Source organism: Parasphingomonas caseinilytica (genome assembly GCF_036663755.1).
Classification (GTDB): domain Bacteria; phylum Pseudomonadota; class Alphaproteobacteria; order Sphingomonadales; family Sphingomonadaceae; genus Sphingomonas.
In genome coordinates this window covers 281,838-335,245 of record NZ_JAXOJL010000004.1, presented here as the reverse complement: position 1 = coordinate 335,245, position 53,408 = coordinate 281,838, and the positions used below count along the sequence as shown (strand labels likewise).

Here is a 53,408-nt window from a genome sequence, read left to right as displayed (position 1 = left end):
ACCGGCCCGCTCATGCTCTATAATACCACCGGGCCGACCACCCGATACGGTAGCTGGGGACAGCACGATTTTACCGGCCAATCCTCTCCAAAGCGCCGCGCCATCATCGACGCGGCCGCGAAACGCTGAACATCGGGCGCGGAATCGAAATCGCATCCCGACGCGTCGCTAGGTCTGTGTTCCAGAATTACTGATCCACACCGCCGGCACGTCAATCACGCTATACATCATTCGGGCCATACCAAATTCACGAGGCCGGATCGCATTGCGTTTGCTCGTGATGGAGCCCTGCTCATATACCGGAGCATGACCAACGATCCCACCGACCTCAGCCGGCCGCGTACGATAAGCGATATCGCCAGGCTCGCCGGCGTTCACGCGGGAACCGTGTCGCGTGCGCTGGCCGACAATCCATCGGTCAATGCGAAGACGCGTGCGCGGATCCAGGCGCTCGCCGAGGAACATGGTTTCCGTCCCAATCAAATGGCCAGCCGGCTGCGCACGCAGAAGACCAGTGTCGTCGGCGTGGTCGTCCCGCTCGGCCATGAACGGCGCCAGCATCTTTCGGACCCGTTCTTCATGACGATCTTGGGGCATCTCGCGGACGGCCTGACCGAAGGCGGCTACGACATAATGCTATCGCGCGTCATTCCGGATGCCAGCGACTGGCTGGAGAGGATCGTCGATTCCGGCATGCTCGACGGCGTGGTGCTGATCGGACAGTCCGATCAATTCGATGCGATCGAGCGGGTTGCCGCACGCTATCGTCCGCTGGTGGTCTGGGGCAGCCATGTCGACGGCCAGCGCCACTGCGCGGTGGGCGTCGACAACATCCTCGGCGGCATCCTGGCAGGACGACGCCTGATCGAGCGCGGGTGCCGGCAACTCGCATTCTTCGGCGAGATCAGGACGCTGGAACTGGCGCATCGTTACGAGGGGTTGCGCCAGGCCGCGCGCGAGGCAGGCATCGCCGACCCGATCCAATGCGCCACGCATCTAGCGTCGGACGTGATGGCCGCGGAAATCGCTCTCCATGTCGATCGGCTGCTCGACCGGATCGACGGGATCGCAGCCGCGTCGGACGTCATCGCAATGCACACCGTACGCGTTCTCGCCGACCGCGGCATCTCCGTTCCTGAAGGCCTACCGGTGATCGGGTTCGACGATCTGCCGCTGGCCAGCAACATCGTTCCGCGCCTGACGACGATCAGGCAGGACGTGCAGCGCGGTGCAGCCGCGATGATACGCGCATTGTTCTCACGCATGGACGGCGGCGACTCACCATCGGTCGTGCTGCCGCCCGAGCTGATCCTGCGGGACTCCGCCTGATCGAGCAAGCCGATCACATGCGCGAAATTCTCCAGCGTTCCGCCCGCGCAACGGTGTTCAAAGACAAAAATGCAATCGATTGTTGCAATCGATTGCGAATTTGGCATATGCACTCCTGAACAGATCGCTGATCAAGTCGATCGTCTCAGGAGAGGTTTAATGACGAAAGCATCCTATTGGCTCGCCGGCGCCGCCCTGCTGGCGCTTCAACCTGCGATCGCATCGGCTCAGACGACGCAAAGCCCCGCCGCTCCCGAGACGGCGGCCCCCGAAGATCGCGGCGACGATATCGTCGTCACGGGTACGTCCCGGCCCGAGCGCCGCCTCACCACCAGCATCTCGGTCAGCGCGCTTGATTCCGCGCAAATCTCGCGCGCCGCGCCACTGGGAAGCGCGGATCTGATCCGCAACGTTCCCGGCCTGCGCTCCGAATCCTCGGGCGGCGAAGGCAATGCCAATATCGCCGTGCGCGGCCTGCCCGTCGCCAGCGGCGGCGCGAAGTTCGTTCAGTTCCAGGAAGACGGCCTGCCCGTCCTCGATTTCGGCGACATCGCCTTCGCCACCGCCGACGCCTTCGTCCGCCCCGACAACAACGTCCAGCGCGTGGAGGTCGTTCGCGGCGGATCGGCTTCGACCGTGACTAGCAACGCGCCCGGCGCGGTGATCAACTTCATCAGCAAGACGGGCAAGACCGCCGGCGGTGAGATCGCCCTCTCCAAGGGGATCGATTTCGACCGGACCCGGATCGACGCCGATTACGGCGCACCGATCGGCCAGGACTGGAGCTTCCATGTCGGCGGCTTCTACCGGATCGGCGATGGCGTGAAGAAGATCGGCTACAACGCCGAGAAGGGCGGCCAGATCAAGGCGAACATCACCCGCAATTTCTCGAACGGCTTCCTGCGCCTCAACGTCAAATATCTCGACGACAAGGCACCTGCCTACATCCCGGTTCCGATCCTGGTCGGCGGCACGAACAGCGATCCCAAGTTCAGCGCCGTGCCCAATTTCGATCCCAAGAAGGATCCGCTGCAGTCCCCGTATTTCCGTTCTGATCTCGCGATCGGCGCGAACGGGCAGCGCATCCGCACCGATGTCGCCGACGGCTATCGCACCAAGGTGCGCGGGATCGGTGGCGAGGCGTCGTTCGATCTCGGCGGCGGCTGGCACATCGACGACAAGTTCAACTACGCCAAGAATTCTGGCGGCTTCACCACGCCCTATGCCGCGAACGTGGCGACTGCGGCGTCGTTCGCGACCTCTATCGGTGGTGCAGGCGCGACGCTGCGCTACGCCAACGGCCCGAACGCGGGGCAGACGATCGCCAACCCGGCGACGCTCAACGGCAATGGCCTGGCGACCAACGCCTTGCTGTTCAACGTCACGCTCGACGACTTCACCAACGTCACCAATATCCTGACGCTCGCACGCGATGTCGATGGCGGATCGCTGGGCTCGGGTTCCGTGACGCTGGGTTATTTCCGGTCGCATCAGGCCGTGAAGATGGACTGGCACTGGAACAGCTATCTGCAGGAAGTCAGCGGCAACAAGCCGGCTTTGCTGGACGTGTACAACGCCGCCGGACAGGCCGTCACCCAGAACGGGCTGATCGCGTACGGCGAGCCGGTGTTCGGCAATTGCTGCCAGCGTTATTACGACGTCGATTACACGATCGACGCGCCGTATCTGTCGGGCACGTGGAAGTCGGGCCGGCTCAATCTCGACGGCAGCGTGCGCTGGAACAGCTCCAAGGCGAAGGGCATCTACGCCACGAATACCGGGCTGAGCGTGATCGACGTGAACCAGGACGGCGTGATCCAGACGCCGGAGCGCGCCGTGCCGGTGGTCAATCTCGCGGCGGCCAAGCCGGTCAATTACCGCAAGAGCTATTTCACCTGGTCCATCGGTGCCAATTTCGAGATCGAGAAAGATCTCGCTTTGTTCGCTCGCGTCAGCCGCGGTGCGCGCTTCAATGCGGACCGCGTCCTGTTCGGCGGCGGCATCCGCGACGATGGCAGCATCGCCGACCAGATCGCGGTGAACTTCGTCAACCAGCAGGAAGCGGGCGTAAAATACCGCTCCGGCGTGTTCTTCGCCAACGTCACCGCGTTCCGCGCGACCACCGCTGAGGCGAACGAGATCATCATTCCGCAGCAGCGCGTGATCAACAACAAGTATCGTTCCTATGGCCTCGAGCTCGAGGCCGGCATCGACTACGACATCTTCCACCTGACCGGCGGCGCAACCTACACCCATGCGCGCATCACCGAGAGCGAGGTGCAGCCGGCGCTGAACGGTAACACCCCGTATCGCCAGGCCGCATTGATCTTCCAGGCGTCGCCGTCGATCGTGCTCGACCGCTTCACCGTCGGCGCGAACCTCATCGGGACGACTTCGTCTTATGCCTCGGATCTCAACCAGTTGAAGATTCCCGGCTATGTGCTGACGGGTGCGTTCGCGTCGTTTGACGTGACGCAAAAGCTGCGCGTGTCGGTGAATGCGCAGAACCTGTTCAACACTCTGGCGATCACCGAGCTGGGGCTGGCGGCGGATACGCTTCCGGCGAACGGCATCGACACCGCTCGCGCGTTTCCGGGCCGCAATATCAGCGCTACGGTCAGCCTTCGTTTCTGAAGGCGACATGGCGGATCGCTTAGGGCGATCCGCCATGTGGCAAGCGTAAGGGCGCAATCGGGATGTCGGCTATGGGTCTGCACAGGGTAATCGGCGTGATCGGGGCGATGCTGGCGGGCATCGGCTCGCCCCGTGCCCCGGCCCGATGCAAGCGCCGCCGCATAGTCTCCGAAAAGGCTGTAGGGGCGATAACTCATCTCCCTCGCCCCACGCTGGCATCGATCGCGGTGGCGCTGTTCAACTGCGGAAACGCCGCGGTGATCGCGCGATGAAGCAGCATGAAGCGACGCTGCGGCGGCAATTGCAGCGGCTCTACGGCCAGACCCACGATCTCGACGCGCTGTGGGTGCGGATCGAAACGGTGCTGCGCGATCGCATGGCGGAGAGGCCGGCGGTGATGCAGGCGCTGGATGCGGCGCGGGTCGCCGATCCCGACTGGTTCGTCACCCCCGACATGATCGGCTATTCGACCTATGTCGATCGCTTCGCCGGCACGGTTGCGGGGATGATCGCGCATGTCGATCATTTCGAAGGGCTGGGAGTCCGCTATCTCCACCTGCTTGCGCTGTTGAAGGCGCGCACCGGCGACAGCGATGGCGGCTTCGCGATCGCCGACTATCTCAGCGTCGAACTTGCGCTGGGCACGATGGCCGATGTCGAACGACTGGCTGCACGCCTGCGCGCCAGCCGGATCAGCCTGTGCGTCGATCTGGCGCTCAACCATACCGCCGACGACCATGTCTGGGCACTCAAGGCCAAGGCCGGCGATCCATATTATCGCGATTTCTACATCGTTCTGGACGAGGCGGAGGCGGCACGGCGCGAGGCAATGCTGCCTCAAGTGTTCCCCACCACCGCGCCAGGCAATTTCACGGCCGTTTCCGAGATGGGCGGTTCGGTATGGACGACCTTCTATCCTTTCCAATGGGATCTGAACTGGTCGAACCCGAACGTGATGGTCGCAATGATCGATACGATGCTGCGGCTCGCCAATCATGGCTTCGAGGCGTTCCGGCTCGATTCAACCGCCTTTCTTTGGAAACAGGCGGGCACCGACTGCCGCAACCTGCCTGAAGCGCATTACATCGTACGCGCATTGCGCGCCGCCTTGGAGATCGCTGCCCCGGCAACGCTGCTGAAGGCGGAGGCGATCGTGCCGACCGCATTCGTGCCGCCCTATTTCGGCGCGGACGAAGGCGAGGGGTTCGAACCCGAATGCCATCTTGTCTACAACAATTCGCTGATGGTCGCGGGCTGGGTCGCGCTTGCAGAGCAATCGGCGGCCTTGCCTGCGGCGATCATAAACGCGAGCGGCGGGTTGCCGCGCGGCGCGAACTGGCTGACCTATTCGCGCTGCCATGACGATATCGGCTGGGGCGCGGTGTTCGGCGATCTGCGGGCGCTGGACCCCGATCCGGAAGCGCGGCTGACCGAGACGGCGCATTTCCTCGAAGGTGCCGGCAATAGCTGGGCACGGGGAGAACCGTTCCAGTCGGACGGATCGGTCCTTCACGGCACCAACGGCACATTGGCCTCGCTCGCCGGTTTGGAGGCCGCAACGGACGAAGACGAACGCGACGCGGCGTTCCGGCGGATCGCCCTGCTCAACGCGCTGGCGATCGCCGGCGGCGGTGTCGCGACGATCTATATGGGCGACGAGGCGGGCGTGCTGAATGACATTTCCTACCGCAGCGATCCCGATCGGATGCACGAAGGGCGCTGGCTTCACCGCCCGGCGATGGACTGGAATGCGCTGAATGATCCCGGCGCGCTGCGGATCGGAGGCGATCTGGCACGGCTGCGCGATGCCCGGATCGCGAGTGGCGGGGCCGGCGCTCCCAATGCGATCACCACCGATACGCCCGCTTTGCTCGGCATCGGTTGCGGGACCGACGCGGTGTTCCTCAACTTCTCCGGCGATACGGTGCGCTTGCCCATGGCCGGCGACGATCGCCTGACGGGAGGGATCGCCCCCGCAACGCTCGGGCCTTGGCAAGTCGTCTGGATGGCAGGAGCCCAAGCATGAAGCCGCGCCTTTCCCTTGCCCGCATCGTCGAGATGAATCTCGGTTTCCTCGGCCTGCAATTCTCGTTCGGCCTGCAACAGGCGAACATGGCACCGATCTATGGCTATCTCGGCGCCGACGAGGCCTCTATGCCGCTGTTGTGGCTGGCGGGTCCGATCACCGGGTTGCTGGTCCAGCCGCTGATCGGCGCGCTGTCGGACAAGACGACCAGCCGATTGGGTCGGCGCACGCCGTATTTCCTCGTCGGCGCGGTGTTGTGCAGCCTGTGCCTGCTGGCGATGCCGTACAGCCCGACTTTGTGGGTCGCGGCGAGCCTGTTGTGGATCCTGGACGCGGCCAACAACGTGACGATGGAACCCTATCGCGCCTATGTCGGCGATCGCTTGTCCGAGGATCAGCGGCCGACCGGCTTCCTTACCCAAGCGGCATTTACCGGGCTGGCGCAGACCTTGTCCTACCTCGCGCCGTCGCTGCTGGTGTGGTGGGGGATGGACAAGGATGCGGTGGATGCGAACGGAATTCCCGACATCACCCGCATCGCGTTCCTCGTCGGGGCGGTCCTTTCGCTATCGACGATCCTGTGGTCCGTGCTGCGCGTGCCGGAATTGCCGCTCGCGCCGGAGGAACTGGCGGCGATCCGCGCGGAGAAAGTGACGCTGGGCGCCGCCGTGCGCGACGTCGTTCAGGCGATCCGCGACATGCCCCCGGCAATGCGTCAATTGGGCGTCGCGATGCTCTGCCAATGGTATGCGATGTTCGCCTATTGGCAGTTCATCGCCTTCGCTCTGGCACGTTCCCTCCACCACACCAGCAACCCGGCGAGCCAGGGTTTTCGCGACGCAGCCCTGACCGTGGGTCAGGTGGGCGCCTTCTACAACGCGGTCGCCTTTGTCGGGGCCCTGGCGATGGTGCCGTTCACGCGGCGTTACGGTGCGCGCACCGTGCATGCCGCATGCCTCGCCGCGTCCGGCGCCGCGATGCTGGCGATCCCCGGCATCGCCGTCGAAGGCTGGCTGTATCTGCCGATGATCGGCATCGGCATTGGTTGGGCCAGCATGATGGGCAATCCCTATGTGATGCTCACCGACACCGTCCCGGCGGCGAAATTCGGCATCTATATGGGCATATTCAACATGTTCATCGTCGTTCCGATGATGATCGAGAGCCTCACGGTGCCGTTATTCTACCACCCGCTGCTCGGCGGCGACGCGCGGGGAATCCTGTATGTTGCGGGTACGCTGATGTTCGCGGGAGCGATCGCTACATTGCGGGTCAAGGCGGGGCATCGCGTTCCGTCCGCTGCCCGCACGTAGCGTCGGACCCGACTTTGGAAGCCCGCAAGAGGAATTTCGCGACGTGATACGCCACCTGCTGATCTGCGCCTCGCTGGCCCCTATGGGCACGACTGCATCTGCGCAGAACTCCCGCCCATCGCCCGCTGGGGTCGATCGTCCGTCTGCTTTGCCTGCGGATCCATTCATGGAAATCGAGACCATCCGCCTGTGGCCCGGCCGCGCACCCGGCGCCACTGCCGATACGGCGGAGCAGACCCCCACCATGACCATATTCCGTCCCCAGAAGGGGCAGGAGAACGGCGCCGCGATCGTGATCGCGCCCGGTGGCGGCTATATCGAACTCGCCGGCAATATCGAGGGGCGGCAGGTCGCGGACTGGTTCGCCTCCCGTGGCGTCACCGCCTTCGTCCTGAAATATCGCATAAGGCAAACGGCGCGTTTGCCGATCCCCCTTCTCGATGGCGCCCGGGCGATCCGTTTCGTTCGCGCGAACGCGGCAAGTTTCGGCATCGATCCGAAGCGGATCGGCATGATCGGCTTTTCGGCCGGCGGCCATCTCAGCGCGATGTCCGCTGCCACGGCGCGGCCGGGGACGACAACGTCGGCCGATCCCGTCGAACGAGTGAGCAGTCGTCCCGATTTCCTTGTTTTGGGCTATCCCTGGCTCGAGGCGACGGCGATCGATGCCAAGGGCAAATCGCCATATTGCACGTTTGCAGGCGGTGACTGCGATCCCCGCGACTACGAACAGTTCATGCCGGTCCGCGCCGCCACCGCCGACATGCCCCCCACCTTCATCTACCACACGAGCAACGACCCCGTCGTCGATGCGTCCGGCATCACCCGCTTCTACGACGCCCTGCAATCGCGGCACGTGCCGGTCGAACTCCACATATTCGCACTCGGCCGCCACGGCAGCGGTCTAGGCGGGTCAGATCCTGCACTCGACCGTTGGCCCGATCTGATGGAACCGTGGCTGCGCGAGCTTGGCGTATTCGACCACAAACGCTGATGGCGCGGATGTGAGGGATCAGCCTAGAGTGGTAAGCGGCGACAAGGTCGGCGAGGAGTCCAACTACGTGCTCAATCCAGCCCTCCGGTTGAACGGTCAGGCTTTAGGATGCCCAGTTCAGTTCGACATGGTGCTGGGCCACGCCGGGCTATCACCGGTGAGTTTTCCGAGAATCGTATAAGATCGCGCGTCGGTTTTCCGATTTCGTCACTAAGCGGAAGATGGGGCGGCGGTCAGCGCTTGCCGATCATCCAGCCGCCGTGTTCGCCCCGCTCTTGCTTTACACGCTTGAGACCCGCTGGCTTTAAGGGTGATCGTCGTCGCAGGCAGCCGGGTTCGTGAAGGTGCGCAGGCCCCTTTGCATCGCAATACGTTTTCTTCTTTGCGATCTCCTACGGTTATAGTGGACATTTCCAAAAGACGGAGGTCGGTTGCCGCCGATCTGAGCCGGCGCGCCGAGGCTGATCGCGTCATCGCCGTCCCGCGGGACGCAGGTCGTTCTCTGCGGATCTGCGACTGAATCGATCCAACGGACGAGGAGTGGAGGAAGCAATGGCCGAACCTTTCGAAGCGCGATCGCCGATCGCATTTCCGGGCGAATTGTCCGTGGTGGTCGATGGCTTGCAGCAGGCCCGGGCGGACTGGCGCGCCGGTCACGCCCGGCATGCCGAGCGCGGCATCCGTTTCCCCGCGCGGCGTGATCTCGCGCGCATCCTTCGCGAGCTGGGCACGGCATTGTTTCCGCTGCGGCTGGGGCCGCCCGAGTTGACCGCCGAGAATGAGAACCGCTGGATCGAGGCGACGCTCGAATCGACCCTGTCCCAGTTGCTCGCACAGATCGCGATTGAGATAAGGATCGCCCGTCCGGGGATCGGCAGCGCCGAGGAAGCCGAGGAGGCCGAGCGCATCGTCGGCGCGTTCGCGGCCAGCCTGCCCGGTATCCGGCGCCTGCTCGATCAGGATGTCGAGGCGGGATATGCCAACGATCCCGCGGCGCGCAGCGTGGACGAGGTGCTTCTGTCCTATCCTTCGCTCGCCGCGATCATCCATCATCGGCTGGCGCATCGGCTCCACACGCTGGGTGCCCCGCTCGTCGCCCGCGTCATCGCCGAAGTCGCCCATGCCGAGACGGGGATCGATATTCATCCCGGCGCGCGGATCGGGCGGAAATTCTTCATCGATCACGGCACCGGGATCGTCATCGGTGCTACCGCCAGGATCGGCGATCGGGTGCGGCTGTATCAGGGCGTGACGCTGGGCGGCGAACCGATCGCGGCCGGCGAAGCGCAGATCGGCGGTGAAGGCGCAGTCTGGCGTCACCCCGCGATCGAGGGCGATGTCGTGATCTTCGCCGGCGCGGTGTTGCTCGGCCCGATCACGATCGGTGCGCGGTCGCGGATTGGCGGCAACGTCTGGCTGCGCAGCGACGTCCCGCCGGACAGCGTGGTCGATGCCGCCCAGCCGACGATTCGCCCGAAACAGTCCGGCGACGAAGGGCGGCGCGCCTAGATCACAACCCTTCGCCGATCCATTGCGCGTTCGACAGGCTCCGGGCGAGATCGGCGGCCTGGTGACGGATATCGGGAACCGCGACGCCTCCTAGAAGCTGCACCGCGTCATCGACCCGAATCTGGCTGGCCTTGCCCAGCGTCCGGATCAGCGGTTCCCCGCTGCGCGCGATATCGCCTGCCGCGCGGACGATTTTGCCGCGCTGCCCTTTCCCCCGCTATATCCTCCAAATGACACAAGCATCGATTCGCGTCGGCATCGGCGGCTGGACCTACGAACCGTGGCGCGGCACTTTCTTTCCGGAAGGTCTTGCCCACAAACGCGAACTCGAATTCGCCAGCCGCGCGATGACCGCGATCGAGGTGAACGGCACCTATTACAGCAGCCAAAAGCCGGCGACCTTCGCCACCTGGGCCAAGACCGCGCCCGACGGCTTCGTCTTCGCGCTGAAGGCGTCGCGTTTCTGCACCAATCGCAAGGTGCTGGCCGAGGCGGGCGAATCGATCGGCAAGTTCGTCGGCCAGGGGATAACCGAACTGGGCGACAAGCTCGGGCCGATCCTGTGGCAGTTCATGGCGACCAAGAAGTTCGATGCTGAGGACTTCGGCGCGTTCCTGAAGCTGCTGCCCGACCAGCAGGACGGCATCGCGCTGCGCCACGCCGTGCATGTGCGACACGAATCGTTTGCGGTGCCGGAATTCGCCGCGCTGGCGCGCGCGGCGGGGGTGGCGATCGTCTTTGCCGATGCGGCGGAATATCCGGCGCTAGCCGATGTGACCGGCGATTTCGTCTATGCCCGGCTGGAGAATGCGCAGGAGGCGGTGGCGACCGGCTATACCGACGCCGAACTCGATCGCTGGACGGAGATCGCGCATGACTGGGCCGCAGGCACCGCACCGGACGGGCTGCCTTATGCCGACCCCGCCAAACCGGCCAAAGTGCCGCGCGACACGTTCGTGTTCTTCATCAACGGCGCGAAGGTACGGGCACCCGCCGGCGCGATGGCGATGATCGAGCGGCTTAAAGCTGCCACCTGATCAGGTCGCAGGGGCGTCCGTGCCGGGAATGTCGGTCGGGTTGGTCTGGCCGGTGATCGCCGCCGCCTCGATCGTGTCCAGCGCCTGGCGCGCGCCGATGTAACGGCGTGCCGCCGCGGTCCAGCGTACCGCCTGCGACGCACCGGGCATCCGTGAGACCTCGGCCAGCGCGGCTTCCACTTTGTTCGTCTCCAGCATCTGCTTCGCGCGCGCTAGGCGATCGACCGGCAGCGGCGAAGGCGTATCGGCGCGGTGGATGACGACCAAGTTGCCGAGTTCGCGGCGCAGGCTGTGCAGCCAGCCGGTGCTCGCCTGGCCCGTGACCAATTCAGTGCCGATTCCGTCCAGTCCGGCGCGCAGCTCGGCGATCGTCACCGGCTCGCGCGCTGCCTGCAGGATCGCGGCGACGGCGTGCGGCTGGGTCGTGCCGAACCGGGTGCGCAACTGATCCTCGATGTAACCGAGCCGCAGCCCGCGATCGAGCGCGCGGCGTGCGGCGAAGGCGACCATCATCCCCTCCGCGCGGGTGGCATAGCCCGAGGCGGCCTGGGCATCGCCACCGACGCGCGCGGTGCGCTGTTCGAGATCGGCGAGGCGGCCGGCGAGTTCAGCCTCGCGCGTCGACAAAGCGTTGAGGTCGATCACCGGCGCGGCGATGCTCGTCGCGGGTGCCCCGGCGGCGGGCACGACCACCACCGGCAACTGGCTCTTGGCGGTAACGGCCGGCGCGGTCGCCTCGGTCGGGAACCACACGCTTTGATAGTGCAGCACCGCCGCCATCGCGACCAGCCCGAGCAGGAAAGCGAGGCCGGCGATGATCGCAGGCCAGCGGGCGCGGGGCTTGGCCGGTGCCACCAGCGGGGTCGGCGTGAAATCGCTCATGCGGCCTTATCCCTGCGTCTGCCGGGCCGGTCAATCGGCGAGCGTGACGGCGGCGGCGATCAGCGCCTCGTCACTGGGCGCGGCGGCGCTCACGGCGCGCTGCCAGCCGGGGCCGGCGGCATTTAGGATCGCCGGGCTGAGTGTGGCGATGCGATAGGTGCTGCGGTCCCCGGCAAGCCCAGCAAAGGCACGCGCGGCCCGGACGGAATGGAGCAGCACCACCTGATCGCGCAGCTCCGCGATCTGTTCCGGCCGGATCGGCAAAGCGCGGCTGGCATAGACGGATATCGTAGCGGTTACGATGCCACCGGAGGAAACCATCCGATCGCGGCCGCCGAGGTACAGCGCGCGCGAAATGCCTTGGGTTTCGGCCTGGGCGAGCAGGGTCGCGGCATCCGCCTCACCGATGATGACGACGCGAAAGCCTGCATTCGCCGCCGCCGCTGCCGTGATTGCCCCGACGGCGAACACCGGCAATGCGCGCAAGGCGGCCAGCCCCGCCCCGCCGTGGCGTAACGTGTTGGCGCTGGTCAGGATCAGCGCGTCATGCGCGGCCGGGTCGGGCGGAGTCCAGGCCAGCGGCGCGACCTCGAACAGCGGCAGCGAAATCGCGCGCAACCCGATCGCCGCGATGCGGGCGATGGTGGCGGCGTTGCCCGGCTCCGGCCGCAGCACAGCCAGCGCCCTTTTCATGCCGCGAACAGAGCCCGTACCGCCGGTGGCGCACGGTCGAGCAGATCGCGCGCCACGCGCTCGGCCAGTCCCTCCGCATCGATCGGCCCATGCGCCTCGCCGGCCACGAACAGGCCGCCATCCTCGGCCAGCAGTTCCGCGCGCAGCGTCACCACATTCCCGGCAATCGTAGCAAGCGCGGCGACCGGCGAATGGCAATCCGCCTGCAACGCCGCGAGCAAGGCGCGCTCGATGAGCACGCAGGTCCGCGTCGGCAGATGGTCGATCGCGCCGATCACGTCCCGCGCCCGCGCATCGTCGGCGCGCGTCTCGATCCCCACCGCGCCCTGCGCCGGGGCCGGCAGCATGGCGTCGATCGGGATCGCCACGCCGATATCGTGCCGCCCGAGCCGGTCCAGCCCGGCGGCGGCGAGCAATGTGGCATCCACCTCGCCCGCCGCCAGCTTGGTCAGCCGCGTGTCGACATTACCGCGAAACAGCACGATCTCCAGATCGGGCCGCGCGCGCAGCAATTGCGCGCTGCGCCGGGGCGAACTGGTGCCGACCACGCCGTTCGGGCGAATCGCGGCGATGTTCTCCGCGCCGATCAGCCGATCGCGCACGTCGGCGCGCGGCAGCATCGCCCGTATCGCGATTTCGGCCGGGCGTAGCGTCTCGACATCCTTCATCGAATGCACCGCGCAATCGATCTCGCCGTCCAGCAGCGCGCGATCGAGTTCCTTGGTCCACAACGCCTTGCCGCCGATCTCGGCCAGTGCGCGATCCTGCACCCGGTCCCCGGTGGTGCGGATCGGCACGATCTCGACCGCGCCGTCGCTCCAGCCATGCGCGGCATATAAGGCATCGCGCACCATCCCCGCCTGGGTGAGCGCGAGCGGCGATCCGCGGGTGCCGATACGAAAGGGCTGGGTCATTGCAAACCGGCTAGAAGAAGCACGGCCCTTCGACAAGCTCGGGCCGAGCGGTTAAGGACGGGCCATGCTGATCCTCGGCCTTGAATCGAGTTGCGACGAAACCGCAGCGGCGCTCGTCACCGGCGACCGCCGCATCTTGGCGCACCGGCTTGCCGGGCAGGAGGCGGAGCATCGCCCGTTCGGCGGCGTCGTGCCGGAAATCGCCGCGCGGGCGCATGTCGAGGCGTTGATGCCATTGATCGAGGGCGCATTGTCCGATGCCGGGGTGACGTTGCGGGAGGTCGATGCGATCGCCGCGACGGCGGGGCCTGGGCTGATCGGCGGGGTGATGGTCGGTCTCGTCACCGGCAAGGCGCTGGCGCATGCGGCGGGCAAGCCGTTGATCGCGGTCAATCATCTCGAAGGCCATGCGCTGTCGCCGCGCCTGACCGATCCCGATCTGGATTTTCCCTATCTGTTGCTGCTCGTCTCGGGCGGACACTGCCAGTTGCTGCTGGTCGAGGGGGTGGCGCGCTATCGTCGGCTCGCCACGACGATCGACGATGCGGCGGGCGAGGCGTTCGACAAGACTGCCAAGCTGCTTGGCCTCGGCTTTCCGGGCGGCCCGGCAGTGGAGCGCGCGGCGGCGTTGGGAGATGCTTATGCCGTGCCGCTGCCGCGCCCGCTAAAGGGTTCGCCGGAGCCGCATTTCTCCTTCGCCGGCCTGAAGAGCGCCGTTTCCCGCGCTGCCGATTCGAAACTGTATAGCGCGGAGGATATCGCCGCCTCGTTCCAGCAGGCGGTGGTCGATTGTTTGATCGATCGCACGAAGCGTGGCCTCGATCGCGCGGACGGCGCGACGGCACTGGTCGTGGCGGGCGGTGTCGCCGCAAATCAGGCCATGCGCACTGCGCTGCAGGGGCTGGCGACGGACAACGGTCTGCGCTTCGTCGCGCCGCCCTTGTGGCTGTGCACCGACAATGCCGCGATGATCGCCTGGGCCGGCGCGGAACGCTTCGCCGCCGGCCTCACCGATCCGCTCGACGTCGCCGCCCGCCCGCGCTGGCCGCTCGATCCGGCAGCCGAAGCGGTGCGCGGCGCGGGGGTGAAGGCGTGAAGATCGGTGTCATCGGCGGCGGGGCTTGGGGCACCGCCTTAGCGCAGGTCGCGGCGCGGGGCGGGCGCGATGTGCTATTGTGGGCGCGTGAGGATGAGGTGGTCGCCTCGATCAACACCGCGCACGTCAACACTTTGTTCCTGTCCGCCGTGCCGCTGCCCGAAACGATCCGCGCGACCGGCGATCTCGGCGAGTTGGTCGATTGCGACGCGTTGCTCGTCGTCGCGCCGGCGCAGCATGTCCGCTCCGTCCTTGGCGCGATCGATATCGGCGCGACGCCTCTGGTGCTGTGCGCCAAGGGGATCGAGGCGGGCACGCGCCTGCTCGTCGGCGAGGTGGCCCGCGCGGTGCAGCCGTATGCGCCGATCGCGGTGCTGTCTGGCCCGACCTTCGCGCATGAAGTCGCGGCGGGTCAGCCGACCGCCGTAACGCTGGCGTGCGAAGACGAGGTACTTGGGCAGCGACTGGCCGAACGGCTCGCCGGCCCGGCCTTCCGCACCTATGCCTCCGCCGATGTCGTTGGTGCGGAGATCGGCGGGGCGGTGAAGAACGTGCTCGCGATCGCCTGTGGCGTGGTCGAGGGCGCGGGGCTCGGGCAGAATGCCCGCGCCGCGCTGATCGCGCGCGGGTTCGCCGAGATGACCCGCTTTGGTCTCGCGCGCGGCGCGCGGGCGGAGACGTTGGCCGGGCTGTCGGGGCTCGGCGATCTCGTGCTCACCTGCTCCTCGACCAGCTCGCGCAACTTCTCGCTCGGCGTCGGGCTCGGTCAGGGCCGGGCGGCGGCAGACCTGATGGCCGATCGCCGTACCGTCGCCGAGGGTGCCTTCACCGCGCCTGTCCTGCGCGAGGCGGCGCGCGAGGCCGGGGTCGACATGCCGGTCAGCGAAGCGGTCTGCGCCCTGCTCGAAGGCGCGAACGTCCGCGACGTGGTCGGTGCGTTGCTCGCCCGCCCGCTGACGCGCGAGGCGGAGTGAAGCGCTGGGCGGCGTTGCTGCGCGGAGTCAATCTCGGCGGGCGGAAGCTGTTGATGGCCGATCTGAGGGCGTTGACCGAGGGGCTGGGCTTCACCCGGGTGGAGACTTTGCTCGCCTCCGGCAACGTGGTGTTCGACGCCATGCAGCCGGGGCCGGAGATCGAGACTATGCTGGAGGCGGCGCTCGCGGCGCACGGCTTAAAGACCGACGTCATCGTGCGCGATTCGGCCGATCTCCGCGCGGTGATCGCCGCCAATCCGCACACTGCGGCGGTGCTCGATCATCCCAGCCATGTGCTGGTCACGTTCCACCGCGATCCGTTTCCGGCCGATCGCCTCGCCCGGCTGGCCGAGCTGTATGACGGTGCCGAACGCCTCCACGCATCCGGCCGCGAACTCTATACCGATTATCTCGGTCAGCAGCAGATGCGCGAAACGAAGCTGTTGCAGGGCATGAACAAGGCGAAATTCCCCAAGATCGCCACCGCGCGCAACTGGAATACCGTGATCAAGCTGGCGGATATGCTGACTTAAATCGGGAAACGATCCCGTCCTGTCCCCATCAGAAATCGACCGCGATGCCCTTCAATTCCCAATCGCCATAGCGCGTGGGGTCACGTCCCAGCGGGTCTTCGGTCGCGGATTGCGGTTTCGCGTCGGGGGCGGGCACGGGCGGGCTTTTCGACAGATAGGCTGGCGGTTTAACATGTGGCGGGCGCTCGGCCATGGTCTGCTCCTCGGGTTCCTTTGCGAACATCGGCGCTGTGGCGGCTGGCCGCAAGGCGTTGCGCGGCTTTACATGGCGACGAAGCTGCCCAATGGCTGCGCGATGTCTTCCCAATCCCATTCCGCCGATCCGCGTTCCGATCCCCCGGGCGTCCCCGCGCGCCGCGCCGCGCTCCGCCTGCTCGATGCGGTGCTGCGCCAGGGCCTGCCGCTCGAATCCGCGCTCGACCGCGCCACGGCGGGGATTGACCGTGCCGACGATCGCGCGCTCGCCCGCGCCATCGCGGCGGAAACGTTGCGCCGCCTGCCCGATCTCGATGCGCTGATCGATTCGGCGACCGCCCGGCCACTGCCGGAGGATGCCAAGGCGCGCTTCGCCCTGCGCATCGCCTTGGTCCAGACGCTGGCGCTCGGCACACCGTCACATGCCGCGATCGCCACCGTGCTGCCGCTGGTCGAGGGTGGTCCGCGCAAATTGGTCCACGGCGTGTTCGGCACCCTGTCCCGGCGTGGCGATGCCCTGCCCGAAATCCCCAGCCTGCCCGATGCGACCGCGATCCGCTGGCACGCCGCCTGGGGTGACGACGGTATCGAAGGCGCGGAACACGCCATCGCCGCGCCGCCGCCGCTCGATCTGACGCTGGCCGATCCGTCGCGTACCGACGAGTGGGCGGAGCAACTCGGCGGCGAATCGCTGATGCCCGGCCATGTCCGGCTGCCCGGCGGGCACGTACCGGAAATGCCGGGGTTCGAGGAAGGCGCGTGGTGGGTGCAGGATCTCGCCGCGTCCCTCCCTGCCCGGCTCATCGGATCCGGAGTCGGCACCGCGCTCGACATCTGCGCGGCGCCCGGCGGCAAGACGATGCAGCTCGCCGCCGCCGGCTGGTCCGTCACCGCGCTCGACAATTCGCCGACCCGGCTCGAACGGCTCAGCGACAACCTTGCCCGCACGAAACAGGCGGCCGAGATCGTCACCGCCGACGCCTTGTTGTGGAAGCCCGCCCAACCCGCCGACGCGGTGTTGCTCGATGCGCCGTGCAGCGCGACCGGCATCTTCCGCCGCCATCCGGATGTGCTGTACCGCGTGCGCCCGTCGATCATCTCTGAGATGGCGGCGTTGCAGGAACGCCTGTTCGCCCGCGCCGCCGATTGGGTGAAGCCTGGCGGCACGCTCGTCTACGCCACCTGCTCGCTCGAACCGGCCGAAGGCGAGGAGCAGTTGCGCCGCTTCCTGTCGGTTCGGTCCGATTACCGGATCGATCCGGTGCGGCAGGACGAACTTCCGGCCGGACTTGCCCCCCATGCCGACGGTTACTTGCGCACCTTGCCGGGAATGCTTGGGCGTGTCGGCGGGCTGGACGGGTTTTTCATGGTGCGTTTGATCCGCACCGCCTGAACATTCCGATCGCTGCCCCATCGCTGTCTTGCGGCCCGAGTCAGCCATGCTAGAGACGTCCTCCATGCCCCCAGTTCCGAGCCAGCGCCCCGTCCGTATCGCCCCCTCGATCCTTTCCGCCGATTTCGCGCGCCTGGGCGAGGAAATCCGCGCGATCGACGCCGCCGGCGCGGACTGGATCCATGTCGATGTGATGGATGGGCATTTCGTCCCCAACATCACGATCGGGCCGATGGTGGTGAAGGCGATCCGCCCCTACACGACCAAGCCGATCGACGTGCATCTGATGATCGCGCCGGTCGATGCCTTCCTGGAGGATTTTGCGAACGCCGGCGCGGATACGATCAGCGTCCATCTCGAGGCCGGGCCGCATACGCATCGCAGCCTCCAGCACATCCGTTCGATGGGCAAGCGCGCCGGCGTGGTGCTGACCCCGCAGACCCCGGCCAAGGCGCTCGACTACCTGCTTGATTCGGTCGATCTGGTGCTGGTGATGAGCGTCAATCCCGGTTTCGGCGGGCAGAGTTTCATCGAGAGCCAGTTGAAGAAGATCGCCGCGATCCGCAAGATGATCGATGCCGGCGGGTTCGATGTGGATCTCGAGGTCGATGGCGGGATCGATCATAATACCGCGCCGCGCGCGATCGCCGCCGGGGCCGATGTGCTGGTCGCCGGCACCGCGACGTTCCGGGGCGGGCCGGACGCTTATGCCGCGAACATCGCCGGCCTGCGCGGTGGCCGGGAAATGGCAACGCAATCCGGAACGCCAGCCGGGTGAGCGATCCGGGGGACGGCATCGACGAAGGCAAGCGGCTGATGCGGATCGGCGGCGATACCGGCCTGTCGCTCGCCGAACGCCTGACCGAACGTTTCCATCGCCTGACCTGGCGCACCCCGATCCACGGCGTGAAGCTGAAGGGTCGTCATCCGCTGAAGCTGATCGCGGTGCCCGACGATCCATTCATCGGCGACGTGCGGCGCGGGCACGCTTTGCTCGCCGGGCAGATGCTGTTTCGCGGCGAGAGCCATGCGCTGGAGACCTTGTTCGATCGCAAGACCATGCCGACGCGCGGGTTCGTCGACTATCTGCAAAGCTTCGCCTGGCTGCGCGACCTGTCGACCGTGGCGACGCGCGCGCAAGGCGCGCCGATCGCCGAACAGGTGATGCGCGGCTGGCTCACTCTGCATGCCGACAAGGTGACGGAGCCCGCATGGCGCGCCGATCTGTGGGGCCGGCGTATCCTGTTCTGGACGGCGCATGCGCCGCTGATCCTGTCCTCCGCCGATCTCGTCTATCGCAGCAGCGTTCTCAACACGCTGGCACGCGGTGCGCGGCATATCGATCGCGGGGCGGAGAAGATGGCGCCGGGTGCGCCCCGCATCGCCGCGATGTGCGGCGTGTGCGCGGCCGGATTGCTGATCGCCGGCGGAGACGCACGGCGCGGCGGGATGGAGGCTGCGCTGAACCGCGCCATCGCGCAATCGGTGTTCGAAGATGGCGGCAGCGTGGCGCGCTCGCCCGCCGCGCAACTCGACATCATCATGCTGCTGACGATGCTGCGCGAAACGTACGAATCGCGCCGGCTGGGGGCGCCGGCCGCCTTGTACGATGCGCTCGCGCGGATGGTGCCGGCCTTGCTCGGCGTGTGTCTCGGCGATCGCGGCCTGTCGAGCTGGCAGGGCGGCGGCCCGGTCCTGGCCGAGATTATCGCGCAGATCGTCGATGCCACCGGCATCCGCGCGCGTCCGCTGCGGCAGGCGCGCGAATGGGGCTATCAACGCCTGGCGGCCGGATCGGCGATTGTGATCATCGATGCCGCGCCCCCCCCGGTCGCCCGGCTGGTCGAGGGCGGCTGCGCCTCGACCCTGGCGTTCGAGATGTCGGATGGGCCGCACCGGCTGGTGGTCAATTGCGGCGGTGCGCGCGCGGCGGTGTCGCAATTGCTGCCCAGCCTGGCGGACGGGCTGCGCACCACGGCGGCGCATTCGACATTGATCGTCGGCGACAGCAATTCCACTGCGATCCATGCCGATGGCACGCTCGGGCGCGGCGTGGCAGAGGTCGAGCTGACGCGTCAGGAATCGGAGAATTCCAGCCGGATCGAGGCGAGCCATGACGGCTATGCCCGGCGCTACGGGTTCCTGCATCGCCGCCAGTTGGTACTCGGCAGCGACGGGCGCGAACTGCGTGGCGAGGATATGCTGTTACCCGCCGGCAAGCGCCGCAAGAGCGCCGCCGCGACGCCGTTCGCTTTGCGCTTCCACCTCGGCAAGGGCGTGCAGGTTTCGCCCACAGCCGATGGCATGGCCGCGTTGCTGCGCATGCCTGGTGGCGCTTTGTGGCAATATCGCTGTCGCGGCGGCACGCTGGGCGTCGAGGACAGTCTGTGGATCGATCCCGATGGTCGCCCGGTCTCGACCCAGCAACTCGTCGTCACCGGCGAATCGCCTGCGGGCGGCGCAAGCGTCAGCTGGGTCTTGAAGCGCGCCAACTGAACAGGCAAAGCGCCCGCGCCTGCCACTCACCGTTGGAATTGTCCCGCCATGACGACCATCCCCATCCGCTGCGCCCTCCTGTCGGTGTCCGACAAGACCGGCATCGTCGAACTCGGCCAGGCGCTTGCCGCGAAGGGCGTGGATCTCGTCTCGACCGGCGGTACGGCCAAGGCATTGCGCGATGCGGGTCTCTCGGTGCGCGACATCAGCGATCTCACCGGCTTCCCGGAGATGATGGACGGGCGCGTCAAGACGTTGCACCCGATCGTGCATGGCGGCCTGCTCGCGGTGCGCGACAATGCCGAACATGTCGCGGCGATGGACGAACACGGGATCGGCGCGATCGATCTGGTCGTCGTCAATCTCTACCCCTTCGCCGCGACCGTGGCGAAGGGCGCGGATCGGCCCGAGATCATCGAGAATATCGATATCGGCGGCCCGTCGATGATCCGCTCTGCCGCGAAGAACCACGAATTCGTCGCGATCGTCACCGATCCGGCGGATTATGCGCTGCTGTCGGAAGGCAGCACCACGCTGGACGAGCGCCGCAAGCTGGCGGCCAAGGCCTATGCCGCGACCGCCGCCTATGACGGGATGATCGCGCAATGGTTCGCCTTCGCCGATCAGGGCGAGGCATTCCCGGATATCCTGCCCTTGACGCTCAAGCACGGCCAGTCGCTGCGTTACGGCGAGAACCCGCACCAGTCCGCCGCCTTCTATACCGCCACCGGCCCCGCCGCGCGGGGCATCGGCCAGGCGCGACAGGTGCAGGGCAAGGAACTGAGCTACAACAATTTCAACGATGCCGATGCCGCGCTCGATCTGGTCAGCGAATTCGCGTCCGCCGACCCCAGCGTCGTGATCGTCAAGCACGCAAACCCCTGCGGCGTCGCTACCGCCGCGACGCTGTCCGAAGCGTATGAGGCGGCGTTCGCCTGCGACACGGTGTCGGCGTTCGGCGGTATCATCGCGCTCAATCGCCCGCTCGATGCGGCGACGGCGCGCGCAATCACGGGTATATTCACCGAAGTCGTCATCGCGCCGGATGCCGACGAGGAAGCGCTGGCGATCTTCGCGGCGAAGAAGAATCTGCGCCTGCTGCTCACCGGCGATCTGCCGAACGCGGCGCGGCCGGGCCTGCTCGCCAAGTCGATCACCGGCGGCTGGCTGCTCCAGACGCGCGACAATGGCACGCCTGGCGAGCTGAAGGTGGTGACGAAGCGCGCGCCCACCGAACAGGAACTGGCCGATTGCCGCTTCGCCTGGACGGTGGCTAAGCACGTCAAGTCGAACGCGATCGTCTACGCCAAGCAGGGCAGCACCGCCGGCATCGGCGCGGGCCAGATGAACCGCCTCGAATCCGCCCGCATCGCCGCCTGGAAGGCGAAGGACGCCGCCGACAAGGCCGGCTGGGCGGACGCGCGCACGATCGGATCGGCGGTCGCCTCCGACGCCTTCTTCCCCTTCGCCGACGGCCTGCTTGCCGCCGTCGAGGCGGGCGCGACGGCGGTGATCCAGCCGGGCGGCTCGATCCGCGACGAAGAAGTGATCGCAGCGGCGGACGCGGCCGGCCTAGCGATGGTCTTCACGGGAATGCGCCACTTCCGCCACTGATCTGTGGCGCAGCCTCTCAAGAAGGCTTAGCTGTTCAAGCCGGAACCGCGGCGCCCTCCTTGGGCATCGACTTGAACAAGGCCCGATCCGCCGGCGTCAGCGCCCAGCGGAACAGCACGAACAAATACGTCGCCGCGATCGCCGGGATGCCGATCACCACCTCGGCCCATTCGAAGCGCTTTGGCAGCCACGTGAACGCTCCGCCCACTATAATCGCCGCCAGTGCCCCCCACAGCATCGGCCAGCGCCACCCGGCGACGCGTGCCTTCAGCAGGTGCGACAGGAAGCTCGATTTGATGATCGACGTCAGCCCGACCGAGGCGAACAAGGCGACCGCCGGCCCCGCCGCCTGGAAATTGACTGGCCAGCCGACGCCTCGCATCGCGAAGATCAGGCCGAAGCTCAAGGCGATCTGGAAACACAGCATCCCCGCCGAAATCAGCAGGTTCCGGAACCGCGCGATATAGACGAGCGCACTTTCCGACACCGCGCCGGTCGAGGCCGCCGCCTCGGCGGTGAGCAGGAACCCCAAAGCCGCCGTGCCCGCCACGAATTGCGGCCCGACGATGCCCATCACCGCCTCGCCGGGAATCGATCCCATCAGCGCGAGGCCCACCTGCGCCGCCATGATCCAGAAGCCCACCTGCCGCACCTGCGCCGCAACGGCTTCCTTGTCGTCGCGCGCCAGCGCCGTGGTGACGACCGGGCCCAGGATCGGATCGAAGCTGGTCTTCAGCTTGCCCGGGATCGATGCGACCTGCTGCGCCATATAATAGATGCCGACGATCTTGGGTTCGAACATCACGCCCAGAATGAAGCGATCGACATTCCGCGTGCCCCATTCGATCGCATCCGCGCCCGCCAGCGGCACGTTGCGCCGCGCGAGCCCGATCAGGATGCTGGGGCGCGGTCGCCAGCCATAAGGCAGGCCGTAACTGCGCATGAACGGGATCAGCGACGCGACCAGCGCGGCCACCATCGATGCGATATACGACAACACCAGCCCGTCGCGCAGCGAGTAATAGGAGAAGGCCCAGGCGGCGATGCTGATCGTCCACGGCTCGATCACCGCGCGCGCCGTCACCGTCGCCTTCACGTTGCGGCGATAGGCGAGCGCGGCCAGGCTGATATCCGACCAGGCCGTGGCGAAGACGATCAGCGCCAGCCAGCGGTCCATGCCGTGGATCGTGCTGTTCGGGTACATCACCTCCGGCACCATCACGAGCACGGCGCTGGCGATCAGCGAGGCGATCAGCGCCACCGCCATCGCATCCCACACCACGCACACTGCCGGCCGGTCGCCCTCCGACAATGCCTGTGCAAGCCCGCGTTTCAGCCCGAGCGTGGCGATGAGTGCCGCCAGTTCGACCACCACCACGGCAAGCGCGAACCGCCCGACCTGATCCGGGCCATAGATGCGCCCAGCGATGAACAGGAACGGCAGACGCGCTACGAGGCGCATCAGGAAGCCGATGATGTTCGTCCGGCCCCCCTTGGCGAGCGCGTTCAGTTCATCGGTGCCGGAGGCGGCGGCAGGATCAGGCAAGCGGGAATATCCCCACGCTTGTCAAACACACATCCGTTCGCCCTGAGCCTGTCGAAGGGCAAGCGCTGCGCACGCCCTTCGACAGGCTCAGGGCGAACGGGTATGGAAGCATAGCGTAGATCAATGCGCCGCGCCCCAGCTGGCACCGGTGCCGATCTCGATCCCGAGCGGCACATCGAGCTTCACCAGAGGCTCGGCCGCCGTCGCCATCACTCGCTCGATCACCGGCTTGGCCGCCGCGACATCCCCCTCGGGCAGTTCGAACACCAGTTCGTCGTGCACCTGGAGCAGCATGCGCACATTGGGCAGCCCCGCCTCCAGCAACGCCGGCCCCATCCGCACCATCGCGCGCTTGATGATGTCGGCGCTGGTCCCCTGGATCGGCGCGTTGATCGCCGCGCGTTCGGCGCCCTGGCGTTCGTGCTGCACTTTGGACGAGATGCGCGGGAAATGCGTCTTCCGCCCGAACAACGTGACGGTATAGCCCTTATCGCGGACGAATTCGGTGGTCGCGGCGATATAGTTGCGGATGCCGGGGAAGCGTTCGAAATAGCGATCGATCATCGCCTGCGCCTCGTCCGCCGTCACGTCGAGCCGCCCCGCCAGCCCCCAGCGGCTGATACCGTAGAGGATCGCGAAGTTGATCGTCTTGGCCCGCCCGCGCGTGTCGCGGTTGACCTCGCCGAACAGTTCCTGCGCGGTGAGCGAGTGGATGTCGTCGCCATTGGCGAACGCCTGTTTCAGCGCCGGCACGTCGGCCATGTGCGCGGCGAGCCGCAGTTCGATCTGCGAATAATCGGCGGCGAGCAGCACATTGCCCGGCTCCGCGACGAACGCGTCGCGAATCTGCCGGCCGACCTCGGTGCGGATCGGGATGTTCTGCAGATTGGGGTCGGTCGAGGACAATCGCCCGGTCTGCGCGCCGGTCAGCGAGTAGGAGGTATGCACGCGCCCCGTCGCCGGATTGATCTGCGCCTGCAACGCATCGGTATAGGTGGATTTCAGCTTCGACAATTGCCGCCAGTCGAGCACTTTCCGTGCGATATCCTTGCCCGGTGAATCCTTGTCCGCCGCAATCCGCTCCAGTTCGTTGACGTCGGTCGAATAGACGCCCGATTTGCCCTTGCGCCCGCCCTTGATGCCCATCCGCTCGAACAGCACGTCGCCGAGTTGCTTGGGGCTGCCGATGGTGAACGCGCCACCCGCCAGCGCATGAATCTCGACCTCCAGCGCGCCCATCTGATGCGCGAACTCGGTCGAAAGGGCCGACAGCTTGGCGGCATCGACCTTGATGCCGTGCCGTTCCATCTGCGCGATCACCGGGATCAGCGGGCGATCGACCATCTCGTACACCCGCGTCGCGGCTTCCGCCGGCAGTCGCGGCTTGAAGCGCCGCCACAACCGCAGCGTCACGTCGGCATCCTCGGCGGCGTAGCGGGTCGCGGCCTTCAGATCGATCTCGGCGAAGCTGCGCTGCGTCTTGCCGGTGCCGACCACATCCTTGAACGCGATACAGCTGTGCGACAAATGCGTCGCGGCGAGTTCGTCCATGCCGTGGCCGTGCAGCCCCGCATCGAGATCGAAGCTCATCACGATCGTGTCGTCGTGCGGGAACACGTCCAGCCCGCATCTGCCCAGCACGATCATGTCGTATTTCAGGTTATGACCGATCTTCAGGACGCTCGGATCCTCGAACAGCTCCTTCAGCTTCGCCAGCGCCACCGCCCGGTCGAGCTGCACCGGCACCTCCGCGAACATGTCCGTCCCCCCATGCGCGAGAGGTACGTAGCAGGCGAGGTTGGGATGCAGCGCCATGCTCACCCCGACCAGTTCGGCGCGCGTCGCGTCCACACCGGTCGTCTCGGTATCGATCGCGATCCAGCCCTGATGCCGCGCGACCGCGATCCAGCGATCCAGCGCGGCCTCGTCCACCACCGTCTCGTACCCGTCGTGATCGCAGGGCGGATCTTCCTCCTGCGGCACGGCGATCAGGCCGGGGTCAGAATGCGGCGCCGCGACCGGCGCATCCGCCACCGCCGACAATTTGGCGAGCAGCGACTTGAAGCCATGATGATCCAGGAAAGCGCGGAGCGGCGCATCGGGAATGCCCTGCAGCACCAGATCGTCGAGCGGCTCGGGCAGCGCCACGTCGCATTTCAGCTCGACCAGCTCGCGGCTCAACCGCGCCATATCGGCATGCGCGATCAGATTGTCGCGCAGCTTGCTCGCCTTCATCGTCTCCGCCGCCGCCAGCACGGCGGTCAGGTCGCCATGTTCGAGGATCAGCTTCGCCGCGGTCTTCGGCCCGACGCCCGGCACCCCCGGCACGTTGTCGACACTGTCGCCCATCAGCGCCAGCACGTCGCCCAATTGCGTCGGGGCGATGCCGAAGAATTTCTCCGCGACATGCTCCGCCCCCAGCCGGCGGTTGTTCATCGTGTCGTACAGATCGAGGCCCGGCTCGATCAGTTGCATCAGATCCTTGTCGCTCGACACGATCGTCACCGACCAGCCCTGCGCCAGCGCCGCCTTGGAATAGCAGGCGATGATATCGTCCGCCTCCAGCCCCTCGGTTTCGATGCATGGCAGGCTGAACGCGCGCGTCGCATCGCGGATCATCGGGAATTGCGGGACGAGATCCTCGGGCGGCGGCGGGCGGTGCGCCTTGTACTGGTCGTACAGATCGTTGCGGAACGTCTTGCTCGATTTGTCGAGAATCACCGCCATATGCGTCGGGCCATCCGCCGCGTGCAGCTCGTCGACCAGCTTCCACAGCATCGTCGTATAGCCATAGACGGCGCCCACCGGCTCGCCATGCTTGTTGGTCAGCGGCGGCAGGCGGTGATAGGCGCGGAAGATATAGCCCGAACCGTCGACAAGATAGAGATGCGGCATGGGCGGGGGATAGCAGCGACTTGGCCCGGCCCCAAGCCCGTTACGACGCTATTCTCATTCTCCGGATTGTCATTCTTCGGCCACGACGGCGGATATCGTCAACCGTGGTTCATCACCACCGCGGCGACCACCGCCTGCATCAACGCCTGGCGCTCGGGGATCGGGCGCGGCGTGTCGCCGATCATGACGGCGAGCGAATAGCTGCGGCCGTCCGGCGCGATCAGCACGCCGACATCGTTATAGCCCGCCGTGCGCCCGGCCAGATCCTGTCCGGTGCCGGTCTTGTGTCCGAAGCTCCAGCCCGGCGGCACCGCGCCGTGCATGCGCTGCTTGCCGGTCCTCGACGATTCCATCGTGCCGATCAGATAGTCGGTCGAACTCGCCGACAGCAATTTTCCCTGCTTCAGTCGCGCCAGTGCTTCCGCGATGGCCAGCGGTGCAGCGCCGTCGGGCGGATTGGCGACGTAGCGATCGAACGCCGCGATCCGGTCCGATTTCGGCAACCGGTCGCGCGCGCGGTTGAAGGCGTTGCCGAAGGCGTATTCCGGCTTCCAGTCGAGCCCGGCGGTGGCGCTCTGCAACAGCCGTTCGCCCGGGCCGAAGCGGATATCGCCCAGATTCTTGCGCGCGATGAATGCCCGCACCGCCGCCGGCCCGCCGACATATTGCAGCAACCGGTCGTTGCAGGTGTTGTCGCTCATCGTCAGCGCGCGCTGCAGCAATTCGCCGACCGTCGTCTGATACCCGTCGCCCTTTACGAGCGCGGCGACCGGCTGATGGAACAAAGTCAGATCCTCGCGCCGGATCGTCACCGGATCGTCGAGCTTCAGCCGCCCGGAATCGCGGAAATCGAGCACGGTCATCGCGACCCACAATTTGCTCACGCTCTGCTGCGGCATACGGGTTTCGCCGTTGCTCTGCACCGTCCAGCCCTGGTCGATGCTGTGCACCGCGATGCCGACCTTGCCCTGGAAATTGGCACCCAGCGTCGCGACGTTGGCGACCAGCCCCTGCGGCGCGGCGACGGCTTTCGGCGGGCGCGGCGGAACGGGCAGGATCAGTTGATAAGTGGGGGCGGGCAGCGAAGCGGCAAGCTGCTTCTCGTTGCCGTACGCACAGGATCCCAGCATCGCGGCGAGCACCAGCGCAGCCACCGATCGGCGCATACTGCTGTTGCTGGCTGTGAAGATGCTCAAATTCATGCCTCGTGTCCCCGCAAGGGCGAGCCTAAACGAGGAAAGTTTCCGACAAATAGCTTAATCACACGTCTGCGATGAACCGCGCCTGACCTGCGGTGGGACGAGTCGTGGTTAACCGCTTGATGCGGTTCGGGGATTCTCGAACGCGATAGTGGCGGGTGCTGCTCGCTTCCAGATAGGAACGGGAAGCGTGTTTGGGGCAAACCGCAACCTGAGCCTCTAAGGCACCAAAACCGTATCCGCCGCCTTCGCCAGCGTCTTGGGATAATCCAGCGTATAATGCAGCCCGCGGCTTTCGTGCCGGTGCAGCGCGCTGCGCACGATCAGCTCGGCGGTCTGCAACAGGTTGCGCAGTTCGATCAGATCGGGCGTGACGCGGAAATGGCCGTAATAATCGTTCACCTCCTCGGTCAGCAGGCGGATGCGGTGCTGCGCGCGTTCCAGCCGCTTGGTCGTGCGGACGATGCCGACATAATTCCACATGAAGCGGCGGATTTCGGTCCAGTTCTGCTTGATCACGACCTCCTCGTCCGAATCCTCGACGCGGCTTTCGTCCCACGCACGGATCGCCGGCGGCACGGGCAATTGGTCCCAGCACGATATGATGTGTTTGGCCGCACTCTCCCCGAACACGAAGCATTCGAGCAGCGAATTGGACGCCAGGCGGTTGGCACCGTGCAGCCCGCTCTCGCTGCATTCCCCCGCCGCATACAGGCCGGGCAGGTCGGTCTTGCCGTCCAGGTCGATCACGATCCCGCCACAGGTGTAATGCTGTGCCGGCACGACCGGGATCGGCTCCTTCGTCATGTCGATGCCCAGCCCGAGCAGCTTTTCGTAGATCGTCGGGAAATGGTGCGTGATGAACTCCGCGCCCATATGGCTGATGTCGAGATGCACGTAATCGAGCCCGAGCCGCTTGATCTCGTGATCGATCGCGCGCGCCACCACGTCGCGTGGCGCGAGTTCGGCGCGCTCGTCGAAATCGGGCATGAAGCGATAGCCGGTCTCGGGGATCAGCAGCCGACCGCCTTCGCCACGCACCGCTTCGGTGATCAGGAAATTCTTGACCTCCAGATTGTACAGGCAGGTTGGGTGGAACTGCATCATCTCCATGTTCGACACGCGGCATCCCGCGCGCCACGCCATGGCGATGCCGTCCCCGGTCGCGCCGCGCGGCGCGGTCGAGAACAGGTACGTGCGCCCCGCCCCGCCGGTGGCGAGGATCGTCGCGCGCGCGGTGTACAGTTCGACGCGGCCGGTCGCGCGGTTGACGGCATAGACGCCCCACACGTTGCCCGCGCCGGAATAGCGCTCCTCATGACGGCTGGTCGCCAGGTCGATCGCCACCCGGTCCGGCACCAAGGTGATGTTGGGATGCGCGGTCGCGGCATTCTGCAACGCCTCCTGCACCGCCCAGCCGGTCGCGTCGTCGACATGCACGATGCGACGGTGCGAATGCCCGCCCTCGCGCGTCAGGTGCCGCGTGTCGCCCTCCATGTTGAACGGCACGCCCAGTTGCGCGAGCCGCTCGATCGCCGCCGGCGCGCTTTCCACGACGAATTCCACCGTGGCGCGGTCGTTCAGCCCGGCCCCGGCGATCATCGTATCCTCGATATGGCTCTCGAACGTGTCGCCGGGCTCCAGCACGGCGGCGATTCCGCCCTGCGCCCAGGCGGTCGACCCCTCGTTCAGTTGCCCCTTCGCCAGCACCGTCACCCTGAACCGATCCGCCAGGTTCAGCGCGGCGGTAAGGCCGGCGGCGCCGGAACCGATGATCAGCACGTCGCTCTGATGCCCGCTGGTCGCCAAGTGCAATCTCCCGAATTCGGCCGGTGTTAAAGGCGTTTGCGCCGGCCGTGACAAGCGCGGAGGCGCATTCGCGGCGCGGCAAAGCTATCTTACAATCGGATGCGACGAACCGAGGAACGCCGCGCACCTTTGCTGCATTTGCCTTGTGTGACCAAGAATTCGAAAACGGCCCGCGCCCGGGAACGGGCTGCGCGCCTTCATCAAGAAGCCCTGAATTGCCTGACGATCGCCGTGAAGGAAGACGAAACGCATCATAGTGCCGACCTGATCGACGAAGCGCTGAAACTGGCAAAACGCGCCCGCGAACTGAACGAGGTGGAATAGGCCCGCCTGCTTGACACCGCGACCCATCCCCGTTCGTGCGGGAGCGCGATCCCTCAGGCCGCGTTGGCGGCCCGCGTTAGATTCAGGAACACGTCCTCCAGATCAGCCTCGCGCGTCGAAACGTCGACGATGCCATACCCCTCGGCCTGCACCGCGCCCAGCACCTCGCCGGCATTCACCTTGTCCTTGGAGTAGGTGATGGCCAGCGTGCGATTGCCCTTCAGCTCGATCTTCTGGAAGAACGCGTTCTGCGGCGTAACGGCGACGTCGCGGTCCACCGTCACCTCGACCAGTTTCTCGGCCGCCATGCCGACCAGTTCGCGCGTCGGCTTGTTGGCGATCAATTTGCCTTGGTTGATGATCGCGATTCGGTCGCAGAGTTCCTCCGCTTCCTCCAGATAATGCGTCGTCAGCACGACGGTGACGCCCTGCTGGTTGAGCTGGCGGACATAGGCCCATAGCTGCTGGCGCAATTCGATATCGACGCCGGCGGTCGGCTCGTCCAGCACCAGCACCGGTGGCGAATGCACCATCGCCTTGGCGACCATCAGCCGCCGCTTCATGCCGCCCGAAAGCGTGCGGGCATAGGCGTTGGCCTTGTCCTCCAGATGCACCGCACGCAGCAATTCCATCGACCGACGCTGTTTCTTCGGCACGCCGTACAGCCCGGCCTGGATCTCCAGCACCTCGAACGGCGAGAAGAACGGGTCGAACACGATCTCCTGATTGACGATGCCGATCGACGCCTTGGCGTTGCGCGGATGCGCGTCGATATCGAAGCCCCAGATGCTCGCCGTGCCGCTGGTCTTGTTGACGAGGCCGGCCAGCGTGTTGATCAGCGTCGATTTGCCCGCGCCGTTCGGCCCGAGCAACCCGAAGATCTGGCCACGCGGCACATCGAACGAAACATCGTCCAGCGCGCGCTTGCCGCCCGCATAGGTCTTGCAGAGATTGGCGATGGAAATGGCGGCTTCGGTCATGGGAGCGCGATAGGCCCGGCAACAGGCACCGCCAACCCCCTTCTCCCAACCCCGCCGTCATGCTGAACTCGTCTCAGCATCCATCACGCCTCTTTGGCGATCGTCCGCGTCGCACGGTGGACCCTGAAACAAGTTCAGGGTGACGGCGTCCGAGGGCGATTGTCGTCCCGCCCCCCACTTGCTATCCCGCCCCCATGATCGCCCCAGAAACCCTCCGCGTCTCCCACAAGCGCAACGCCTGCGATGGCGCGACCGACATCCCCGGCGGTGCCGCACTCGGCCACCCGCGCGTGTTCCTGGAGATCGACGAAACCGGCTATGTCGATTGCGGCTATTGCGACCGGCGCTTCATCCTGATCGGCGGGCCGGCCGACGGCGCGGACCAATCCGCGCTGCACGATCATGGGGATGGCGCAGGCCGATAAGCCCCTTATATTGCCGGACATGACCAGCCCGACAGACCCCCGCGCGTTCCTCTATCATGATGGCCAGCTCGATCCCGGTGAGGCACAGACGCTCACCGCGCAGGTCCTGAGCAAGGCGGACGACGGCGAACTCTACCTGCAATATCGCAAGTCCGAGGCGTTCGGCTTCGACGATGGGCGGCTGAAGACGGCGAGCTACGATACGCAATCGGGCTTCGGCCTGCGCGCGGTATCGGGCGAGACGACCGCGTTCGCCCATGCCAACGAACTCTCCGCCGCCGCGATCCTGCGCGCCGGGGAGACGATGGCGCTGATCGATCCGTCGAAGGGCGCGAAGGCCGGCCCGCCGCAGGGCACCAACCGCCATCTCTACACCGACGCCGATCCGCTCGATCTCGTGCCCTTTGCCGACAAAGTGAACCTGTGTCAGACGATCGACGCCGCCGCCCGCGCCCGCGATCCGCGCGTCGCTCAGGTCTCGGTCTCGCTATTGGGGTCGTGGAGCGTGGTCGAGATCGTCCGCCCCGACGGCTTCGTCGCCACAGACATCCGCCCGCTCGTGCGCCTCAACGTATCGATTGTGGTCGAACAGAATGGCCGGCGCGAGACCGGCAATTTCGGCATCGGCGGCCGCTATCTCTATCACGATCTGATGCAGCCCGAGACGTGGAACCGCGCGATCGACGAGGCGCTGGCCCAGGCGGTGGTCAATCTCGATTCGGTCGCCGCACCGGCCGGCGAGATGACCGTGCTGCTCGGGCCGGGCTGGCCGGGCATCCTGTTGCACGAGGCGATCGGCCACGGGCTGGAAGGCGATTTCAACCGCAAGGGCACCTCGGCCTTCTCCGGCCGGATCGGCGAGCGCGTTGCCGCCGAGGGCGTCACCGTGATCGATGACGGATCGATCGCCGACCGCCGCGGTTCGCTCAGCATCGATGACGAAGGCACGCCGACACAGGAGAATATCCTGATCGAGGACGGCATCCTGAAGGGCTATATCCACGATCGCCTCAACGCCCGCCTGATGGGCGTCGCGCCGACCGGCAATGGTCGCCGCGAATCGTTCCAGCACGCGCCGATGCCGCGCATGACCAACACCTTCATGCGCGGTGGCCGCGACGATCCAGCCGAACTGCTCGCGCGGATGAAGAACGGCATCTTCGCCAAGAGCTTCGGCGGCGGGCAGGTCGATATCGTCTCGGGCAAGTTCGTGTTCAGTTGCACCGAGGCGTACAAGGTCGAGAACGGCAAATTGGGCGCCCCGATCAAGGGCGCGACGTTGATCGGCGACGGACCCAGCGCGCTGACCAAGGTGATCGGCATCGGCAACGATTTCGCGCTCGATGAAGGGGTCGGCATGTGCGGCAAGGGCGGGCAGAGCGTCCCCGCCGGGGTGGGCCAGCCGACGATCCTGATGAGCGGCCTGACGGTGGGTGGAACCGCGGTTTAAATCCCTGCGCTCGATGACGTTTTCTTCATTTGCCGCAGCCCGGCCGGCGTGGAATATCGGCGGATAACGGCCGCGCTCCGGCCGTCGCCCGGCGGGCGTTGAGGGAGGCCGATGATGCGGTGGTTCTGCACGATTGCGCTGGTCGCCGGCATTATGCTCGCGCCGGCCGCCGCGACGGCCAAGTGCGAAATCGCCAAATATGTCGATATCCCGGTGACGATGACGGGTCGCAGCCCGATCGTCACCGCGCAGATCAACGGGCGCGATGCGCGCTTCATTCTCGATAGCGGCGCATTCTTCAGCACGATCGCCAAGGCCAATGCGCTGGAATACGGCCTGTCGGTGCGCGATCTCGGCGGCGCGCGGCTGAAGGGGATCGGCGGCGATACCTCGCTCGGCGTCGCCACGGCGAAGACGCTCGGTATCGGCGGCCAATCGATCCCGCATGTCGATTTCGCCGTCGGCGGCAGCGACACCGGCCATGCCGGGCTGCTCGGCCAGAACATATTGGGCCTGGCCGATGTCGAATACGATCTTCCGCACGGCATCGTCCGGCTGATGAAGGGCAAGGACTGCAAGGGCGCCGAAATGGGCTATTGGGCCGGCGCCAAGCCGGTCTCGATCGTCCCGATCCTGGCGATGGACGCGGGCCAGCGCCACACGATCGGCACGGTCAAGATCAACGGCGTGGCGATCAAGGCGGTGTTCGATACCGGCGCGCAGATGCCTTTGCTCACGCTATCGGCCGCCAAGCGGATCGGGATCACCCCGGACAGCCCCGGCGTCACCGCCAGCGGCTTCGCTTACGGCCTGGGCACCAGCCGATCACGGTCCTGGCGCGCCCGTTTCGACTCGATCGAGATTGGCGGCGAGCGCATTCCCAAGCCGTGGATCCAGATTGCGGACCAGTCCTTCAGCGATGCCGACATGCTGATCGGGATCGATTTCTTCCTGACGCACCACATCTATGTCGATAACCAGAACCATCGGATGTTCGTCACCTATGAAGGCGGCGCGATGTTCGGAATGGCCCCGAAGAGCGCGGTCGACAGCAACGGCGCGGCGATCGACCTGACCGATCAGGCCGCCGAGCCGAGCGATGCCGCCGGATATAGCCGGCGCGGCGCGATCCTGGCGTCGAAGCGCAAGTTCGACGCGGCGATCGCCGATTTCGACAAGGCGGTCGGCCTCGCGCCCGCCGAATCGCATTACGTCTACCAGCGCGCCACCGCGCGTCTCGCCAACGGCCAGCCGTTGCTCGGCGCGCAGGATCTGGACGCGGCGATCGCGCTCGCCCCAAACGATGCCGATGCGCGGCTGGCGCGGGCGCAGCTTCGGCTCGCCGCCCGGGATCCGGCGGGCGCGCTGGTCGATCTGAATGCCGCCGATCAGGCACTCGCCCCATCCTCGGATGCGCGGATGCGCCTCGGCGGGCTGTACGATTCGGCGGGCAATTACGACGCCGCGCTCGCCAGCTACGATCGCTGGCTGAAGAGCCATCCCGAGGATAGCGGCCGTGCGGTGGCGTTCAACGGACGCTGCTGGGCGAGAGCCTTGTTGAACCGCGATCTCGACAAGGCGCTCGACGATTGCAACGCGGCGCTCCGGTTACGGCCGGGCGAGGCGGCCTATCTCGACAGTCGCGCATTGGTGCGGCTGCGGCGCGGCGAGATCGACAAGGCGCTGGTCGATTACGATGCTGCGGTGGCGAAACAGCCGCGCAACGCCTGGTCGCTCTATGCGCGGGGTATCGCAGCGCGGCGCGCGGGACGGACGGCGCAGGCCGATGCGGATCAGGCGACCGCGCTGGCGATCAACGCTCAGGTACAGGCCCGCGCCAAGCGCTACGGGCTGGAGTGAAGGCCCTCAGGCGGTGACAGAATAGGTCGTCGCCTTGTCGGTCGGCGTCGTGCGCATATCGCCGGGGGCGTAGGACAGGATCCGTTCGGCATGATCCGCCGGAGCCGCCTCCGGTCCTGACCTGACTTTGCCCGGCGGTTCGGCATTCGCCGCACCCGGCGCATCCCGGCCGCCCGGCCCATTCTGCGGCCGTGCGGGATCGATATCCCGGTTCGCCAGTTCGACTTCCGCCTGGCTCAGGCAGGCATAGCCGTTGACGATCGTCGGGAGGGGATAGCTGATGCGATCTATGGACATGCGACCTCCAGACAGAGGGAATGGCTTCGATCGTGCCATGATCGCATGATGGTCTTGCGCAAGAGTCACTAGATTACCTTTCCGTTATCGTAACGATTTTCAGGACATCGGACATGCTGCAGGGATTCTTCGCCGATCCGAACGGTGCTCGAACATGAGCCTCGTCGAACTCGGCCGCTTCGCCCGCAACGAGGCGCACATCCTGATCGGGCGGCTCGAATCCGAAGGCATTCCCGCCATCGCCTTCGACGGTGAAACCAGTATCGGCGACGGGAGTTACCTGTTCATCCCCGTGCGCGTGATGGTCGACGAGAGCGATCTTGGCACGGCGCAGGCGATCGTCACGGCTGCTGCCTGATTCTCGGGCAGCTTTTCGCAACTGCACAAATTTTTACCTGCCATTAAGCTTTGATGACGCTTTCGCGCGGGTTTTCCCCGCCGTCTCGCGTCGTTTCGGTTCTGGCACGACGATTGCTGTGTGATCCCCGGGACAACCAGAAGGGGGCGCGCATGAAGCTCGTCATTGCCATCATCAAGCCGTTCAAGCTGGACGAGGTGCGCGAGGCGCTCACCGAGATCGGCGTGGCGGGCATGACCGTCACGGAAGTGAAGGGCTTCGGCCGCCAGAAGGGCCAGACCGAAATCTATCGCGGGGCCGAATACAGCACCAACATGGTGCCCAAGATCAAGATCGAGGTGGTCTGCGCCAGCGATCTCGCCGCCCGCGTGGTCGAAACGATCCAGGCGTCGGCCAACACCGGCGCGATCGGCGACGGCAAGATCTTCGTCCTCGATGTCGGGCAGGCGGTGCGCATCCGCACCGGCGAAACCGACAATACAGCGCTGTGAAGGGGGAAATGATGCTTTCCAGAACCACATCGGCCAAAACCACATTGGCCAAAACCAAATTGGCCGCCGTTGCCGGTGCCGGCGTGGCGGCGCTCGCAGCGTTGCCGGCCTTCGCGAACACCATCGCCGCCGCGCCGGCCGCCGCCGCTGCCGCCGCCGCGGTCGTGCCGACCGATGCCATGGTCAACAAGGGCGATGTCGCCTGGATGCTGCTGTCCGCGGCATTCGTGCTGATGATGTCGGTCCCCGGCCTCGCATTGTTCTATGGCGGCCTGGTCCGCACCAAGAACATGCTGTCGATCCTGATGCAGGTGTTGACGATCGTCTGCGTTGCCGGCCTCGTCTGGTGCGCATGGGGCTATTCGATGGCCTTCACCAACGGCGGCAGCCTCAATTCCTTCGTCGGCGGTTTCTCCAAGGTCATGCTGAAGGGTGTCGATGCGAACACGTTCGCGGCGACTTTCTCGAACGGCGTCTATTTGCCGGAAACCGTGTTCGTCGTCTTCCAGATGACCTTCGCGATGATCACCCCGGCGCTGATCGTCGGGGCCTTTGCTGAACGCGTGAAGTTCACCCCGCTGATCATCTTCGTGGTGGCGTGGCTGACGCTCGTCTACTTCCCGATGGCGCACATGGTCTGGTACTGGCCGGGCCCGGATTTCACCGCCGGCCTGCCGGATGATCACGGCTATCTCTGGGGTCTCGGCGCGCTCGATTTCGCTGGCGGCACCGTGGTGCACATCAATGCGGGCATCGCCGGTCTGGTCGGCTGCCTCGTGATCGGCAAGCGCGTCGGCTATCAGACGGATCCGATGCCACCGCACTCGCTGACCATGACGATGATCGGTGCGGCCCTGCTGTGGGTCGGCTGGTTCGGCTTCAACGCCGGTTCCAACCTGGAAGCCAACAAGTTCGCCGCTCTGGCCTTCATCAACACGATGACGGCAACCGCCGCCGCCGGTGTGATGTGGGCGGTGATCGAACAGGTCATCCACAAGAAGCCGTCTTTGCTGGGTGCCGCTTCGGGTGTCGTGGCCGGTCTGGTCGCGATCACCCCGGCCGCTGGCTTCGCCAGCCCAATGACGTCGATCCTGCTGGGTGCGGTTGCCTCGATCGTCTGCTTCTTCTTCGTCACGACCGTGAAGAAGAAGTTCGGGTATGACGATACGCTCGACGTGTTCGGCATCCACTGCGTCGGCGGCATCATCGGCGCGCTCGGCACCGCGATCGTCGCCAACCCCGATTTCGGTGGTCAGGGCTTCATGGACTTCACCGTCATGCCAGCAATCGCCGGCAAGTACGACATGGCGGCGCAGTTCCTGACGCAGGCCAAGGCGGTCGGCCTCACTCTGCTGCTGTCGGGTGGTGTCTCGGCGATCCTGTTCCTGATCCTGAAGCACACGGTCGGCCTCCGGCCCTCCAAGGAAGTCGAGCAGGAAGGCCTCGACATCAACGAACACGGCGAACGCGCCTACAATTATTGACCGGATCGGGGCGCCAGCCGGAAGAGCCGGCGCCCCCACGATGTTCCTCCTGCGGACGACCTCAGGCCGGTGCGGCAACGCACCGGCCCTTTTTTTTGGGATTGGGCCGGGTAGCGAGCTTTGGTCGGATCTGGGGACCTAAGGATGAGCGGAGCCGCTCCGTCATCCTCGCGAAGGCGAGGATCCCGCTTCTTCTACTTGGTGCGGGGCAAGGCAGCGGGATCCCCGCCTTCGCGGGGATGACGGGTCCGGGCGGACGATCAGGTTTTGTCGGCTTCCGCCTCACCAGCCTCAACCGCCACCTTCTCCTTATTCCGCTTCTGCCAATAGCGCGCCGCCAGCGTCGCACCCAAAATGAACCCGCCGGGCGCAAGGATGATCACGGCCGCAAGTCCGGCCTTTTTCAGGGTGTCGTTCGTTTCCACGCCCCCGCCTTACACGGCTGAAGCTGAACGGAAAGCGATCAGCCCAGATGGGCGGCCACGAAATCCGCGCAACGCTCGCCGATCATGATCGAGGGCGCGTTGGTGTTGCCCGACACCAGCTTGGGCATGATTGACGCATCGGCGACATACAGCCCCTCCACCCCGCGCACGCGCAGGCGCGGATCGCATACCGCCGCATCGTCCGATCCCATCCGCGCCGTGCCGACCGGGTGATAGATCGTGTCCGCCCGCGCGCGGATCAGCGCCTCCAGCGCGGCATCGTCGTCCAGATCGACCGGATAGCGATCACGCGGCGCATGCCCGCTCAGCGGCGGGGTCTCGACGATGCGGTACATCGCGCGCACGCCCTTCTTCATCAGGTCCATGTCGCGCGCGTCGGTCAGGAAGGCGGGGTCGATCAGCGGCGCGGCGCGCGCGTCGGCTGATGCCAGCCGCACCGTGCCGTGGCTTTCCGGGCGCAGCACGCAGACATGCACGCTGAAGCCATGCGCCTTCACCTTGGTCCGCCCATGATCCTCCAGCACCACTGGCACGAAATGCAGCTGAATGTCTGGCGCGGGCGCATCCGGGTTCATCGTCAGGAACCCGCCCGCCTCGGCGAAAGGCGTCGTCATCGTGCCGGTGCGCCGCCGGAACCATTCGATCACCGCGCCCGCCATGTGCAGCGTACCCCTGAACGACTGGCCGAGGAAGAACCGTCCGTCGGTTTCGAACGCGCCGACATAATCGACATGGTCCTGCAAATTGGCGCCCACCGCCAGCCGGTCGATCCGCACGTCGATGCCATGCTCGCGCAGGTGCGCGCCCGGTCCGATCCCCGACAGCATCAGCAATTGCGGCGTGCCGAACACGCCCCCCGACAGCACCACCGCGCGCTTCGCCCGGACGATCCGCGTCTCGCCCCCTTGGGAATAAGCGACGCCACAGGCGCGGCCGTCCTCGAACAGCACCCGCTCCGCGATCACATCGGTTCTGATGTCGAGACTGGCGCGGGCCGTGCCGAGATATGCCCGTCCCGCGCTCCAGCGTTCGCCACCATGCTGCGTGACCTGAAACAGCCCGACGCCGTCCTGCCGCGCGCCGTTGAAATCATCGTTGGAGGGAATCTGCAAATTGCGTGCGGATTCGACGAACTCCATCGATCCGGCATGCGGCGAACGCTGGTCGCTGACGTGCAACGGCCCCGCACCGCCGTGAAAGGCGTCCGCACCCTTTCCATTGCACTCGGCGTGCTTGAACCATGGCAGCACGTCGTCATATGACCAGCCGGGGCAGCCCATCGCGGCCCAATTGTCGTAATCCCATTTATTGCCGCGCAGATAGAGCATTGCATTGATCGCGCTCGATCCGCCCAGCCCGCGCCCGCGCGGCTGGTATCCGCGCCGGCCGTTCAGCGCGGCCTGCGGCTCGGTTTCGAACCGCCAGTTGGTCTTGTCCGTCTGCATCGCGATGAAACCGGGGATGCGGGTGCGATACCCCGTATTGGCCCCGCCCGCTTCGAGCAGGACGACCGAATAGCGCCCGTTCTCGCTCAGCCGGCCAGCGGCAGCGCTCCCGCCCGATCCACCACCAACGACGACGATATCGGCTTCTTTCAACATCCGTCTCCTGTTCGGGCGCGCTGTCTGGCGGCCCATCTCTGTTTGATGATTTCCGACGTGTCACGGCTGCCGTCATGGCTCCAGCCCGGCGGTTTGATCATGTAATTCAGTCTGGCACGCCAATCGGGCGCGGCCCACACGTCCTTCGCGATCCCGATCCATTCATGGAACGCCGCCCATAACAGGTTGAAGCTGCCCAGATTGTGCACGATCCCGTAGCGCGGCACATCGTCGGCGCGTTCGGGCGTGAAGGTGCCGAACATCCTGTCCCACACGATGAACACGCCGGCATAATTGGTGTCGAGATAGCGCGCATTGGTCGCGTGGTGCACGCGGTGGTGTGACGGCGTGTTCATCACCGCCTCGAACCAGCGCGGGCATTTTCCGATCGTCTCGGTATGGATCCAGAATTGATAGACCAGGTTGATGCCGGCCACGAACACCAGCATCGGTGGCGGAAACCCGATCAGCGCCAGCGGCAGGCGGAACAGAAAACCCAGCGAAATGAACCCGGTCCAAGTCTGCCGCAACGCCGTCGAGAGATTATAATGCTGGCTCGAATGGTGGATGACATGGCTCGCCCAGAACCACCGCACCCGGTGCGCCATGCGGTGGAACACGTAATAGGCCAGATCGTCGATCACGAACGCCAGGACGAACCAGTACCAGGCATATCCGATCTCGAAGATCCGGAATTGCCACACCCACATCGCCATTGCGAAGGCGACACCGGCGGTCAACGCCCCCGCCAATGTGCTGCCGAGGCCAAGGGCGAGCGAGGTCAGCGTATCCTTCGGCTCGTAGCGGGTCCGATCGCGCACCCGCGCCACGATCATCTCGACCAGCACCAGCAGGACGAAGCCGGGAACGGCATAGGATACGATATCGGGAAGGTGCATGTCCCGCCTTGCTTACACTCTTGTCAGCGACGCTTCCAGTGCCCGCACATCGCTTTCGACCACGCCGAATAGCAATACCCGTCCGAATAACCGCTCACCTGTGCCAACTTCGACACCTTCCACCGCGGTGAACAGTTCGAGCGGCGGCAACAACCGCCGCGCCGCCACCTTCGCGCCGTGCCGCTTCAGCACCGCGATCGTGCCGTTGCCCAGTACCAATGCGGCATTGCCGTCGGTGCCGACGATCGCGGCGCGGGCGTCGAACCCAGCCAGCATCTCCTCGGCCATCTCGCGCGCTCTGGCGGCATCGCCGATCCGGCTCTCGCCCAGCCGCAGCATCCGCGCGAACCCGGCCAGCGCGAGAATGGCGATCAGCGATCCGCCGAACTGCGCCCAGTTCATCTGCCGGAGGCGAGCGCGTCGAGCAGCGGGCGGATGCCGGTCAGATCGTAACCGGTCGCCGCCGCCTTCGCCATCAGCGTATCGGGATGATCGCCCATCTTGGCCCGCGCCAGCGCCCACAGATTGCAACTGCGCGTGCCCGATCGGCAGAAGGCCAGCACCGGCCCGTCGGCCGCCTCCAGCACCGCGACCATCGCATCGATCTGCGGATGCGAGAAACCGGCATGCGTGATCGGGATCGCGGCATAGCTCAGCCCTGCCGCTTCCGCCGCCGCGCGCACCTCGGCCCCCTCGGGCTGGCCGGCATCCTCGTCGTCGGGGCGGTTGTTGACGACCGCCCTGAACCCGGCGGCGGCGATCTCCGCCAGCTCGGAAGGGGCGATCTGCGGCGCGACCGAGATGGACTCGTCGATGTGGAGGATGTTGGCCATATCGGTCGTCATAGCTTCCCGGTCGGTCGTGCGAAAGTGAAGAAGGTCTGCTCACACGAAGACACGAAGGCTATCGCTCATTCCGTCATCCCCGCGAAGGCGGGGATCCCGCTGCCTTGCCCCGCACCAAGTAGAAGAAGCGTCATCCTCGCATTCGCGAGGATGACGGAAGGGAGTGGGAAACGCGGATCCGTTACCGAGCGTGCAGGATCACCCCTCGCGAATAACCGCCAGAAACGCCTCGCCATACGCCTCCAGCTTGCGCTGCCCGATCCCGCTGATCTCCCCCAGCGCGCGCAAGGTGCCCGGACGCACCGACGCCATGTCGCGCAGCACCGAATCGTGGAAAATCACGTAAGGCGGCACGCTCGCCTCCGCTGCCAGCGCGCGGCGTTTCGCGCGCAACGCTTCGAACAGTGGATCGCCGGTCGGGTTCGCCACCGTCCCCGCCGAACTCCCGCGCCGCCGCCGCTCGCGTTTCGGCGGCACGATCAGCGAGACAGTCTCGCCCTCCTTCAGGATCCCGCGCGCCCCGGGGCCGAATTCCAGCCCGCCGAAATCGTTCGCCCGCAACGCATCGCGCAGCAGCAGCGCCCGCGCCACCGGCTTGATCAGCGCCTGCTCCTCGCCCGACGATGCGATGCCGAACACGCCCAGCGCCTCGTGCCCGTTCATCAAACTGCGCTCGCTCGAAATCCCGGTCAGCACCTGTTCGATATAGCCGACGCCAAAGCTCTGCCCCGTGCGAAAGACGGCGGAGAGGAATTTCCTCGCCACCTCCGTCGCGTCGATCGCCGCAGGCGGGTTCAGGCAATTGTCGCAATTGCCGCAATTCTCAGGCGCATCGTCACCGAAATGCTTGAGCAGGATGCGCCGCCGGCACCCCGGCGTCTCGACCAGCGCGCCCAAAGCCGTCAGCCGCGTGCGCTCGCCCGCCTGACGCGCCGGTTCGACCTCGCCGATCCGCTGTCTTGCCTTGGCGAAATCCTCCGCGCCCCAGAACAGATGCGCCACCGCCGGATCGCCGTCGCGGCCCGCGCGGCCGGTTTCCTGATAATAGGCCTCAATCGATTTCGGCAGCCCGGCATGCGCAACGAAGCGCACGTCCGGCTTGTCGATCCCCATCCCGAACGCAACCGTCGCGCACATCACCATATCCTCGGAGGCGACGAAATCGGCTTGGTTCTTCGCCCGCACATGCGGGTCGAGCCCCGCATGATAGGCCCGCGTCGGTCGCCCGGCTTTGGCCAGCGCCTCGGCCATCTTCTCGGTCCCCGCACGGCTCTGGACATAGACGATCCCCGCCCCCGGCGTCTCCGCGATCAGGTCGGCGATCTGCCGCGTCGTATTGTCCTTGGGGCTGATGCGGTACTGGATATTGGGCCGGTCGAACCCGGCGACGATCATCCCCTCGCGCGGAATGCCGAGCTGATCGAGGATGTCGGCGCGGGTATGCTCGTCGGCGGTTGCGGTCAGTGCGAGACGCGGCACCTGCGGGAAATGATCGAGCAGCGGGCGCAGCAGGCGGTAATCGGGGCGGAAATCATGGCCCCATTCACTAACGCAATGTGCCTCGTCGATCGCGAACAAGGCCAGCTTCGCCTGGGACAGCAGTTCGCGAAACGCCCCGCCTGATGCCCGCTCCGGCGCGACATACAGCAGGTCCAGCTCTCCCCGCCGGAACCGCTTTATCGTCTCTATCTGATCGGTATCGACCGAGGTGAGCGTCGCGGCGCGAATCCCGATCGCCGTCGCCGCCCGCAACTGATCGTGCATCAGCGCGATCAAAGGCGAAACGACCACGCACGTCCCCTCCAGCACGACCGAGGGCAATTGATAACACAGCGACTTGCCCGCCCCGGTCGGCATCACCGCCAACGTATTCTCCCCCGCCAGCACGCGCGTGACGACATCGGCCTGTACCCCGCGAAAACCGGGAAAACCGAACGTGGATTGCAATGTGGGCAGCGGATCGAGGGGCATCGCCATGCACCTAGTCATTTCAGGCTCCGCGTCCAACCTGCTAAGCACGGCCCATGACCGAACCGCACGACAATACCGCGCAGAGCCGCTTCGAACTCGAACAGGACGGCGAGACCGCCTTCGCCGCCTATCGCTTGGATGGCGGCACGATCACCTTCACGCACACCATCGTGCCGAAACCGATCGAAGGGCAGGGGATCGCCAGCCGCCTGATCGCCTTCGCGCTGGCCGAGGCGCGCGCGAAGGGATTGAGGGTCATGCCCGAATGCAGCTTCGTCGCCGCGTACATCGAGCGGCATCCGGACACGCAGGACCTGCTCGCCTAGATTATTTCGCCGCCGGCACCGCATTCAGCCCAAGATAGTCGAGCATCGGTCCGACATCCGGATCCTTGCCGTAGAACGCCTTGAACATCGGCCCGTATTCCAGCGTATGGCCGCGCGACAGGATCAGGTCGCGGAAGCGCTGGCCGTTGGCGCGGGTCAGGCCGCCATGCGCGACGAACCACGCGAACGCGTCGTGATCGAGCATCTGCGTCCAGGCGTAAGCGTAATAGCCCGCCGCATAGCCGCCGCCCCAGATGTGCGAGAAATAGCTCGTGCGGTAGCGTGGCGGGACATAGGCGGTCTCCAGCCCCATGCTCGCCAGCGTCTTCGCCTCGAACGCATCGACATCCTGCTTGGGCGCGTCGGCCGGCAGCGCGTGCCATGCCATGTCAAGCTGCGCCGCCTCCTGCGCCTCGCCGGTGGAATAGCCCTGATTGAAGGTGCGGGTGGATTTGATCTTGTCGACCAAGGCCTGCGGCATCGCCGCGCCGGTTTTGTAATTCACCGCGTAATGCGCCAGCACCTTGGGATCGAGCGCCCAATTCTCGTTGAACTGCGACGGGAATTCCACGAAATCGCGCGCCGTGTTGGTGCCCGACAGCGTCGGATACACCTGATCGGCGAACAGGCCGTGCAACGCATGGCCGAATTCGTGGAACATCGTCGTCACGTCATCGAAGCTGATCAGCGCGGGGCTGCCCGCCGCCGGCTTGGTGAAATTGGCGACATTGTAGATCACCGGCTTGGTGCCGAGCAGCTTGGATTGCCCGACGAAGTTCGACATCCACGCCCCGCCGGACTTGTTGTCGCGCTTCCAATAATCGAAATACATCACGCCGATCGTCGTGCCGTTCGCCTCGAACACCTCGAACACGCGCATGTCGGGATCGTAGACCGGCAGATCCTTCCGCTCCTTGAAGGTGATGCCGTACAGCTGGTTCGCGGCATAGAATACGCCGTCGGTCAGCACCTTGTTGATCTCGAAATACGGCTTCAGCGCATCGCCATCCAGCGCGTACTTGGCCTTGCGCACCTGTTCCGAATAGAAGTTCCAGTCCCACGGTTTCAGGTCGAAATTGCCGCCAGTCGCCTTGATCTGCGCCTGCAATTCCGCTGCCTCGGCGCGCTGCTTGGCGGCCAGCGCCGGGCCGAACTGCTTGAGGAAGCCGAGCGCCGCGGTCGGCGTCTTGGCCATCTGATCCTGCAGCGAATAATCGGCATAGGTCGGGAAGCCGAGCAATTTGGCCTTCTGCGCGCGTAACTGCGCCAGTTCGGTAATCGTCGCGCGCGTGTCGTTGGCGTCGCCCTGTTCGGTGCGCGTCCAGCTCTTGGTGAACAACGCCTCGCGCGTCGCCCGGTCGGTCAGCGAGGCAAGCGCCGGCTGCTGCGTCGTGTTCTGCAGCGGCAGCACCCATTTGCCCTTCAGACCGCGATCTGCCGCCGCCTTGGCCGCCGCAGCGATGCCGTCCGCACCAAGCCCGTCGAGCTTCTTCACATCGTCCACCACCAGCGCACCCGCCTTGGTTCCGGCGAGCAGTTTCTGCTGGAACGCGGTCTGCAGGGTCGAAATCTGCGTGTTGAGCGCGCGCAGCTTCGTCTGGTCGGCGGCGTTCAGCTGCGCACCTGCGCGAATGAAGCCCTGATACGTGACGGTCAGCAATTGCGCCTGTTCCGGCGTCAGCTTCAGCGTGGCGCGCTTGTCCTGCAACGCCTTCACGCGCGCGAACAGCTTCGCGTTGAGCGAGATCGCGTCGAAATGCTCGCTCAGCTTGGGCGAGACCTTCGTCTCGATATCCTGCAGCGCGTCATTGGTGTTCGCCTGGCTCAGCGCGAAGAATATCTGGCTAACCCGGTCGAGCATCCGCCCGGATCTCTCCATCGCCACGATCGTATTGTCGAACGTCGGTGCGGCGGAATTGGCGGCGATCGCGTCGATTTCGGCGAGGTGATCCTTCATCCCCTGTTCGAACGCCGGCAGGTAATCCGCATCCTTGATCGCGCGGAAATCGGGCGCCTGATAGGGCAGAGTGCTGGGCTTGGCGAACGGGTTGGCAGCGTTTTGCGCGGTAGCGGGCGTGGCGAATACCAAGACTGAAGTGGCGAGCAGGCGAGCGATCATCGTGGTTCCTCGGAACGTTTGGATGGCGCGGTTTGTCGATCCTATGTCGCGGAACGGCAAGTGAATTCGCGCCGGCCTTCCCCACCCACGTCATCCTGAACTCGTTTCAGGATCCAGGCGCGGTCGTTTGCCAAAGGGACAGTGTCAGTAAGATGGATGACCGCGCATGGATGCTGAAACAAGTTCAGCATGACGGCAGGTGAGCACCACTCACTCCGCCGCCAGCACACCCTCTTCCTCCGCACGCTCCTGCGCCTGCCGGTTCCACATCTCGGCGTATAGACCATTGCGTCGGAGCAAAGCCGCATGGCTCCCGCGCTCCACCACCGCGCCCGCCTCCAGCACGACGATCTCGTCGGCATGCACCACCGTCGACAGGCGGTGGGCGATCACGATCGTCGAGCGCCCGCGCTCGATATCCTCCAGCGTCGCCTGAATCTCGCCTTCGGTGCGGCTGTCGAGCGCGCTGGTCGCCTCGTCCAGGATCAGGATCGGCGGGTTCTTCAGCAGCGTGCGCGCGATCGCCACGCGCTGCTTCTCGCCGCCCGACAGCTTCAGCCCGCGCTCGCCGACGCGCGTATCATATCCCTCGCTCTGCCCCTCGATGAAGGTCGCAATCGCCGCGCCACGCGCCGCGCCCTCGATCTCCGCCCGGCTCGCGCCCTCGCGGCCATAAGCGATATTGTAGCCGATCGTATCGTTGAACAGCACGGTATCCTGCGGCACGATGCCGATCGCGGCGCGCAAGGACGCCTGGCTGACCTGGCTTATATCCTGCCCGTCGATCGTGATCCGCCCGCCGGTCAGGTCGTAGAAACGGTACATCAGCCGCGCGAGCGTGCTCTTGCCCGCACCCGACGGCCCGACCACCGCCAGCGTGTGGCCGGCCGGAATGTCGAGATCGATGCCCTTCAAAATCTGGCGGTCATCGTCGTACCCGAAGCGCACGTCCTCGAACCGCACATGCCCCTTGCCCACAACCAGCGCCGGCGCGTCGGCCACGTCGGTCACTTCGCTTGGCGTATCGATCAGGTCGAACATGCTGCCCATGTCGATCACGCCCTGCCGGATCGTGCGATAGACCATCCCGAGCAGATCGAGCGGGCGAAACAATTGCGCCAGCAGCGTCGACACCAGCACCACGTTGCCGGCGGTGAATTCGCCCCGGTTCCAGCCGAACACGATCAGCCCCATGCCGAACGCCATCATCGCATTGGTGATCAGCGACTGGCCGATATTCAGCCAAGCGAGAGAATTCTCGCTCTTCACTGCCGCCCCGGCATAGGCCGTCATCGCCGCATCATAGCGCTTCGCCTCGCGTTCCTCGGCGCCGAAATATTTCACCGTCTCGAAATTGAGCAGCGAATCCACCGCATGCGCCACCGCACCGGTGTCGAGATCGTTCATCCGCGTGCGCAAGGCCGCACGCCAGTCCGTCACCCAGCGCGTGAAGGCAATGTACGCCACGACCATCGCCAGCGTCGCGGTCACCAGCCATCCGCCGAATTTCGTGCCGAAGATGCCGACGACCAGCGCCAGTTCCAGGATCGTCGGCGCGATGTTGAACAGCAGGAAATACAGCATCGTATCTATGCTCTTGGTGCCGCGCTCGACCACCTTGGTCACGGCCCCGGTGCGGCGTTCCAGATGAAAGCGCAGCGAGAGCTGATGCAGGTGCCGGAACACGTTCGCCGCCAGCCGTCGCGTCGCATCCTGCCCGACGCGTTCGAACACCGCGTTGCGCAGATTGTCGAACAGCACCGAGGCGAAGCGCGCCGTGGCGTAACCGATCACCAGAGCGAGGATCAGCGTGGTTGCCGATCGATCCCCCTTCGCCATCCCGTCCACCGCGCCCTGCAACGCGAATGGTGCGCCGTACACCTGCACCAGCTTGGAGAACACGACGAGCGTCATCGCGCCGACGATGCGCAGCCGCAACGCGGGCGCATCGGCAGGCCAGAGATAGGGCAGGAAGCGCCTGAGCGTCGGCAGCAACGGGCGCTCGGCGCTGGTGGGTTCGGTCATCGGTGGCACGGCCATTATGTAGGGCGGGTCAAGCCCCCATGAAAGCGCCCGATGGAACAAGTGGGGCGCTTCATCGATTTTAGGTGCGGAACGGGAGACGAAACCCCCGGGGAGAAAGACTGTGGAACCATTGTTCTTCGTCATGGCGATCATGGGATGTTCGGACGGCAGCGCCAATTGCGCCGAGGCCCGGGTCGAACGCGCGCATTATTCCACGATGCAGCAATGCCAGGCGGCCATGCCAGCCGCTTTGATGCGCAACACCGACGTGGACTATCCCGTCGTCTCCGCTACTTGCCGCATGAATGGCCAGCAGATGGTCCAGGCGCGCGGTGGGGCGAAGCGGAACGGGTAACCTTCGAGAGTCTCAGGCCAGCTCACTTTTCCCGCACCCCGCCCCGTTCGCCCCGAGCCTGTCGAAGGGCGTGCCCCAAGCTCAAATGGGCGTTCGTGGCACGTGCTTCGACAAGCTCAGCACGAACGGAGGGACGGTAAATCGCGAGGCGATTGCGCCCTCAGCTCTTTGCTATCAAACCCCTGTCATAATCGGCAGGGATTTTTGATGCGCAAAACGAACGATATCCATAAGGCACGCTGGATGCGCCGCATTCTCGGCATCGTGCTAGGTGCCATCGCCGCGACGGTGCTGATCTCGGGAATGGAGGCGCTCGCCACCCTGCTCTATCCCTTCCCGCAAGAACTCGAGACGCTCGATCCCGCCGCGCTGGCCGTAACGATGGCTGCGGTGCCCCTCCCGGCCAAGCTGATGGTCGTCCTCGGCTGGACGATCGGCGCGTTCGGCGGCGCGTGGCTGGCGCTGCGGGTCAGCGACTGGCGCTGGGCGGGTTGGATCATCGCCCTGCTCGTGGCCGCGGCCGGTATCGCCAACATCCTGGCGCTGCCGCACCCATTATGGATGCAGATCGCGGCGATCGCGGCACCATCGATCGGCGGGCTGGCCGCATCGCGGCTGCACCACAAACCCTATCGCGGCGAACCGTTACTCGGCTGAAGGATCGGTTTCGCGCTGCATCGGCAGCGACCACAGGATCTGTTCGCGCAACAGCGCCTCCAGCTCGTCCGCCCCGACATTATGCGCCGCCGCGCGCTTGCGCAGCAACGTGGCGAGCAGGCTCGCCCGGCTGTGCGGTTCATGTTGCGCAGCGCGCCCTTGCGACAGGGCACGCGACAGGCGCAGGGAAAGCATCGTCATGACGGGGAAGGTAAGGCCAGGCTGATGAGCGCCCCGCTACGGAATGGGGTTAGCAGGGCGTTACCCTTTCCCCTTTCTGCTGCTTCCCCGGCGAAGGCCGGGGCCCAGTCGGGAAACAGAAGTGATCGGGCGCTGCGCGAAGTTACATCGACCTTCGCGACTGGACCCCGGCCTTCGCCGGGGAAGCGTGAGCCGGCTAAATGCGATCCCTTCAACCCGTTCGTGCTGAGCCTGTCGAAGCACGTGCCCCATACGCGCCTCTCGTTTTAAAAGCGCCTCACCGCCCCGGCCGCACCCAATCGATCTCCCGTGCCGCCGGCGGATACAGCGCCTGCCGCCGCCCCGCCGCCAGAAACGCGCGCGCAATGAAGCGCACCTTGTCCAGCTTCGACGTCGTGACCCGACTATCCCACGCCCGCTCGCCGCGCTCGGCCACGGTGCGCCCGATCGCGCCGTAGATGTCCGCCGCCGCCAGCACCGCCCAGGCCGACCTGAACGACAGCTTCGGCGTGCCCACTCGCGCACTCGCCTCGAACTTCGCCGATCGTTCCGCCAGCCGCCGCGCCAGCACCGCGAGGCGCGCCCGGAACGGCGGCTTCATGTGCTGGCCCGGCGGGATATCCATCTCGACGAACCAGTCTTCGGGCACGTAAGCGCGCCCGACCCGGTCGTCCTCCTCGATATCGCGTGCGATGTTCGATAGCTGGAACGCCATGCCCAGGTCGCACGCCCGGTCCAGCGTCTCGGCATCGTCCGGCGAAACCCCCATCGCCACCGCCATCATGCACCCGACGACGCCCGCGACATGATAGCAATATTTGTACAGGTCCGCCTCGCTGCGTGGCCGCCAGTCGCCCGCGTCCAGCGCGAAGCCGGCGATCAGGTCGCGGGCGAAGGCGTGCGGCATCCGCGTCTCGGCGGCGACGATGCGCAGCGCGTCGAACGCCGGATCGCCGATCGTCTCTCCGGCCAGCGCCGCCTCGGTCATCGCGGTCATCCGCGCCAGCCGCTCCGGCGCATCGTCGACCACACTCATGTCATGGCCATGATCCTGCCCGTCGGCGATATCGTCGCACGCCCGGCACCACGCATAGAGCAGCCACGCCCGCTCCCGCGTCCGGCGATCGAACAATTTGCTGGCGGCGGCGAAACTCTTGGACCCGCGCGCGATCGATTCCTGCGCCGTCGCGACGATCGCATCGCGCGTGGGGAGGGCGGGTGGGCCGCTCACGCAGTCCGCCGTTCGCCCTGAGCCTGTCGAAGGGCACGAGGCGCGGTTCGGGGCATAGGCTTCGACAGGCTCAGCCCGAACGGAGGGCGGAGATTGTGCGCCGGCCCAATTCTCACAAATCGCTGGCCTTCATCTTCGTGATCGTCTCGATCGGCACATGCGCCGTCATCTGCGCCAGCAACCCGTCCAGCGCATCGTCGATCAGCAGGATCCCCTGATGCTGCGGCCGCAGGAACCCGACCTCGCCCATCTTCGCATAGAAGGCGATCAAATGATCGTAATAGCCCGCGACGTTCAGCAGCCCGACCGGCTTGGCATGATAACCGATCTGCGCCCAGCTCAGCGCTTCCCACAATTCGTCCATCGTGCCCGTCCCGCCGGGCAGGTTGATGAACCCGTCGCTCAGGTCGGTGAACGCCTGCTTGCGCTGGTGCATCGTACCGACGACGTGCAGTTCGGTGCAGCCGCGGTGCGCCACTTCGGCATCGACCAGGGCTTGCGGGATGATCCCGATCACCTCGCCACCGGCCTCGAGCGCGCCATCGGCGACCGCGCCCATCAACCCGAGCCGCCCGCCGCCATAGACGACGCCGATCCCGCGTTCGGCGAGCGTGCGGCCAACGGCGCGGGCAGATTCGACATAAACGGGGTCCGCCGGCGTCGCCGACCCGCAATAGATCGCAAGGCGTTTCACTTCGCCCCCTCCAGCATGAGCGCCGCCGTCGCCTTGGCACTCCCCACAACCCCTGGTATCCCAGCGCCCGGATGCGTGCCGGCCCCGACGAAATACAGGTTCGGGATATGATCGTCGCGATTGTGCACGCGGAACCACGCGCTCTGCGTCAGGATCGGCTCCAGCGAGAAGGCGCTGCCGAGATGCGCGTTCAGGTCGCGCGCGAAATCCTTCGGCGTGTACGAGAATTTCGTCACGATCCGCTCGTGGATATCGGGGATCAGCCGCCGCCCGATCTCGTCTAGGATGCGCTTTTCCAGCACCGGCGCGATCTCGTCCCAATCGACCGGGAACTTGCCCATGTGCGGCACCGGAGCCAGCGCGTAGAAAGCCGAATGTCCCTCCGGCGCCAGGCTCGGATCGGTCACGGTCGGATGATGCAGGTACAGCGAGAAATCCTCCGGCAGCACCCCGGTATCATACAGGTCCGCCAGCAACCCTTTGTAGCGCGGGCCGAACAGGATCGAATGGTGCGGGATGCCCGGCCATGTGCCCTTGATCCCGAAATGCACTACGAACAAAGACGGCGAGTAACGCTTGCGCTCCAGCTTCGCCTTGGTCCGCTGGCCCGACCGGCTGGTTTTCAGCAGATCCTTATAGGTGTGCACCACGTCGCCGTTGCACGCCACCATATCGGTATTGGCGGCCCAGCCGCTCGCCGTCGTCACCCCGGTCGCGGTGTCGCCCATCGTCTCGATGCTGACAACCGGATCGGCCAGCTTCAGCACGCCGCCCAGCCGCTCGAAATGCGTCACCATGCCCGCGATCAGCCGGTTCGTGCCGCCCATCGCGAACCATACGCCGCCGTCACGCTCCAGCTTGTGGATCAGCGCATAGATCGCGCTGGTCGTCATCGGATTGCCGCCGACCAGCAGCGTGTGGAAGCTCAGAGCCTGGCGCAGATGCTCGTCCTTCACAAACGACGACACCATCGAATAGACCGATCGCCACGCCTGATATTTGGCCAGTGCCGGCGCCGCCTTGATCATCGACGCGAAGTCGAGGAATGCGACATGGCCGAGCTTCTCGTATCCCTCGTGGAACACGCCGGCCGAATATTCGAGGAACTTGGCATAGCCCGCGACATCGTCGGGATTGAGTTGCGCGATCTGCGCGTTCAGCAGCGCATCGTCGTTGGTGTAATCGAACGTGGTGCCGTCCGGCCAACTCAACCGGTAGAATGGCTGGACGGGGGCGAGCGTCACGTCCTCGCTCATCTCGCGCCCGGTCAGCGCCCATAATTCCTGCAGACACGCCGGATCGGTGATCACGGTCGGCCCGGCGTCGAAGGTGAAGCCGTCCTGCTCCCACACGTACGCCCGCCCGCCGGGCTTGTCGCGCGCTTCGACGATCGTCGTCTGCACGCCCGCCGATTGCAGCCGGATCGCGAGCGCCAGCCCGCCGAATCCCGCGCCGATCACGATCGCGCTGCGGTCGGTCGTCTTGGGCGGGGCGCTGCTCATGCGGACGTGCCGTGGATGCCGCCGGTGATCGCATGCAGCGCCCGGCCGATCGGCACCGGCGGCTTGCCGGAAAGGATGCGGGCCATGTCGGTCATCGAGGAGCGTCCTGCATAAAAGCGCCCGATCAGCTGGGGCGACAGCCGATAGAAGCGTTCGAGAATACGATAGCGTTCCGCCGGCTCGGCCGCCTTGAACAGCATCTTGTCCAGCATGCGATAAAATCCGCGCGCGCGCCATGTCCTCTTCGCAAAACCGTACGTCAGATCGTGCAGCGCCGCACCGCTCAGGTCGCCGGCGTTCGCGATCAGCGCGGCGGTGCGGATCGCATCGGGCAGCGAATAGCCGGTGGTCGGGTGGAACAGCCCGGCGCGCATCCCGGCCTTGGCCGTCTTGTTGCCGCCGCTCAGCCAATAGCGGTCGAAATCGCCGCCCATCGCCACCGGCAGCACGCCCGCTTCCTCGCGCGCCGCCTGTTCGATCACCCAGCCGCGTGCGGCGACATAGTCATGGATGCGATCGGCCAAGGTCGAGATGTAGAGATCGGGCGTGTCGCTGTAATAGGTATCCTCGACGAACATCCGCGTCGCCGCGAGCGGCAGGCAATAGACGAAACGATATCCGTCGATCTGCTCGACGGTCGCATCCATCACCATCGGGTGCGGAGCGTCATGCGGTTCGGAAAGCCGGAATTCGCGCCCTACGAACTTCTGCCAGCCCAGTTCGAGCAGCGACAGGTCGCCGGTGCCGCGGCAATCGATCACGCCTTTCGCCTGGATGCGGTCGCCACCCTCCAGCAGCACCGCCGTCGGGCTGGCGCCCAGCACCTTGCGCCCGAGCATCAGGGCCTGTGCCGGCAAGGTCTGCCGCACCACGGCATCGAGCCGCTCCGATTCGATCGAATAATAAGACGCTGCGATCTGTCGGCGATGCGCGGGGAAGGCGACATCGTAAGTCTTCCAGCCATAGCTGACCAGCGGCGCGACGATCCAGCGATCCGCCTCCGCCACGTCGCTGCCGAAGAACGACCACAGGTGATTGCCACCGATCGCGCGGCTCGCGTCGATCAGCCGGATGTCGAGTTCGGGATGTTTACGCTTGAGCGCCAGCGCGATCATCCCGCCGGCGAGACCCGCACCGACGATCGCCACATCACATGGGATAATCGTCGCCATGGCGCAGCGGTTAGCCGATCCCGCCGCGCGCGCAAGCACTTATGCCCCGCATATGCCCTGATGTGCGTAACCTGCGACGTTCTGCTCTTGCCCTCACGCTGCCGTCATCCTGACGACGGTCGGACCCGCAAAAAGAAGCCCCTCCCCTTCAGGGGAGGGGTTGGGGTGGGGCCGTGCCGCAAATTCTGGCGCTGGTCTCTTCGAGATGGGACCGCCCCACCCCTACTCCTCCCCTGAAGGGGAGGGGCTAAGAAGGATTGGTCCGGCTGCCTACGCAAGCTATACCCACCCCGGATGACCGCCGCCGCCAACATCGCCCTCGCCGTCTCCCTCTCCGCGCTCGCGATGAGTGTCATCGTGGGGTTACGCTACCTGATCGTCAGCGGCGCGTTCGCCGCGCTCACCTCGGTACGCCAGCCGGGCCTGTACAAGGGCCTCGACCGGCAGATGCGGCGCGAGATCGGCTGGAGCCTCGCCTCCGCCGCGATCTACGGCGTGCCGGCGGGCGTCATCGCCTGGGGCTGGCAGAATCACGGCTGGACGCGGGTCTATGCCGATCTGAACGCATACCCGCTCTGGTATCTGCCGCTCTCGATCCTGCTCTATCTCTTCGC

Annotated in this window: 48 protein-coding genes (1 of these 48 only partly in view); 25 read left to right on the top strand and 23 right to left on the bottom strand. The window is 65.9% G+C overall.

Features of this window, described 5'->3' with window-relative positions:
* Positions 1-306 precede the first annotated feature (306 nt).
* The 7 genes from U1738_RS11575 to U1738_RS11545 all read left to right on the top strand — a co-directional run bounded on the left by U1738_RS11575 (position 307) and on the right by U1738_RS11545 (position 10,842).
* Positions 307-1,329, top strand: coding sequence for a LacI family DNA-binding transcriptional regulator (locus U1738_RS11575; RefSeq protein WP_332789201.1), 1,023 nt, complete (start codon positions 307-309; stop codon positions 1,327-1,329).
* Positions 1,330-1,488: 159 nt separating this feature from the next.
* On the top strand, positions 1,489-3,963 hold the full coding sequence (locus tag U1738_RS11570; protein ID WP_332789200.1) for a TonB-dependent siderophore receptor: 2,475 nt from the start codon (positions 1,489-1,491) through the stop codon (positions 3,961-3,963).
* A gap of 268 nt (positions 3,964-4,231) precedes the next feature.
* Positions 4,232-5,989 carry an alpha-amylase family glycosyl hydrolase gene (locus U1738_RS11565; protein ID WP_332789199.1) on the top strand — a complete coding sequence of 586 codons (1,758 nt, stop codon included), beginning with the start codon at positions 4,232-4,234 and terminating at the stop codon, positions 5,987-5,989.
* Entirely contained in the window at positions 5,986-7,302 is a 1,317-nt protein-coding gene (locus U1738_RS11560; RefSeq protein ID WP_332789198.1) for an MFS transporter, read from the top strand. Before U1738_RS11565 ends, U1738_RS11560 begins: the two co-directional genes overlap by 4 nt.
* A gap of 166 nt (positions 7,303-7,468) precedes the next feature.
* Complete coding sequence (locus U1738_RS11555; RefSeq protein ID WP_332789197.1) at positions 7,469-8,296, top strand: alpha/beta hydrolase; 828 nt, start codon at positions 7,469-7,471, stop codon at positions 8,294-8,296.
* Positions 8,297-8,848: 552 nt separating this feature from the next.
* The gene (gene epsC / locus U1738_RS11550) at positions 8,849-9,805 is read left to right on the top strand and encodes a serine O-acetyltransferase EpsC (RefSeq protein WP_332789196.1); all 957 of its coding nucleotides are present in this window, start codon (positions 8,849-8,851) and stop codon (positions 9,803-9,805) included.
* Positions 9,806-10,035: 230 nt separating this feature from the next.
* A complete protein-coding gene (locus U1738_RS11545) occupies positions 10,036-10,842 on the top strand; it encodes a DUF72 domain-containing protein (RefSeq protein WP_332789195.1) in 807 nt (268 codons plus the stop codon).
* Here the strand turns inward: U1738_RS11545 and U1738_RS11540 are convergent, their stop codons facing one another.
* The 3 genes from U1738_RS11540 to hemC are packed head-to-tail and all read right to left on the bottom strand — an operon-like array spanning position 10,843 to position 13,331.
* Positions 10,843-11,724, bottom strand: a complete 882-nt coding sequence (locus U1738_RS11540; protein ID WP_332789194.1) for a hypothetical protein — start codon at positions 11,722-11,724, stop codon at positions 10,843-10,845.
* Positions 11,725-11,754: 30 nt separating this feature from the next.
* Positions 11,755-12,417, bottom strand: a complete 663-nt coding sequence (locus tag U1738_RS11535; RefSeq protein ID WP_332789193.1) for a uroporphyrinogen-III synthase — start codon at positions 12,415-12,417, stop codon at positions 11,755-11,757.
* On the bottom strand, positions 12,414-13,331 hold the full coding sequence (gene hemC, locus U1738_RS11530; protein WP_332789192.1) for a hydroxymethylbilane synthase: 918 nt from the start codon (positions 13,329-13,331) through the stop codon (positions 12,414-12,416). The genes U1738_RS11535 and hemC overlap by 4 nt, the downstream gene beginning before the upstream one ends.
* Positions 13,332-13,395: 64 nt before the next feature.
* On the opposite strand from hemC, the gene tsaD reads away from it, so the two are divergent.
* From tsaD to U1738_RS11515, 3 genes are read left to right on the top strand one after another with little or no spacing between them, the layout of a single operon-like run.
* Entirely contained in the window at positions 13,396-14,427 is a 1,032-nt protein-coding gene (gene tsaD / locus U1738_RS11525; protein WP_332789191.1) for a tRNA (adenosine(37)-N6)-threonylcarbamoyltransferase complex transferase subunit TsaD, read from the top strand.
* Entirely contained in the window at positions 14,424-15,401 is a 978-nt protein-coding gene (locus U1738_RS11520) for an NAD(P)H-dependent glycerol-3-phosphate dehydrogenase (RefSeq protein WP_332789190.1), read from the top strand. The genes tsaD and U1738_RS11520 overlap by 4 nt, the downstream gene beginning before the upstream one ends.
* Positions 15,398-15,934: a DUF1697 domain-containing protein gene (locus U1738_RS11515; protein ID WP_332789189.1), complete on the top strand. Its 537-nt coding sequence runs from the start codon at positions 15,398-15,400 to the stop codon at positions 15,932-15,934. The genes U1738_RS11520 and U1738_RS11515 overlap by 4 nt, the downstream gene beginning before the upstream one ends.
* Positions 15,935-15,962: 28 nt before the next feature.
* On the opposite strand, the gene U1738_RS11510 is transcribed toward U1738_RS11515, so the two are convergent.
* On the bottom strand, positions 15,963-16,127 hold the full coding sequence (locus U1738_RS11510) for a DUF1674 domain-containing protein (RefSeq protein ID WP_332789188.1): 165 nt from the start codon (positions 16,125-16,127) through the stop codon (positions 15,963-15,965).
* Positions 16,128-16,229: 102 nt separating this feature from the next.
* Between U1738_RS11510 and U1738_RS11505 the strand changes: the two genes are divergently transcribed.
* The 4 genes from U1738_RS11505 to purH all read left to right on the top strand — a co-directional run bounded on the left by U1738_RS11505 (position 16,230) and on the right by purH (position 21,632).
* Positions 16,230-17,522: an RsmB/NOP family class I SAM-dependent RNA methyltransferase gene (locus U1738_RS11505; RefSeq protein WP_332789187.1), complete on the top strand. Its 1,293-nt coding sequence runs from the start codon at positions 16,230-16,232 to the stop codon at positions 17,520-17,522.
* Positions 17,523-17,586: 64 nt separating this feature from the next.
* Positions 17,587-18,300 (top strand): ribulose-phosphate 3-epimerase, encoded by a 714-nt coding sequence (gene rpe / locus U1738_RS11500; protein WP_332789186.1) that lies wholly within the window; start codon positions 17,587-17,589, stop codon positions 18,298-18,300.
* A gap of 38 nt (positions 18,301-18,338) precedes the next feature.
* Positions 18,339-20,018 carry a heparinase II/III family protein gene (locus U1738_RS11495; RefSeq protein WP_332789214.1) on the top strand — a complete coding sequence of 560 codons (1,680 nt, stop codon included), beginning with the start codon at positions 18,339-18,341 and terminating at the stop codon, positions 20,016-20,018.
* 48 nt (positions 20,019-20,066) lie between these two features.
* Positions 20,067-21,632, top strand: coding sequence for a bifunctional phosphoribosylaminoimidazolecarboxamide formyltransferase/IMP cyclohydrolase (purH, locus tag U1738_RS11490; RefSeq protein ID WP_332789185.1), 1,566 nt, complete (start codon positions 20,067-20,069; stop codon positions 21,630-21,632).
* 34 nt (positions 21,633-21,666) lie between these two features.
* Here the strand turns inward: purH and U1738_RS11485 are convergent, their stop codons facing one another.
* The 4 genes from U1738_RS11485 to nadB form a co-directional block, all read right to left on the bottom strand.
* A complete protein-coding gene (locus U1738_RS11485; RefSeq protein ID WP_332789213.1) occupies positions 21,667-23,094 on the bottom strand; it encodes a lipopolysaccharide biosynthesis protein in 1,428 nt (475 codons plus the stop codon).
* A gap of 204 nt (positions 23,095-23,298) precedes the next feature.
* Positions 23,299-26,073, bottom strand: coding sequence for a DNA polymerase I (gene polA, locus U1738_RS11480; RefSeq protein ID WP_332789184.1), 2,775 nt, complete (start codon positions 26,071-26,073; stop codon positions 23,299-23,301).
* A 98-nt stretch (positions 26,074-26,171) separates the two neighbouring features.
* Positions 26,172-27,275 (bottom strand): serine hydrolase, encoded by a 1,104-nt coding sequence (locus U1738_RS11475; RefSeq protein ID WP_443027003.1) that lies wholly within the window; start codon positions 27,273-27,275, stop codon positions 26,172-26,174.
* 216 nt (positions 27,276-27,491) lie between these two features.
* Positions 27,492-29,081, bottom strand: coding sequence for an L-aspartate oxidase (gene nadB, locus U1738_RS11470; protein ID WP_332789183.1), 1,590 nt, complete (start codon positions 29,079-29,081; stop codon positions 27,492-27,494).
* A 147-nt stretch (positions 29,082-29,228) separates the two neighbouring features.
* Here nadB and U1738_RS11465 point away from each other — a divergent pair, with 147 nt between their 5' ends.
* Complete coding sequence (locus tag U1738_RS11465) at positions 29,229-29,405, top strand: hypothetical protein (RefSeq protein WP_332789182.1); 177 nt, start codon at positions 29,229-29,231, stop codon at positions 29,403-29,405.
* A gap of 53 nt (positions 29,406-29,458) precedes the next feature.
* On the opposite strand, the gene U1738_RS11460 is transcribed toward U1738_RS11465, so the two are convergent.
* A complete protein-coding gene (locus tag U1738_RS11460; RefSeq protein ID WP_332789181.1) occupies positions 29,459-30,385 on the bottom strand; it encodes an ABC transporter ATP-binding protein in 927 nt (308 codons plus the stop codon).
* Between the two features lie 194 nt (positions 30,386-30,579).
* On the opposite strand from U1738_RS11460, the gene U1738_RS11455 reads away from it, so the two are divergent.
* The 3 genes from U1738_RS11455 (at position 30,580) to U1738_RS11445 (ending at position 34,120) form a co-directional block, all read left to right on the top strand.
* Positions 30,580-30,810, top strand: a complete 231-nt coding sequence (locus tag U1738_RS11455; RefSeq protein ID WP_332789180.1) for a zinc-finger domain-containing protein — start codon at positions 30,580-30,582, stop codon at positions 30,808-30,810.
* A 19-nt stretch (positions 30,811-30,829) separates the two neighbouring features.
* Positions 30,830-32,260, top strand: coding sequence for a metalloprotease TldD (tldD, locus tag U1738_RS11450; protein WP_332789179.1), 1,431 nt, complete (start codon positions 30,830-30,832; stop codon positions 32,258-32,260).
* A gap of 111 nt (positions 32,261-32,371) precedes the next feature.
* The gene (locus tag U1738_RS11445) at positions 32,372-34,120 is read left to right on the top strand and encodes an aspartyl protease family protein (RefSeq protein ID WP_332789178.1); all 1,749 of its coding nucleotides are present in this window, start codon (positions 32,372-32,374) and stop codon (positions 34,118-34,120) included.
* Between the two features lie 6 nt (positions 34,121-34,126).
* Here the strand turns inward: U1738_RS11445 and U1738_RS11440 are convergent, their stop codons facing one another.
* Positions 34,127-34,417 carry a hypothetical protein gene (locus tag U1738_RS11440; protein WP_332789177.1) on the bottom strand — a complete coding sequence of 97 codons (291 nt, stop codon included), beginning with the start codon at positions 34,415-34,417 and terminating at the stop codon, positions 34,127-34,129.
* 154 nt (positions 34,418-34,571) lie between these two features.
* Here U1738_RS11440 and U1738_RS11435 point away from each other — a divergent pair, with 154 nt between their 5' ends.
* From U1738_RS11435 to U1738_RS11425, 3 genes are all read left to right on the top strand, one after another.
* The gene (locus U1738_RS11435) at positions 34,572-34,775 is read left to right on the top strand and encodes a putative signal transducing protein (RefSeq protein ID WP_332789176.1); all 204 of its coding nucleotides are present in this window, start codon (positions 34,572-34,574) and stop codon (positions 34,773-34,775) included.
* Positions 34,776-34,927: 152 nt separating this feature from the next.
* Positions 34,928-35,266, top strand: a complete 339-nt coding sequence (locus tag U1738_RS11430; RefSeq protein WP_055774446.1) for a P-II family nitrogen regulator — start codon at positions 34,928-34,930, stop codon at positions 35,264-35,266.
* 11 nt (positions 35,267-35,277) lie between these two features.
* Positions 35,278-36,750 (top strand): ammonium transporter, encoded by a 1,473-nt coding sequence (locus U1738_RS11425; protein WP_332789175.1) that lies wholly within the window; start codon positions 35,278-35,280, stop codon positions 36,748-36,750.
* 260 nt (positions 36,751-37,010) lie between these two features.
* Here the strand turns inward: U1738_RS11425 and U1738_RS11420 are convergent, their stop codons facing one another.
* The 6 genes from U1738_RS11420 to recQ form a co-directional block, all read right to left on the bottom strand.
* Positions 37,011-37,175, bottom strand: a complete 165-nt coding sequence (locus tag U1738_RS11420; protein ID WP_332789174.1) for a hypothetical protein — start codon at positions 37,173-37,175, stop codon at positions 37,011-37,013.
* 38 nt (positions 37,176-37,213) lie between these two features.
* Positions 37,214-38,794 carry a GMC family oxidoreductase gene (locus U1738_RS11415; RefSeq protein WP_332789211.1) on the bottom strand — a complete coding sequence of 527 codons (1,581 nt, stop codon included), beginning with the start codon at positions 38,792-38,794 and terminating at the stop codon, positions 37,214-37,216.
* Positions 38,791-39,696 carry a sterol desaturase family protein gene (locus U1738_RS11410; protein WP_332789173.1) on the bottom strand — a complete coding sequence of 302 codons (906 nt, stop codon included), beginning with the start codon at positions 39,694-39,696 and terminating at the stop codon, positions 38,791-38,793. The genes U1738_RS11415 and U1738_RS11410 overlap by 4 nt, the downstream gene beginning before the upstream one ends.
* Before the next feature lie 12 nt (positions 39,697-39,708).
* Positions 39,709-40,098 carry a hypothetical protein gene (locus U1738_RS11405; RefSeq protein ID WP_332789172.1) on the bottom strand — a complete coding sequence of 130 codons (390 nt, stop codon included), beginning with the start codon at positions 40,096-40,098 and terminating at the stop codon, positions 39,709-39,711.
* Positions 40,095-40,529 carry a protein tyrosine phosphatase family protein gene (locus U1738_RS11400; protein ID WP_332789171.1) on the bottom strand — a complete coding sequence of 145 codons (435 nt, stop codon included), beginning with the start codon at positions 40,527-40,529 and terminating at the stop codon, positions 40,095-40,097. The genes U1738_RS11405 and U1738_RS11400 overlap by 4 nt, the downstream gene beginning before the upstream one ends.
* Positions 40,530-40,739: 210 nt before the next feature.
* A complete protein-coding gene (gene recQ, locus U1738_RS11395) occupies positions 40,740-42,512 on the bottom strand; it encodes a DNA helicase RecQ (RefSeq protein ID WP_332789210.1) in 1,773 nt (590 codons plus the stop codon).
* 53 nt (positions 42,513-42,565) lie between these two features.
* Between recQ and U1738_RS11390 the strand changes: the two genes are divergently transcribed.
* Positions 42,566-42,838, top strand: a complete 273-nt coding sequence (locus U1738_RS11390) for a GNAT family N-acetyltransferase (protein ID WP_332789170.1) — start codon at positions 42,566-42,568, stop codon at positions 42,836-42,838.
* A gap of 1 nt (position 42,839) precedes the next feature.
* Here the strand turns inward: U1738_RS11390 and U1738_RS11385 are convergent, their stop codons facing one another.
* Both U1738_RS11385 and U1738_RS11380 read right to left on the bottom strand, forming a co-directional pair.
* The gene (locus tag U1738_RS11385; RefSeq protein WP_332789169.1) at positions 42,840-44,957 is read right to left on the bottom strand and encodes a M3 family metallopeptidase; all 2,118 of its coding nucleotides are present in this window, start codon (positions 44,955-44,957) and stop codon (positions 42,840-42,842) included.
* Positions 44,958-45,167: 210 nt separating this feature from the next.
* Positions 45,168-46,982, bottom strand: coding sequence for an ABCB family ABC transporter ATP-binding protein/permease (locus U1738_RS11380; RefSeq protein ID WP_332789168.1), 1,815 nt, complete (start codon positions 46,980-46,982; stop codon positions 45,168-45,170).
* Between the two features lie 121 nt (positions 46,983-47,103).
* Between U1738_RS11380 and U1738_RS11375 the strand changes: the two genes are divergently transcribed.
* A complete protein-coding gene (locus tag U1738_RS11375; RefSeq protein WP_332789167.1) occupies positions 47,104-47,337 on the top strand; it encodes a hypothetical protein in 234 nt (77 codons plus the stop codon).
* Positions 47,338-47,544: 207 nt separating this feature from the next.
* Positions 47,545-47,994, top strand: coding sequence for a hypothetical protein (locus U1738_RS11370; protein ID WP_332789166.1), 450 nt, complete (start codon positions 47,545-47,547; stop codon positions 47,992-47,994).
* On the opposite strand, the gene U1738_RS11365 is transcribed toward U1738_RS11370, so the two are convergent.
* The 5 genes from U1738_RS11365 to crtY all read right to left on the bottom strand — a co-directional run bounded on the left by U1738_RS11365 (position 47,983) and on the right by crtY (position 52,794).
* Positions 47,983-48,195 (bottom strand): hypothetical protein, encoded by a 213-nt coding sequence (locus tag U1738_RS11365; RefSeq protein WP_332789165.1) that lies wholly within the window; start codon positions 48,193-48,195, stop codon positions 47,983-47,985. The genes U1738_RS11370 and U1738_RS11365 overlap by 12 nt on opposite strands.
* Before the next feature lie 277 nt (positions 48,196-48,472).
* Positions 48,473-49,426 (bottom strand): phytoene/squalene synthase family protein, encoded by a 954-nt coding sequence (locus tag U1738_RS11360; protein WP_332789164.1) that lies wholly within the window; start codon positions 49,424-49,426, stop codon positions 48,473-48,475.
* Positions 49,427-49,538: 112 nt separating this feature from the next.
* A complete protein-coding gene (locus U1738_RS11355; protein ID WP_332789163.1) occupies positions 49,539-50,120 on the bottom strand; it encodes an LOG family protein in 582 nt (193 codons plus the stop codon).
* Positions 50,117-51,622, bottom strand: a complete 1,506-nt coding sequence (locus tag U1738_RS11350; protein WP_332789162.1) for a phytoene desaturase — start codon at positions 51,620-51,622, stop codon at positions 50,117-50,119. The genes U1738_RS11355 and U1738_RS11350 overlap by 4 nt, the downstream gene beginning before the upstream one ends.
* Positions 51,619-52,794 (bottom strand): lycopene beta-cyclase CrtY, encoded by a 1,176-nt coding sequence (crtY, locus tag U1738_RS11345; RefSeq protein ID WP_332789161.1) that lies wholly within the window; start codon positions 52,792-52,794, stop codon positions 51,619-51,621. The genes U1738_RS11350 and crtY overlap by 4 nt, the downstream gene beginning before the upstream one ends.
* A 294-nt stretch (positions 52,795-53,088) precedes the next feature.
* Here crtY and U1738_RS11340 point away from each other — a divergent pair, with 294 nt between their 5' ends.
* Positions 53,089-53,408 carry the beginning of a sterol desaturase family protein gene (locus tag U1738_RS11340; protein WP_332789160.1) on the top strand. 493 nt of this gene lie beyond the right edge of the window, so only the first 320 of its 813 coding nucleotides appear in the window; it begins with the start codon at positions 53,089-53,091; its stop codon lies beyond the right edge, outside the window.

Bases quoted from the DNA above. Each gene is read 5' to 3' on its own strand.
- U1738_RS11560 (WP_332789198.1), top strand. From the start codon at position 5,986: ATGAAGCCGCGCCTTTCCCTTGCCCGCATCGTCGAGATGAATCTCGGT.
- U1738_RS11400 (WP_332789171.1), bottom strand. From the start codon at position 40,529: ATGGCCAACATCCTCCACATCGACGAGTCCATCTCGGTCGCGCCGCAG.
- U1738_RS11555 (WP_332789197.1), top strand. From the start codon at position 7,469: ATGGAAATCGAGACCATCCGCCTGTGGCCCGGCCGCGCACCCGGCGCC.
- U1738_RS11370 (WP_332789166.1), top strand. From the start codon at position 47,545: ATGCGCAAAACGAACGATATCCATAAGGCACGCTGGATGCGCCGCATT.
- rpe (WP_332789186.1), top strand. From the start codon at position 17,587: ATGCCCCCAGTTCCGAGCCAGCGCCCCGTCCGTATCGCCCCCTCGATC.
- U1738_RS11445 (WP_332789178.1), top strand. From the start codon at position 32,372: ATGATGCGGTGGTTCTGCACGATTGCGCTGGTCGCCGGCATTATGCTC.
- U1738_RS11575 (WP_332789201.1), top strand. From the start codon at position 307: ATGACCAACGATCCCACCGACCTCAGCCGGCCGCGTACGATAAGCGAT.
- U1738_RS11540 (WP_332789194.1), bottom strand. From the start codon at position 11,724: ATGAGCGATTTCACGCCGACCCCGCTGGTGGCACCGGCCAAGCCCCGC.
- U1738_RS11440 (WP_332789177.1), bottom strand. From the start codon at position 34,417: ATGTCCATAGATCGCATCAGCTATCCCCTCCCGACGATCGTCAACGGC.
- U1738_RS11495 (WP_332789214.1), top strand. From the start codon at position 18,339: ATGCGGATCGGCGGCGATACCGGCCTGTCGCTCGCCGAACGCCTGACC.
- recQ (WP_332789210.1), bottom strand. From the start codon at position 42,512: ATGCCCCTCGATCCGCTGCCCACATTGCAATCCACGTTCGGTTTTCCC.
- U1738_RS11570 (WP_332789200.1), top strand. From the start codon at position 1,489: ATGACGAAAGCATCCTATTGGCTCGCCGGCGCCGCCCTGCTGGCGCTT.
- purH (WP_332789185.1), top strand. From the start codon at position 20,067: ATGACGACCATCCCCATCCGCTGCGCCCTCCTGTCGGTGTCCGACAAG.
- U1738_RS11430 (WP_055774446.1), top strand. From the start codon at position 34,928: ATGAAGCTCGTCATTGCCATCATCAAGCCGTTCAAGCTGGACGAGGTG.
- U1738_RS11475 (WP_443027003.1), bottom strand. From the start codon at position 27,275: ATGAATTTGAGCATCTTCACAGCCAGCAACAGCAGTATGCGCCGATCG.
- U1738_RS11455 (WP_332789180.1), top strand. From the start codon at position 30,580: ATGATCGCCCCAGAAACCCTCCGCGTCTCCCACAAGCGCAACGCCTGC.
- tldD (WP_332789179.1), top strand. From the start codon at position 30,830: ATGACCAGCCCGACAGACCCCCGCGCGTTCCTCTATCATGATGGCCAG.
- U1738_RS11425 (WP_332789175.1), top strand. From the start codon at position 35,278: ATGCTTTCCAGAACCACATCGGCCAAAACCACATTGGCCAAAACCAAA.
- U1738_RS11435 (WP_332789176.1), top strand. From the start codon at position 34,572: ATGAGCCTCGTCGAACTCGGCCGCTTCGCCCGCAACGAGGCGCACATC.
- epsC (WP_332789196.1), top strand. From the start codon at position 8,849: ATGGCCGAACCTTTCGAAGCGCGATCGCCGATCGCATTTCCGGGCGAA.
- U1738_RS11350 (WP_332789162.1), bottom strand. From the start codon at position 51,622: ATGAGCAGCGCCCCGCCCAAGACGACCGACCGCAGCGCGATCGTGATC.
- polA (WP_332789184.1), bottom strand. From the start codon at position 26,073: ATGCCGCATCTCTATCTTGTCGACGGTTCGGGCTATATCTTCCGCGCC.
- U1738_RS11410 (WP_332789173.1), bottom strand. From the start codon at position 39,696: ATGCACCTTCCCGATATCGTATCCTATGCCGTTCCCGGCTTCGTCCTG.
- tsaD (WP_332789191.1), top strand. From the start codon at position 13,396: ATGCTGATCCTCGGCCTTGAATCGAGTTGCGACGAAACCGCAGCGGCG.
- U1738_RS11460 (WP_332789181.1), bottom strand. From the start codon at position 30,385: ATGACCGAAGCCGCCATTTCCATCGCCAATCTCTGCAAGACCTATGCG.
- U1738_RS11485 (WP_332789213.1), bottom strand. From the start codon at position 23,094: ATGCGCCTCGTAGCGCGTCTGCCGTTCCTGTTCATCGCTGGGCGCATC.
- U1738_RS11535 (WP_332789193.1), bottom strand. From the start codon at position 12,417: ATGAAAAGGGCGCTGGCTGTGCTGCGGCCGGAGCCGGGCAACGCCGCC.
- U1738_RS11365 (WP_332789165.1), bottom strand. From the start codon at position 48,195: ATGACGATGCTTTCCCTGCGCCTGTCGCGTGCCCTGTCGCAAGGGCGC.
- crtY (WP_332789161.1), bottom strand. From the start codon at position 52,794: ATGGCGACGATTATCCCATGTGATGTGGCGATCGTCGGTGCGGGTCTC.
- U1738_RS11510 (WP_332789188.1), bottom strand. From the start codon at position 16,127: ATGGCCGAGCGCCCGCCACATGTTAAACCGCCAGCCTATCTGTCGAAA.
- U1738_RS11390 (WP_332789170.1), top strand. From the start codon at position 42,566: ATGACCGAACCGCACGACAATACCGCGCAGAGCCGCTTCGAACTCGAA.
- U1738_RS11380 (WP_332789168.1), bottom strand. From the start codon at position 46,982: ATGACCGAACCCACCAGCGCCGAGCGCCCGTTGCTGCCGACGCTCAGG.
- hemC (WP_332789192.1), bottom strand. From the start codon at position 13,331: ATGACCCAGCCCTTTCGTATCGGCACCCGCGGATCGCCGCTCGCGCTC.
- U1738_RS11565 (WP_332789199.1), top strand. From the start codon at position 4,232: ATGAAGCAGCATGAAGCGACGCTGCGGCGGCAATTGCAGCGGCTCTAC.
- U1738_RS11405 (WP_332789172.1), bottom strand. From the start codon at position 40,098: ATGAACTGGGCGCAGTTCGGCGGATCGCTGATCGCCATTCTCGCGCTG.
- U1738_RS11545 (WP_332789195.1), top strand. From the start codon at position 10,036: ATGACACAAGCATCGATTCGCGTCGGCATCGGCGGCTGGACCTACGAA.
- U1738_RS11505 (WP_332789187.1), top strand. From the start codon at position 16,230: ATGTCTTCCCAATCCCATTCCGCCGATCCGCGTTCCGATCCCCCGGGC.
- U1738_RS11385 (WP_332789169.1), bottom strand. From the start codon at position 44,957: ATGATCGCTCGCCTGCTCGCCACTTCAGTCTTGGTATTCGCCACGCCC.